This window comes from Lysobacter enzymogenes, assembly GCF_023617245.1.
Lineage (GTDB): Bacteria > Pseudomonadota > Gammaproteobacteria > Xanthomonadales > Xanthomonadaceae > Lysobacter > Lysobacter yananisis.
In genome coordinates this window covers 5,437,021-5,491,545 of sequence record NZ_CP067396.1, presented here as the reverse complement: position 1 = coordinate 5,491,545, position 54,525 = coordinate 5,437,021, and the positions used below count along the sequence as shown (strand labels likewise).

At 64.9% G+C, this 54,525-nt stretch carries 62 protein-coding genes (1 of these 62 only partly in view); 25 read left to right on the top strand and 37 right to left on the bottom strand.

Annotated features, from left to right (window positions below; all coding sequences use genetic code 11):
* Positions 1-489, top strand: the 3' portion of a protein-coding gene (locus JHW41_RS22790; RefSeq protein ID WP_158229739.1) for a GNAT family N-acetyltransferase. It extends 291 nt beyond the left edge of the window; the window shows 489 of its 780 coding nt (coding positions 292-780); its start codon lies beyond the left edge, outside the window; it ends in the stop codon at positions 487-489.
* 125 nt (positions 490-614) lie between these two features.
* Here JHW41_RS22790 and JHW41_RS22785 read toward each other — a convergent pair whose 3' ends face one another.
* On the bottom strand, positions 615-1,433 hold the full coding sequence (locus JHW41_RS22785) for a hypothetical protein (RefSeq protein WP_138885264.1): 819 nt from the start codon (positions 1,431-1,433) through the stop codon (positions 615-617).
* Positions 1,434-2,144: 711 nt separating this feature from the next.
* On the opposite strand from JHW41_RS22785, the gene JHW41_RS22780 reads away from it, so the two are divergent.
* Complete coding sequence (locus tag JHW41_RS22780; protein WP_057948722.1) at positions 2,145-2,579, top strand: hypothetical protein; 435 nt, start codon at positions 2,145-2,147, stop codon at positions 2,577-2,579.
* A 31-nt stretch (positions 2,580-2,610) separates the two neighbouring features.
* Positions 2,611-2,988 carry an EF-hand domain-containing protein gene (locus JHW41_RS22775; protein ID WP_057948721.1) on the top strand — a complete coding sequence of 126 codons (378 nt, stop codon included), beginning with the start codon at positions 2,611-2,613 and terminating at the stop codon, positions 2,986-2,988.
* Between the two features lie 1,133 nt (positions 2,989-4,121).
* Here the strand turns inward: JHW41_RS22775 and JHW41_RS22770 are convergent.
* From JHW41_RS22770 to JHW41_RS22715, 12 genes are all read right to left on the bottom strand, one after another.
* Entirely contained in the window at positions 4,122-4,664 is a 543-nt protein-coding gene (locus tag JHW41_RS22770) for a hypothetical protein (RefSeq protein ID WP_139381727.1), read from the bottom strand.
* Positions 4,665-5,135: 471 nt separating this feature from the next.
* Positions 5,136-5,381 (bottom strand): hypothetical protein, encoded by a 246-nt coding sequence (locus tag JHW41_RS22765; RefSeq protein WP_250447639.1) that lies wholly within the window; start codon positions 5,379-5,381, stop codon positions 5,136-5,138.
* A gap of 9 nt (positions 5,382-5,390) precedes the next feature.
* Positions 5,391-5,747: a hypothetical protein gene (locus tag JHW41_RS22760; RefSeq protein ID WP_057948719.1), complete on the bottom strand. Its 357-nt coding sequence runs from the start codon at positions 5,745-5,747 to the stop codon at positions 5,391-5,393.
* 265 nt (positions 5,748-6,012) lie between these two features.
* Positions 6,013-7,215, bottom strand: a complete 1,203-nt coding sequence (chrA, locus tag JHW41_RS22755; protein ID WP_250451193.1) for a chromate efflux transporter — start codon at positions 7,213-7,215, stop codon at positions 6,013-6,015.
* A 5-nt stretch (positions 7,216-7,220) separates the two neighbouring features.
* Positions 7,221-7,943 carry an arsenical resistance protein ArsH gene (gene arsH / locus JHW41_RS22750; protein ID WP_284499511.1) on the bottom strand — a complete coding sequence of 241 codons (723 nt, stop codon included), beginning with the start codon at positions 7,941-7,943 and terminating at the stop codon, positions 7,221-7,223.
* Complete coding sequence (arsC, locus tag JHW41_RS22745; RefSeq protein WP_250447636.1) at positions 7,936-8,358, bottom strand: arsenate reductase (glutaredoxin); 423 nt, start codon at positions 8,356-8,358, stop codon at positions 7,936-7,938. The genes arsH and arsC overlap by 8 nt, the downstream gene beginning before the upstream one ends.
* A 16-nt stretch (positions 8,359-8,374) precedes the next feature.
* Positions 8,375-9,406, bottom strand: a complete 1,032-nt coding sequence (gene arsB / locus JHW41_RS22740) for an ACR3 family arsenite efflux transporter (RefSeq protein WP_428995590.1) — start codon at positions 9,404-9,406, stop codon at positions 8,375-8,377.
* A gap of 58 nt (positions 9,407-9,464) precedes the next feature.
* Complete coding sequence (locus JHW41_RS22735; RefSeq protein ID WP_250447631.1) at positions 9,465-9,959, bottom strand: arsenate reductase ArsC; 495 nt, start codon at positions 9,957-9,959, stop codon at positions 9,465-9,467.
* Entirely contained in the window at positions 9,956-10,396 is a 441-nt protein-coding gene (gene arsN2, locus JHW41_RS22730) for an arsenic resistance N-acetyltransferase ArsN2 (protein WP_250447629.1), read from the bottom strand. Before arsN2 ends, JHW41_RS22735 begins: the two co-directional genes overlap by 4 nt.
* A 54-nt stretch (positions 10,397-10,450) precedes the next feature.
* A complete protein-coding gene (locus tag JHW41_RS22725) occupies positions 10,451-10,780 on the bottom strand; it encodes an ArsR/SmtB family transcription factor (protein ID WP_057950246.1) in 330 nt (109 codons plus the stop codon).
* A gap of 607 nt (positions 10,781-11,387) precedes the next feature.
* Complete coding sequence (locus JHW41_RS22720) at positions 11,388-11,810, bottom strand: universal stress protein (RefSeq protein ID WP_250447624.1); 423 nt, start codon at positions 11,808-11,810, stop codon at positions 11,388-11,390.
* 39 nt (positions 11,811-11,849) lie between these two features.
* Positions 11,850-12,500, bottom strand: coding sequence for a BON domain-containing protein (locus JHW41_RS22715; protein WP_250447621.1), 651 nt, complete (start codon positions 12,498-12,500; stop codon positions 11,850-11,852).
* Between the two features lie 180 nt (positions 12,501-12,680).
* Here JHW41_RS22715 and JHW41_RS22710 point away from each other — a divergent pair, with 180 nt between their 5' ends.
* From JHW41_RS22710 to JHW41_RS22700, 3 genes are all read left to right on the top strand, one after another.
* Positions 12,681-13,517 (top strand): universal stress protein, encoded by an 837-nt coding sequence (locus JHW41_RS22710; protein ID WP_250447619.1) that lies wholly within the window; start codon positions 12,681-12,683, stop codon positions 13,515-13,517.
* A gap of 301 nt (positions 13,518-13,818) precedes the next feature.
* A complete protein-coding gene (locus JHW41_RS22705; RefSeq protein WP_250447616.1) occupies positions 13,819-14,850 on the top strand; it encodes a zinc-dependent alcohol dehydrogenase in 1,032 nt (343 codons plus the stop codon).
* A gap of 9 nt (positions 14,851-14,859) precedes the next feature.
* Positions 14,860-16,104 (top strand): MgtC/SapB family protein, encoded by a 1,245-nt coding sequence (locus JHW41_RS22700; RefSeq protein ID WP_250447613.1) that lies wholly within the window; start codon positions 14,860-14,862, stop codon positions 16,102-16,104.
* Between the two features lie 4 nt (positions 16,105-16,108).
* Here JHW41_RS22700 and JHW41_RS22695 read toward each other — a convergent pair whose 3' ends face one another.
* On the bottom strand, positions 16,109-16,480 hold the full coding sequence (locus tag JHW41_RS22695; RefSeq protein WP_057948708.1) for a low affinity iron permease family protein: 372 nt from the start codon (positions 16,478-16,480) through the stop codon (positions 16,109-16,111).
* Positions 16,481-16,522: 42 nt separating this feature from the next.
* Positions 16,523-17,023, bottom strand: a complete 501-nt coding sequence (locus tag JHW41_RS22690; RefSeq protein ID WP_250447611.1) for a GNAT family N-acetyltransferase — start codon at positions 17,021-17,023, stop codon at positions 16,523-16,525.
* Between the two features lie 198 nt (positions 17,024-17,221).
* Between JHW41_RS22690 and JHW41_RS22685 the strand changes: the two genes are divergently transcribed.
* The 4 genes from JHW41_RS22685 to JHW41_RS22670 all read left to right on the top strand — a co-directional run bounded on the left by JHW41_RS22685 (position 17,222) and on the right by JHW41_RS22670 (position 20,265).
* On the top strand, positions 17,222-17,554 hold the full coding sequence (locus tag JHW41_RS22685) for a hypothetical protein (protein ID WP_250447606.1): 333 nt from the start codon (positions 17,222-17,224) through the stop codon (positions 17,552-17,554).
* Positions 17,542-18,042 carry a universal stress protein gene (locus JHW41_RS22680; RefSeq protein WP_250447601.1) on the top strand — a complete coding sequence of 167 codons (501 nt, stop codon included), beginning with the start codon at positions 17,542-17,544 and terminating at the stop codon, positions 18,040-18,042. Before JHW41_RS22685 ends, JHW41_RS22680 begins: the two co-directional genes overlap by 13 nt.
* A gap of 1,160 nt (positions 18,043-19,202) precedes the next feature.
* A complete protein-coding gene (locus tag JHW41_RS22675) occupies positions 19,203-19,862 on the top strand; it encodes a hypothetical protein (protein ID WP_250447599.1) in 660 nt (219 codons plus the stop codon).
* 34 nt (positions 19,863-19,896) lie between these two features.
* The gene (locus JHW41_RS22670; protein ID WP_250447597.1) at positions 19,897-20,265 is read left to right on the top strand and encodes a hypothetical protein; all 369 of its coding nucleotides are present in this window, start codon (positions 19,897-19,899) and stop codon (positions 20,263-20,265) included.
* Positions 20,266-20,407: 142 nt separating this feature from the next.
* Here JHW41_RS22670 and JHW41_RS27630 read toward each other — a convergent pair whose 3' ends face one another.
* From JHW41_RS27630 to JHW41_RS22655, 3 genes are all read right to left on the bottom strand, one after another.
* Complete coding sequence (locus JHW41_RS27630) at positions 20,408-20,539, bottom strand: hypothetical protein (RefSeq protein WP_428995417.1); 132 nt, start codon at positions 20,537-20,539, stop codon at positions 20,408-20,410.
* Between the two features lie 406 nt (positions 20,540-20,945).
* Positions 20,946-21,488: a hypothetical protein gene (locus JHW41_RS22660; RefSeq protein ID WP_250447594.1), complete on the bottom strand. Its 543-nt coding sequence runs from the start codon at positions 21,486-21,488 to the stop codon at positions 20,946-20,948.
* A gap of 626 nt (positions 21,489-22,114) precedes the next feature.
* The gene (locus tag JHW41_RS22655) at positions 22,115-22,216 is read right to left on the bottom strand and encodes a hypothetical protein (protein WP_428995416.1); all 102 of its coding nucleotides are present in this window, start codon (positions 22,214-22,216) and stop codon (positions 22,115-22,117) included.
* Positions 22,217-22,633: 417 nt separating this feature from the next.
* On the opposite strand from JHW41_RS22655, the gene JHW41_RS22650 reads away from it, so the two are divergent.
* On the top strand, positions 22,634-23,806 hold the full coding sequence (locus tag JHW41_RS22650) for a serine hydrolase domain-containing protein (protein WP_250447591.1): 1,173 nt from the start codon (positions 22,634-22,636) through the stop codon (positions 23,804-23,806).
* A 151-nt stretch (positions 23,807-23,957) separates the two neighbouring features.
* Here JHW41_RS22650 and JHW41_RS22645 read toward each other — a convergent pair whose 3' ends face one another.
* Both JHW41_RS22645 and JHW41_RS22640 read right to left on the bottom strand, forming a co-directional pair.
* Entirely contained in the window at positions 23,958-24,374 is a 417-nt protein-coding gene (locus JHW41_RS22645; RefSeq protein WP_250447588.1) for a GFA family protein, read from the bottom strand.
* Complete coding sequence (locus tag JHW41_RS22640) at positions 24,371-24,649, bottom strand: hypothetical protein (RefSeq protein ID WP_250447585.1); 279 nt, start codon at positions 24,647-24,649, stop codon at positions 24,371-24,373. The genes JHW41_RS22645 and JHW41_RS22640 overlap by 4 nt, the downstream gene beginning before the upstream one ends.
* A 241-nt stretch (positions 24,650-24,890) precedes the next feature.
* On the opposite strand from JHW41_RS22640, the gene JHW41_RS22635 reads away from it, so the two are divergent.
* Positions 24,891-26,195 carry a phospholipase D-like domain-containing protein gene (locus JHW41_RS22635; protein ID WP_250447582.1) on the top strand — a complete coding sequence of 435 codons (1,305 nt, stop codon included), beginning with the start codon at positions 24,891-24,893 and terminating at the stop codon, positions 26,193-26,195.
* 161 nt (positions 26,196-26,356) lie between these two features.
* On the opposite strand, the gene JHW41_RS22630 is transcribed toward JHW41_RS22635, so the two are convergent.
* The gene (locus tag JHW41_RS22630) at positions 26,357-26,914 is read right to left on the bottom strand and encodes a cysteine hydrolase family protein (RefSeq protein WP_250447581.1); all 558 of its coding nucleotides are present in this window, start codon (positions 26,912-26,914) and stop codon (positions 26,357-26,359) included.
* A gap of 169 nt (positions 26,915-27,083) precedes the next feature.
* Between JHW41_RS22630 and JHW41_RS22625 the strand changes: the two genes are divergently transcribed.
* From JHW41_RS22625 to JHW41_RS22605, 5 genes are all read left to right on the top strand, one after another.
* Entirely contained in the window at positions 27,084-28,100 is a 1,017-nt protein-coding gene (locus tag JHW41_RS22625) for an SDR family oxidoreductase (protein ID WP_250447578.1), read from the top strand.
* Between the two features lie 292 nt (positions 28,101-28,392).
* A complete protein-coding gene (locus tag JHW41_RS22620; protein WP_250447575.1) occupies positions 28,393-29,169 on the top strand; it encodes a hypothetical protein in 777 nt (258 codons plus the stop codon).
* Between the two features lie 478 nt (positions 29,170-29,647).
* Positions 29,648-30,103, top strand: a complete 456-nt coding sequence (locus JHW41_RS22615; protein WP_250447573.1) for a GNAT family N-acetyltransferase — start codon at positions 29,648-29,650, stop codon at positions 30,101-30,103.
* A gap of 515 nt (positions 30,104-30,618) precedes the next feature.
* Positions 30,619-30,978: a hypothetical protein gene (locus tag JHW41_RS22610; RefSeq protein ID WP_250447570.1), complete on the top strand. Its 360-nt coding sequence runs from the start codon at positions 30,619-30,621 to the stop codon at positions 30,976-30,978.
* Between the two features lie 71 nt (positions 30,979-31,049).
* Complete coding sequence (locus JHW41_RS22605; protein ID WP_250447567.1) at positions 31,050-31,427, top strand: EF-hand domain-containing protein; 378 nt, start codon at positions 31,050-31,052, stop codon at positions 31,425-31,427.
* A 210-nt stretch (positions 31,428-31,637) separates the two neighbouring features.
* On the opposite strand, the gene JHW41_RS22600 is transcribed toward JHW41_RS22605, so the two are convergent.
* A complete protein-coding gene (locus JHW41_RS22600; RefSeq protein ID WP_250447564.1) occupies positions 31,638-31,928 on the bottom strand; it encodes a hypothetical protein in 291 nt (96 codons plus the stop codon).
* Positions 31,929-32,571: 643 nt separating this feature from the next.
* Between JHW41_RS22600 and JHW41_RS22595 the strand changes: the two genes are divergently transcribed.
* Positions 32,572-33,396, top strand: a complete 825-nt coding sequence (locus JHW41_RS22595) for a hypothetical protein (RefSeq protein WP_250447561.1) — start codon at positions 32,572-32,574, stop codon at positions 33,394-33,396.
* Here the strand turns inward: JHW41_RS22595 and JHW41_RS27625 are convergent.
* On the bottom strand, positions 33,372-33,683 hold the full coding sequence (locus JHW41_RS27625; protein WP_428995415.1) for a YegP family protein: 312 nt from the start codon (positions 33,681-33,683) through the stop codon (positions 33,372-33,374). The genes JHW41_RS22595 and JHW41_RS27625 overlap by 25 nt on opposite strands.
* 84 nt (positions 33,684-33,767) lie before the next feature.
* The gene (locus JHW41_RS22590) at positions 33,768-34,031 is read right to left on the bottom strand and encodes a hypothetical protein (protein WP_250447559.1); all 264 of its coding nucleotides are present in this window, start codon (positions 34,029-34,031) and stop codon (positions 33,768-33,770) included.
* 107 nt (positions 34,032-34,138) lie between these two features.
* On the opposite strand from JHW41_RS22590, the gene JHW41_RS22585 reads away from it, so the two are divergent.
* Together JHW41_RS22585 and JHW41_RS22580 are read left to right on the top strand one after the other, a co-directional pair.
* A complete protein-coding gene (locus JHW41_RS22585) occupies positions 34,139-34,564 on the top strand; it encodes a hypothetical protein (protein WP_078996869.1) in 426 nt (141 codons plus the stop codon).
* Between the two features lie 118 nt (positions 34,565-34,682).
* Positions 34,683-36,443: a hypothetical protein gene (locus JHW41_RS22580; RefSeq protein ID WP_250447556.1), complete on the top strand. Its 1,761-nt coding sequence runs from the start codon at positions 34,683-34,685 to the stop codon at positions 36,441-36,443.
* A gap of 118 nt (positions 36,444-36,561) precedes the next feature.
* Here the strand turns inward: JHW41_RS22580 and JHW41_RS22575 are convergent, their stop codons facing one another.
* Together JHW41_RS22575 and JHW41_RS22570 are read right to left on the bottom strand one after the other, a co-directional pair.
* Positions 36,562-36,951, bottom strand: a complete 390-nt coding sequence (locus JHW41_RS22575) for a DUF4087 domain-containing protein (RefSeq protein ID WP_057946004.1) — start codon at positions 36,949-36,951, stop codon at positions 36,562-36,564.
* 58 nt (positions 36,952-37,009) lie between these two features.
* Positions 37,010-37,702: a hypothetical protein gene (locus JHW41_RS22570; protein ID WP_139381875.1), complete on the bottom strand. Its 693-nt coding sequence runs from the start codon at positions 37,700-37,702 to the stop codon at positions 37,010-37,012.
* Positions 37,703-37,805: 103 nt separating this feature from the next.
* On the opposite strand from JHW41_RS22570, the gene JHW41_RS22565 reads away from it, so the two are divergent.
* The gene (locus JHW41_RS22565) at positions 37,806-38,753 is read left to right on the top strand and encodes a glutaredoxin domain-containing protein (RefSeq protein WP_250447553.1); all 948 of its coding nucleotides are present in this window, start codon (positions 37,806-37,808) and stop codon (positions 38,751-38,753) included.
* Between the two features lie 312 nt (positions 38,754-39,065).
* Positions 39,066-40,862, top strand: a complete 1,797-nt coding sequence (locus tag JHW41_RS26030; protein WP_284499510.1) for an Ig-like domain-containing protein — start codon at positions 39,066-39,068, stop codon at positions 40,860-40,862.
* A 313-nt stretch (positions 40,863-41,175) separates the two neighbouring features.
* Here JHW41_RS26030 and JHW41_RS22545 read toward each other — a convergent pair whose 3' ends face one another.
* The gene (locus tag JHW41_RS22545; RefSeq protein WP_250447550.1) at positions 41,176-41,721 is read right to left on the bottom strand and encodes a C39 family peptidase; all 546 of its coding nucleotides are present in this window, start codon (positions 41,719-41,721) and stop codon (positions 41,176-41,178) included.
* A 29-nt stretch (positions 41,722-41,750) separates the two neighbouring features.
* Entirely contained in the window at positions 41,751-42,473 is a 723-nt protein-coding gene (locus tag JHW41_RS22540) for a hypothetical protein (RefSeq protein ID WP_250447547.1), read from the bottom strand.
* Between the two features lie 367 nt (positions 42,474-42,840).
* Between JHW41_RS22540 and JHW41_RS22535 the strand changes: the two genes are divergently transcribed.
* The 3 genes from JHW41_RS22535 to JHW41_RS22525 all read left to right on the top strand — a co-directional run bounded on the left by JHW41_RS22535 (position 42,841) and on the right by JHW41_RS22525 (position 46,251).
* A complete protein-coding gene (locus tag JHW41_RS22535) occupies positions 42,841-43,395 on the top strand; it encodes an ECF-type sigma factor (RefSeq protein WP_057946010.1) in 555 nt (184 codons plus the stop codon).
* A gap of 10 nt (positions 43,396-43,405) precedes the next feature.
* Entirely contained in the window at positions 43,406-45,715 is a 2,310-nt protein-coding gene (locus JHW41_RS22530) for a serine/threonine protein kinase (protein ID WP_250447544.1), read from the top strand.
* Positions 45,716-46,014: 299 nt separating this feature from the next.
* Positions 46,015-46,251: a hypothetical protein gene (locus JHW41_RS22525; protein WP_078996874.1), complete on the top strand. Its 237-nt coding sequence runs from the start codon at positions 46,015-46,017 to the stop codon at positions 46,249-46,251.
* Positions 46,252-46,407: 156 nt separating this feature from the next.
* Here JHW41_RS22525 and JHW41_RS22520 read toward each other — a convergent pair whose 3' ends face one another.
* The 9 genes from JHW41_RS22520 to JHW41_RS22480 form a co-directional block, all read right to left on the bottom strand.
* Positions 46,408-47,145: a hypothetical protein gene (locus JHW41_RS22520; protein ID WP_250447541.1), complete on the bottom strand. Its 738-nt coding sequence runs from the start codon at positions 47,143-47,145 to the stop codon at positions 46,408-46,410.
* Between the two features lie 140 nt (positions 47,146-47,285).
* A complete protein-coding gene (locus tag JHW41_RS22515; RefSeq protein ID WP_250447538.1) occupies positions 47,286-47,804 on the bottom strand; it encodes a chorismate-binding protein in 519 nt (172 codons plus the stop codon).
* Between the two features lie 660 nt (positions 47,805-48,464).
* Positions 48,465-50,351 (bottom strand): CocE/NonD family hydrolase, encoded by a 1,887-nt coding sequence (locus tag JHW41_RS22510; protein WP_250451178.1) that lies wholly within the window; start codon positions 50,349-50,351, stop codon positions 48,465-48,467.
* Between the two features lie 208 nt (positions 50,352-50,559).
* Positions 50,560-50,760: a hypothetical protein gene (locus JHW41_RS22505; RefSeq protein ID WP_250447535.1), complete on the bottom strand. Its 201-nt coding sequence runs from the start codon at positions 50,758-50,760 to the stop codon at positions 50,560-50,562.
* Between the two features lie 122 nt (positions 50,761-50,882).
* Positions 50,883-51,917: an alpha/beta fold hydrolase gene (locus tag JHW41_RS22500; RefSeq protein ID WP_250447532.1), complete on the bottom strand. Its 1,035-nt coding sequence runs from the start codon at positions 51,915-51,917 to the stop codon at positions 50,883-50,885.
* Positions 51,914-52,270 carry a DUF6958 family protein gene (locus JHW41_RS22495; RefSeq protein WP_138884584.1) on the bottom strand — a complete coding sequence of 119 codons (357 nt, stop codon included), beginning with the start codon at positions 52,268-52,270 and terminating at the stop codon, positions 51,914-51,916. The genes JHW41_RS22500 and JHW41_RS22495 overlap by 4 nt, the downstream gene beginning before the upstream one ends.
* Positions 52,263-52,799 carry a GFA family protein gene (locus tag JHW41_RS22490; protein ID WP_250447529.1) on the bottom strand — a complete coding sequence of 179 codons (537 nt, stop codon included), beginning with the start codon at positions 52,797-52,799 and terminating at the stop codon, positions 52,263-52,265. Before JHW41_RS22490 ends, JHW41_RS22495 begins: the two co-directional genes overlap by 8 nt.
* A gap of 89 nt (positions 52,800-52,888) precedes the next feature.
* Positions 52,889-54,163 carry a YcaO-like family protein gene (locus JHW41_RS22485; RefSeq protein WP_250447525.1) on the bottom strand — a complete coding sequence of 425 codons (1,275 nt, stop codon included), beginning with the start codon at positions 54,161-54,163 and terminating at the stop codon, positions 52,889-52,891.
* A gap of 70 nt (positions 54,164-54,233) precedes the next feature.
* Positions 54,234-54,410, bottom strand: coding sequence for a hypothetical protein (locus tag JHW41_RS22480; protein WP_157490319.1), 177 nt, complete (start codon positions 54,408-54,410; stop codon positions 54,234-54,236).
* Between the last annotated feature and the right edge of the window lie 115 nt (positions 54,411-54,525).

Sequence of the window (54,525 nt, the reverse complement as noted above, 5' to 3'; positions counted from 1 at the left end):
CCTCTTATGGAGCGCCGCGCTACGCCCGTTAAACATCCATTGGCAACTGAGGTGCGCATCGCTTCATATGAAGAGTGGCCCGCGCTAGCGCCACTAATGGCTGCTTCGTTCGTGCTGAATTCGGCATCGTGTGATTCGGCATTTCCTCCAACGCTCGCGGCGGAGGAGGGGGTCGAGCCGTGGGTATTCGAGCGCTTCGGCAAATTGCTGTCCTGCGCGGTGTTCGTTCGCGACGGCGATCGGGCCGGTCTATATGCGATGGCAACGCATCCGGCGTGGCAGCGTCAGGGTATCGGTCGCGCGTTGCTCAACGCCGCGATGCAGAGCCTTACGCTACGCGGCGTTCAAAGATTCACCGTGGCATCAACACAAAAGGGGCTGCCTTCATATCTGAGCGAGAAGTTCGCGATCGTCGCTAGGCCCCATGTCTTGGCTATTGATTCCAGGAGTCCCATGACTCAAATCCGCCATGGCCGCTATTTCCGCTGATCAGGCCGATGAGCCGGCTGCGACATCGGCTCGATCAAGTCGGCGACGGTGGTCTCGCGTCAAAAATGTATTGCAGACCGGCCAAAACGCGCAGAGGCGGTGCCGACAAGGTTTGCGTTGGCCGGCTACAGGCGATAGACGCGGCTCATCGGATGCAGAATCGCCAGCAGCGCTGCCCGTACATAGACTCCGATGATGACTACAGCGGGCAAGGTTCCGGAGAGGTTAAACAACGACATCGATGGCGTGGTGAATTCTACAAGGATAAGCAGAAGGCAGCCGGCCACGGCGGACAGCGCGGCGGCGGCAGAAATTAGCCAGGAGGCGAACAAGAGCAAGGAAATTCGTCCGTTCTGGCTGATGAGCCGATTCACGATCAATCCGCCCAGGTCTGCCAGTACTTGTTGGCTGAGCCAGAGAAGCAGGCAAGACATGACGGTCCATAGAGCGATCAATGCGGCTTGGCCCCAAGTCGGCGACACAAACTCATTTGCTGCCTCTGTGCCGTGATTGGATTGAAGCGATTCGGCGAACGAAAAGATTCCGATGCTGGTCGCTGGAGCGAGCGGCTTGTTGTCGATCAAGGGATTGCTATCGCGTGCCGTGTCGGTAGCCGGTAGGAAACGCTCAATATTCTCAATCTCCGCTACGTTAAGTTGATTGATGGGCAGGAGGGGCGTCGAGGCGGCCGGCGAAGGGATGGCGCCGCAAAGAGCCAGAAGTAAGCCGCAGATGTGCTTCATGCGATCGCCTTGATAGTCGGTGGTGCGGCAAGTTCGATCCCGCGCGAGATCGAAGACGCCTTGGCCAGCGACTGTGGGGGAAGAATGGATGTGAAGTGTGGGATAGGTAGCCGGGGAACCTGATCGGTGCGACACGCTGGTGCTTGCAAGATCTAGAGCGGATCGTTCGAACGACTTGGCCGGATGCATAGCCTGATTCATCCTTCCTCGTGGGTGCGGCCGGCCACGGCGCACTGACGATACGAACATCGGTGTTTCTAGGCTCAAGCTCGCACGCCGTGCGATGCGGCGGCGCAGTGACCGATCAGGCAGGGGCTTCGGATTCTTTTTTGGCATGGCCGGCTCCGACGACTTACCGCGACGCCCAAGCCGTCCTAAGCATGACAACTGGCGTCCGGCGTGTTTTTTGGAGTGGCGTACTTACCGGTTTAACCGCCACCGTGTAATGGTATGGGGTCGCGACCACCCATACATTGCGTAGAGGCAAGCATTGTTAAGCAGGGCGTCGTGTTCGATCCAGTTGAGGCTGGTCAAGCGTTGATAGTGATAAATCCCGGTTCTGCGGTATCCCCGTGAACATAAGATGCACGCTGAGTTTTGTGCCGCCCACCTCTCAGAACTATTGTTCATGATCACCGCAGCCGCAAAGCATGCTGGTCTATTCGGCCGCTTCGGCGTGATGGAAGTGCTGACGTGATAGCACGCCGTGCGAGAGGGTGGTTGCCTTTGTCTGTAGCGGATTAATCGGCGTTAGCTTCGGCTCCCTGCCCGCATGCCGTGCCCCACGATTGGACACAGTGGAGGCATTAGTTTGCTGAATGCCATACAAAAACGCACTGATAACTACAGGTTCGCGCAATGTCCGCATGGTGTACTTCAGCCACCAACCACTGGACGCGTAGGAGCGGAACAATGATTCTGAAGACAGGGCGCATGGCCCTGCTGTGTGCATCGGCGCTATTGCTGATGCTGATGGCGTACGCGGGCGGCGTATGTGCTCAAGGACAGGACGGGTACTGGGAACGTCAACGCGATGAGGATGAGGACGCCAGGCGCGCTGCGGCGGCTGTAGTAGGTGTTGCCGTAACCGCGGGCGTGATCGCCGAAGCGGCGAAGCAGGATGAGTGGGAACGTCGCGAGCGGGAGCGCCGCGAGCGGGATGATGCCAAGAAAGTCGCGGCGGGCGCGGTAGGCATCGCCGTGGTGGCAGGCGTGATCGCCGCCTCAGCCAAACGGGAACGCGAAAACCGCGAGCGTGCCGACTACTGCGCAAGCCGCTACGGGAATTACGACCGCCGCAACGACACCTATCGCGGTTCGGACGGCTATACCTACAACTGCCGCTGACCTAGCCAGCTCATTTAGGGAAACTCATCCCATGAACAAGAAGATTATTCTGGTTGCCCTGTGCGCCGCGCCGCTGCTGGCTCTCGCCGTCAGTTCCGACCCTAAAAAGGCCTATATCGATTTCACCTTCGTTGCGATGGACAGTAACGGTGATGGCCTTATCGACAAGCCCGAGTACGCGAAGTACCAGCAGGCGCGCTTCAGCAAGCAGGCAGATTCTATCGACGCTGCGTTCAAAGAAATGGACAAGGATAAAGACGGAAAAATAAACGAGGATGAGGCGAAGGTGGTGCCTGAGATTGCAAAGTACTTCGCGGGTCTGGACACCGATGGTGATGGATTTCTGTCGCTGAAAGAAATGCAGCAAGCAATGGTCGCTGCGCAAACAGCCGATGCCGCGAAGAACTGAGCAACTCGCCTCGGTCCCCGGCGCATAGCTCTAACAAGGGAGTCCGATTAGATCAAGTAAGTGACCACCTCATCTCTTGCTCCGATCCCGCCGTTGACTTAGGACCACGATACGGAGGATGGGCGGTCATCATCGCGGAGTCTAATGGACCAAGAAGGCGCAGGAAGAAAGAGACGACTGGACTGCCAGCTATGGGGCAGCTTCTAACCCCCCAAGCACTAGAGGGTTCTTGATCGCTGCGACCAGTTGGCCTTTGTAATCGGCCGTTTTATGATGGTGTCAAATGATCGGTCGACTGGGGGCGCTAGGGTTTCGTAGGCCCACGGTTGATGTTCACACCAATAGCGGAACGGCACTCGTGTCTGCGCGCAGGATTCGCCTGCGCGCAGCACTCAAGGCCAAGCTAAGCGCGCCTTCAAGATATAAGTGCTTCATGTTGTGCGTGGCGTTCAATTGGCACCTGGGATCCAGAGCGTCGTGGGGATGCCACGATTTCTTGGCCGCCTGATCTTCAGGCAAGGCTTAATCGCCCAGGTTTGTTAGACGCTCGTCAGTCGGTTAGTACGAACGGCTCTGCGTCAACGCCCTACATCAGCGAGACCGGATCGAGGTTGAGCCCTACAGCCGCATGGGGCGCCGTCCCCCCACGTCCTGATGACTAAGGGGCCGTGCTCAGCGAGCCCGGGGAAGTCCCTGCGAGCGATGGAGCCGCGAGAACGTTGGTGGGGTATGCCGCGCTGCCGTTCCAGCTGCTGCAGATGGGCGCGCAGCCGACGCGGCGCACGGACAACCAACGCGGCCCAATGACCCTCGAAGTTGAAGACGCGCTTGGCGTCGACTCCGTCCCAGGTCTCGCCGAACTCGAGGGCGTCGAGTAGGGCGGCGGCGCGCGCCTTGGCGCGGCAGATCGGCAGGGGCATGTGGGCGGCTCAGGTAGGAATCGCGCGGCGGCCGGGCGTGCGGCGCGGCCGGCGGAGGGGCGGCCTTGGCCAAGCGCACTTCGAGCGCGCACACGCGCGCGATGCGCGGCAAGGTAGGCGGTGTAAGCGGCGTTATCGACGGTGAACGTGCTCGGCGCAAAACTGATACCAGAATCCTCCGGCGTAGCCGGAGGATTTCCCTAGACATTAATCTCAGGGCAACCGGATCGGGCCGAAATCTAAATTAATAAAGGTTTCTACGTGCCCTTCGATGACAACATGAAATCCATCGGAGAAGTCGAGGGTGAACTTCGTGTGCACCTTTACAGGGCCTACCTTAATATCCTCTGTTCTCGATAGCACCCCGTCCTTGAACCGAATTACGACCTTGTCGGGTTCATAGCTTAAAGCTGTAAAGGTAGCTGTCAGGACGTACTCACCATCACTAGGATTGGTCACCTTCACATGCAGCGATGTTTTTAACGGTAAGTCTATGTCGAAGTCTAAAGGAAACACGGATTTACCGGTCGATGAATTAGGCGTCGCATCAGAAACTTCGGCCTGAATCTGGGCCGGAATTGAAAGCGTGCCTTTTTCGCGGCGATATTGATCTACGAGTGCTTTTGCAAAAACATCCTCGACCTCTGCGCCTCTCGGGAAATCAGAGTATTCCTCGCGATATTTTTCAATCGCGCCAGTAGAAACGAACCGGGCAAAATCCAATATCGAGTCATTCGAAACGGAGCGATCATCCATTTTGATCTCCAGGCCTTGGGGTTGAGGTTGCGCGCCATCTTGGCCAATCTTTGTGCGCATAGTGATGATATAGCGCGCGTTTATTCAAAGAAGGGCTTCCGATCACATCAAAAGGTGGTAAACACGCGCCTTCAGATCTATGGCGCTATCCATATACTTCCGAGAAAAGAGAATAGTAGTCGCGCACGCGTGATAACTTGCCCGGCATGTCAAGCTTTTCAGGTGCCTGTAAAAATCTTCCACGCGCGCAACATCTTCAGGCGATGGCCCTGTTTCGAGGTCAGGCTCACAGTGCAGTGGGTACTATTTCCCTATCCGACAATCGTATTTCCTTGCACTGAATCGTCCGGGGTTCCATAACTATTCCGCGGGCCGTAAAACGGTGACTCCATTTCGACGTCTAATTCGTCTGGGATGGCGCGTCGCGCGGAGTCGCAGCTTCGCGCCGTCTGACGATGGTTAGTGCGGTGTTCATCGATTGGGCAGCCCCATCGAACGAAGGAGTCGCCCGAACGTCGGTGAGGTGTCCCTTGCCTGCCGTCCCAGGTCCAGCAGATGACCGCGCAACCCGCGCGGCGCCCGGGCCACCAGCACAGCCCAGTGGCGGTCGAAATTGAAGGCACGCTCGGCGTCGGAAACGTCCCAGGTTTCACCCACTTCGAGGGCATCGAGCAGGGCGGCGGCGCGGGCCTTGGCGCGGCGGATCGACAGGGACATCACGGCGGCTCAGGGCTGAGGGCCGCGGAGCGACCTGGCGCGCGGTGGGGGCGGAGCGGCCTCGGCGTGCAGGCGGTCCAGCGCGGCCAGGCCGGCGGGGCGCCCGCGGCGGTAGGGGCGCGCGGGCGGCGCGGCGTCGGCCAGGCGCACCTCGACCGCGGCCGCACGCAGGGTCCGCAGCAGGGCGAGGGCGGTGTCGATGCGGGCGAAGCGGCGGGCGCCGCCGCGTTTGGCGGTCAAGACGGCCTCGTGCAGGCCGTACTGCACCGACAGGACGTAGCCGTCGGTGCGGCCGTGCAGGATATAACCGCGCACAGCGCCGGCGTGGGCGAGTTCGATTAGCGTGGCCTGGGACAGCGCTTTCATCGCCGCGGGCGCCCGACACGATGGGATTCGGGAGACGCTACGCCCGGCTCTGGCCGCCGGCAAGGGCCGGGGCGGGCGCGTCGGCGGACATAACGCGAGACTCCGCGCACAGGCGCCGGCGGCGCCCGCGCCGCGCAACCCCGGGGCCGGCACCGCGCGATCGCCGATCCACGCACCCACGCCGCGTGGTGGGCGAGTACGAACGTCGCGCGGCGCAGCGCGGGTTCAGGCCGCGGGACCGCAGGCGAGTGTGCGGCGCAGCCGGCTAGCCGAGCCGGCTCGCCATCGTCGTTGCGACGACACACCCCACCACAATCCACAACCCCGAGCATCGAGCCGTGGCCATTAACGCCAGCCCGATCGCTGCGATGGCGACATCTACGGGGCCTCGCACGCCCTGTGTCCAGAGCGGATCGTAGAGTGCGGCCGCCAGCAGGCCCACGACCACCGCATTTACGCCGGCCATGGCGCGTGCGGCCCAGGGGCGCCGCGCCAGGCGGGCCCACAGGGGCAGCACGGCCAGAAGCAGCAGAAACCCCGGAAGAAACAGAGACAGCAGCGCCATGGCGGCTGCCACCGGCGTCGGAAGTCCCACCGGGATTTGCGCACCAAGAAAGGCCGACAGCGAGAACATGGGCCCCGGCACCGCCTGCGCGGCACCGTAGCCGGTCAGAAATCGCTCGGAGGCGACCCAGTGGGTGTCGACCAGCGATTGTTGCAGCAACGGCAATACGACGTGGCCGCCTCCGAACACCAAGGCGCCTGCTCGATAAAACGCCGCCGCCACGCCGGGAGCCGTTGGGCCGTGGTCGGCAGGAAGCAGCAAGGCCCCCATCAACCCGGCCGTGAACGTCGCCAGGGCCACGCCTGCCGCGCCGTAGCCATAGCGCACGGGAAACACCGCCGTTGTCGGGGCGATCACGTGCCGGCACAGCCACGGCCCCAGCACCCCTCCTAGCGCAATCGCGGCCAGTTGTGCCCAAGCGCTGCCCGTCAGCACGATCAGCGCCACTGCACCGGCCGCCAGCAGCGCTCTCGGCACGTCGGGCGTCAGGTGCCGCACCATGCCGATCAGGCCGTGCGCGACCACGACCACGGCGACCAGCTTCAGGCCGTGGACCGCCGCCCGACCCATGCCCTGGTCGAAATGCGGCGTCAGCGTGGCGAAGCCGAACATCAGCAGTGCGGACGGGAGGGTGAAGGCGAGAAAGGCCGCCAGCGCGCCGGCCCAGCCGGCACGGAACAAGCCGATCGCGAAGCCCATCTGGCTGCTTGCCGGACCCGGCAGGAACTGGCATACCGCGAGCAGTTGCGCAAATTGAGCCTCATCCAACCAGCGCCGACGCTCAACGAATTCCGTGCGAAAGTAGCCCAGGTGCGCGATAGGCCCGCCGAACGAGGTCAGCCCCAGCCGCAGGAACACCTGGAATACGCGCCATGCGCTGTCGTGCTTGTGGGAATCTTCCACCAACGTCAGATAGCCCCTTGTTGCATGCGCCGGGCCAGTGCCTCGGCACTCTCCTTGCGCTCGCTATACCGGTCCACGAGATAGGGGGCCGATTCGCGCGTGAGCAAGGTGAACTTCACCAGTTCTTCCATTACGTCCACGATGCGGTCGTAGTAGGGCGACGGTTTCATTCGCCCGGCGTCATCGAACTCTTGATAGGCCTTCGCCACCGAAGACTGGTTGGGGATCGTCAGCATCCGCATCCAACGCCCCAGCAAGCGCATCTGGTTGACCGCATTGAAGGATTGGGAACCACCGCAGACCTGCATCACCGCGAGCGTCTTGCCCTGAGTCGGTCGTACCGCCCCGACCGACAGCGGAATCCAATCGATCTGCGTCTTCATCAGGCCGGTCATGGCGCCGTGGCGTTCCGGCGAACTCCACACCATGCCCTCGGCCCATTGCACGAGTTCGTGCAGTTCTCGGACCTTAGGGTGATCGCTGGGCGCATCGTCTACGAGCGGCAAGCCCGAGGGATTGAACATCCGTGTTTCGCCGCCGAGCGCGCGCAGGATGCGGGCTGCTTCCTCGGCCGCGAGACGGCTGTAGGAGCGTTCGCGCAACGAGCCGTAGAGCAGCAGAAAACGCGGCGCATGGATGGCGCGGTTGAGCGAGAACAGGCGTTCGAGATCCGGCTGCGGAAACAGCGCGGCGTCGATGTTCGGCAGATCGATGCGGGCCTCAGGCACGGCGGCCCTCCGCGTTCACCACGGCCTCACCGTCTTGCTTGTGGAACGCGCCGCGCTGCGGTTGCGGCAGGAGGTCGAGCACGGCCTCCGATGGTCGGCACACGCGCGTGCCCAACGGTGTGACCACGATGGGGCGGTTGATGAGGATGGGGTGCTGGAGCATGGCGTCGATCGGTCGCTCGTCGCTCCATGTCGGGTCGTCCAGGCCGAGCTCGAGATAAGGCGTGCCTTTCACGCGCAGAACCGCCCGCACCGGAATGCCCATCGCAGCGACCAGGGCTTCCAGCGTGCCGCGGTCGGGTGGCGTTTTCAGGTACTCGACGATGGTCGGCTCGTCGCCACTGTTGCGGATCAACCCCAGGGCATTGCGCGAGGTCCCGCAGTCGGGATTGTGGTAGATGGTGATGTCGCTCATAAGTGCCGAAGTCCGGTTAGGTTGCGGAGCGGCGGCGGTCGTACCAGCCGCGCGATCGGTTGACCACGCGCACCACCAGCAGCATGACCGGCACTTCGATCAGTACGCCGACCACGGTGGCCAAGGCTGCGCCGGAGTGGAAGCCGAACAGGCTGATGGCCGCGGCCACGGCCAGTTCGAAGAAATTGCTTGCGCCGATCAATGCCGAAGGGCCGGCGACACTGTGCTGTTCGCCGGCTTGACGATTGAGCCAGTAGGCCAGGCCGGAATTGAAGAGCACCTGGATCAGGATCGGCACCGCCAGCAGGGCGATCACCAGCGGCTGTCGAAGGATCGCCTCGCCCTGGAACGCGAACAGCAAGACCAGCGTAAGCAACAGCGCCGCAATGGACAGCGGACCGATGCGCGCCAGCGCCCGGTCGAAAGCGGCCTGGCCTCGGCGCAACAGCGCCCGCCGCCAGAGCTGGGCGAAGATCACCGGGACGACGATGTAGAGCAGCACCGAGGTCAGCAGGGTGTCCCACGGTACCGTGATCGACGAAAGGCCCAGCAGCAGGCCGACGATCGGCGCAAAGGCGAACACCATGATGGTGTCGTTGAGCGCCACCTGTGACAGCGTGAACACCGGGTCGCCGCCGGTGAGCCGACTCCAGACGAAGACCATCGCTGTGCACGGGGCCGCGGCCAGGAGGATCAGACCGGCGATGTAGCTATCGAGTTGGTTGGCCGGCAGCCAGCCAGCGAAGAGGTGGCGGATGAAGATCCACGCCAGCAGCGCCATCGAAAACGGCTTCACCGCCCAATTGACGAACAGCGTGATGCCCACCCCGCGCCAGTGCTGGCGCACCTGGCTCAATGCGGCGAAATCCACCTTGAGCAGCATGGGCACGACCATCACCCAGATCAAAGCGCCCACTGGGAGATTGACTCGGGCGATTTCCAGTCGGCCTATGGCCTGGAATGTCGCCGGTGCGAGCTGGCCGGCGGCGATGCCGACGATGATGCACAGGGCGACCCACACGCTCAGGTACCGCTCGAAGCCGCTCATGGCCGGGGCGGGCGAGGCATGGCCGGTGGCTTCGCTGATCGTGGTCATGAGGGATTCCTCATCGATGGCCGATGTCGCGCAGCTCGTGCTGCAGCGACATGGCGTCCAGGCGGTGCAACGGCAGCGACAAGAACAGCTCGATGCGGCGTTTGAGCGTCAGCGCCGCATCCATAAAGGCCTTGCGCCGCCTCTCCTCACTGCCTTCGACGCCGGCCGGATCGGGTACACCCCAGTGCGCCGACACCGGCTTGCCCGGCCACAGCGGGCAGACTTCGCCGGCGGCGTTGTCGCAGACGGTGATGATGAAGTCCATGGCCGATGCGTTGGCGCCGGCGAACGCGTCCCAGCTTTTGCTTGAGAACCCTTCGGTTGCGCAACCGAAGTTGCGCAGTGTTTCAAGCGCGAGTGGATTCACACGTCCGGTGGGCTGGCTGCCGGCGCTGTAGCCCTGGAAGCGTCCGTTGGAAAGATGGGTCACCAAGCCCTCGGCGAGGATGCTGCGGGCGCTGTTGCCGGTGCACAGAAACAAGAGGTTGTAGGGGCGAGGGCTCATGGCGGGTCGAGGGGTTTGGTCCAGCAGGAGGCGGTGGCGGGGCACAGCGAACGGAATTGCGCTGTGGACTGGATCTGCGCCGGCATGTCGCCGCGCTCGGCCGGGACGTAGCCGCGTCGCGAGAAGAACGCCGCCGCGGTTTCGGTCAGCAGGACCAAGCGCAGCAGGCCGCGGGCGCGGGCATGCGCCTCCGCGCGCTCGACCAGCGCTTGGCCCAGACCGCGGCCGCGGCCGTTCGCGTCGACGGTCAGGGAGCGCAGCAAGCCGATGTCGCCGCAGGCTTGCACTGCAACCACACCCAATAGCGCTCCATCCAGCTCGGCCACGAGAAAATCGATCGTGTCGACTGCGATGTCTTCGACCGGGAGCGACGAGGCGGCGAGCAGCGCCCGCAGGGCTGGGTGGTCCGCCGCGGTTGCGGGTCGGATCGGGATCACGCGCTGCAGCCCAGGCTGGAGACGCGTACGCGCAAGCGATTCATCGGCGACTCCTTATCGCTTAGAGGGAGCGCAGGCCGACGCCGTGGCGTCGCACGGTGAACCTGCACAGCAGTTCTCGGTGAGGAAGGACAGCAGACCGTTCATCGCTTCGTAATGGGCGGAATAAATGACGAAACGCCCTTCCTGCCGCGACAGCGTCAGTCCGGCGTGAGTCAGTTCCTTCAGATGGAACGACAGCGTGGCCGGACTGATGTCCAACCGTTCGGCGATCTGTCCAGCGGGCAGGCCGTCGGTACCTTGTTCGACGAGTAGGCGGAACACCGAAAGCCGGGTTTCCTGGGCGAGGGCGGCGAGGAGGGTGACTGCGGATTTGATTTCCATAATCAAACAATAATCAAAATAACGGGCCTGCGCAAGGAAGATGATCGTTTGGCGAGCCGCTGCATAGAGTTCGAGTGGCGCCGCTCAACCCTATGGCTGCGTCCTCGCGCCTTTCCGCGACGCTACTCGGCCTCGCCGCCGTGATCCTGGCGGCGGTGGCCTGGAAACCGTGGCACTTGCCACGTCTGTCGGCACCCTCGGAGCTCGTCGACGAGGGGGCGCTCGGCGCGACACTGGGGGCGCAGGGCGCGGACGTCCCGACGGTCAGCGGCTAGGACCGCTTCGGCCTCTACCGGCAGGCACCCAACTATGTCAGCTGCCATGTCGACGGCACCGGCGGCGCCCAGTTGGAAATGCGCCTGGAGGGCCCGCAGGGCGCCGGCATAGCGTCGAAGCTCGCTCGTGCGTGATGCCACAATCGTGCCAGTGGTTAAAGCGGCCCTGCGGCAGCGTGCGTGGGCTAGCATGACGCGAGGCCCCGCGCATCGATGCGCAGGGCGGTGAAACCCCTGACACTCGCTCCGGGACCACCAGTGCGAGGCGCGCTACGGAGTATGCGATGTACGCCAAACGCCGTCAGGTATCGCTGCCTCTTGGGTGGCTAAGGTCAGCGGACCACGAGCACAGGGAGCACGCCAGCGGTAATGACCTTGCTGGTGACCGACCCTAGCAGCAAGCTCTTCAGCGCGGAACGCCCATGTGAGCCCATAACCGCCATGTCGCACTGCTCGCTGCGCGCGAACTTGGCGATGATCGCGGCCGGATCGCCCACCGCGGAACGCTCATCGAACTCGACCTTGGCCCGCTTGAGTGCCGCCCTGGCCTTGCTCAGCGCGTGACGAGCGTTCTCCGCGTGATAGCGCTCGACCTCCTTCGCGCCCAGGCTGACCGCGACGCTGCGCATCAGCGGCGGATCCGCATACAGCAACAGCAGTGGCGGGGGCGTGTCGAATTGAGCGGAAATTTTTGCCGCGTAGCGCACGGCACGCAGCGCGTTGTCGCTGCCATCCACGGCGACCAGGATTTTCATCTGTGTGCTCCGTTTCATGAAAGTAATGCGGATGTGGTTTCAGCGAACCCGCACGCGGTTGTCCACCGACCGAACCCCCGCCGTTAACCACGCCGCGTCCTCCACAGCATTGCGTGCGCGCCAGTCGGCGACTTTGCCCTTTAAGACGACCTGACCACTCTCGTCCACGGCCACGCGGATCCGCGCGGAGTCCATGTCGGCGCGGCGCCGCATTGCATCCTTGATTGCACGCTCTATATCCTGACGCCGGCCGACCTTGCGGATCTCGATCCGGTTATCGATTCCAGACACCCCGGCGAGCCGGCGTAGATCCTGTTCGACCCGGCTGCGCTGATACTGCCAATCCACGTCGCCGATCAGCGCCAAACGACCGTGCTCGACCGTGACCTTGATCGCGTCGCGCGGCAAGGTCGCATCCCAAGCCAAGACGTCCGTCGCGCGCTTGGCCAGCACTTCATCCTCGACACAGGCGGCGCTATCGCAGCGTACCTGAACGTCGACGATTACCCCGCGCACGCCTTTGACGCGCGCGGCGGCGTCCACCAGCGCATGCTTTTCGGCCAGGCTGTGCACGTGGCCGGTGAGGTGGACGATGCGGTCTTCCACGTGGACGCCGATACCACTGGCATCCACCCGCGGATCGAAGCTCATCTCTTGAATGACGTATCGACGCAGTTTCTCGCTGTTCACCGTCGCTCTCCCAGGGAGGTTCGGGACCATTGCGCGCCCACGTTGGGCATCGCGGCTTGATCCAGATCAAGTCGGGGAACGGCAGCAGGTACCTCATCAGCGCGTTTATTGATCCAGATCATGCTGGCTGGCCCCCGCAGGCGTGCAATGCGCTCGAACCGACCGCAGGAGAACCCGCCCATGTACAAGAGCTTGCTGCTTCCGCTGAGCGGCCACGACGGCGACGCCGATGCGCTGTATGTGGCCACCCGCTTGGCCGCCCTGCATGGCGCGCACCTGCAGGTGCTGGAGATGGTCGACCTGCCGCCGCCAATGGTGCATCCGTGGGGCATGATGCCGGACTTGGCCACGGTGCAATCGCACACCGAGTTACGCGAACATGGGCAGAGCCGCCTGGCCGCGTTGCGCGAGCGCTTGTCGATCGAGACCATCCGTTGGGATGCTCGGGTCACCGAAGCTCTCCACCTTAGCGCTCCACGCGTTGCTGCGCGTGAGGCATTCGACTGCGATCTGGTCGTGCTCGGCGGTGCGATTGGCGACACTCTTGAGGCGGCGGCGCCGCGCGAGTACTTCGCCGCGGCGCTATTCGAATCCGGCTGTCCGGTGCTGGTGGTGCCGCCGCGGTGTGACCCGGTGGTACCCATGCGCCGCGTCGTGATCGCCTGGCAGCCTACCCGCGAGGCGGCGCGCGCGGTGCGCGACGCGCTGCCCTTGCTGGCGACGGCCAAGTCAGTGGACGTACTGGCGATCGATGATGGCCGCGGTGTCGACGTCGAGCCGTCCGGCCGGCGCCTGATGGAGCATCTACGCCGCCACGGCGTGGATGCCTCGTGGGTCGCGCGCGCCGCGGGCGAGGATAGCGTCGCCTGCCGTGTGTTGGAGTTCGCACGGCTCAACGGAGCGCACTTAGTGATCGCCGGTGGCTACGGCCATTCGCGCCTACGCGAATGGGCGCTGGGCGGCGCCACGCGCGAGCTGTTGATCGCCGCCGACCTTCCGGTGTTGTACGCGCATTGAAATTGAACCGACCGTTGTTTCATCGCCGGAGCCTTGCCATGACGCATTGCCGCCCTAATCGCCCACAGGAATCGCCCGAACTCGCGCTACGCCGGCAATTGCGGTGGATCGAAGACGACGTGGTGTTTTCATTGTTCGACGTCCCGCCGGCGCCTGTCGTGGCCCAGGCCAACGCATCCCACGAACCGGGTCGTGGTGGGCGATGGCTTGCACGCTGCCGCGATTGGTGGCGGCGCCAGCGCCAAGCCCGGACCGACTCTCATCGATTCGAACGTGCTTCCGCGCCGCGCCGGAGACCGACATGACCGCCACTATGCTAGCCGCCGTTGCCTATACGCTGGGCGCACCTTTGCACCTGTCTGAACTGCCCGTGCCCACGCCCGGACGCGGCGAAGTGCTGGTGGAGATCCGCGCCAGCGGCGTGTGCCATACCGACTTGCACGCAGTGCGCGGCGATTGGCCGGTCAAGCCATCGCTCCCGTTTATCCCAGGCCACGAAGGTGCTGGCATTGTGGTTGCGCTCGGCCCGGGCGTGGAACACCTGCGGGTCGGCGATGCGGTCGGCATCGCCTGGCTGCACGATGCCTGCGGTCGCTGCGAGCACTGCATCGCAGGCTGGGAAAGTCTGTGCGAACGCCAGCGCAATAGCGGCTACAGCGTCAACGGCACGTTCGCTCAATATGCGCTGGCCCACGCCGATTACGTCGCGCGTCTGCCGCGCGACTGCGACTTCGCCGCGATCGCCCCGATCCTGTGCGCCGGCGTCACCAGCTACAAGGGCATTCGCGAGACCGACACGCGTCCGGGCCAGTGGTTGCTGGTGTCCGGTATCGGAGGCCTAGGCCATTTGGCGCTGCAGTACGGTCAGGCGATGGGCCTGCGTACGCTGGCCGTTGATGTGAGTGCGGCTAAGCTCGAACTGGCGCATTCGCTCGGCGCTGAAGCCGCGATTGACGCCGCCGCGCCCGACGCGGTGCAGACAGTGCTAGACATCACCGGAGGCGGCGTACACGGCGCGCTGGTCACCGCGATCGCGCCGCCGGCGTTCTCGCAAGCCTTGCGCATGGTGCGCAGGCGCGGCACGGTTAGTTTGGTCGGGCTACCGCCGGGCGAGTTTGCCTCTCCGATCTTCGATGTCGTGCTCAAGCGGATCACCCTGCGCGGCTCCATCGTCGGTGGGCGCCAGGATCTGGCCGAAGCGGTCGCCTTCGCGGTCGACGGCAAGGTCAGAGCCAGCATCGAGCGCTTCCGTCTGAGCGAGGTCAATGCCGTGCTCGGGCGCTTGCAGACCGGCGGCATCGAAGGCCGCGCGGTGCTAGAGCTGGGGGGCTGAGCCCGCGCCATGGCGCCGGTCGCGCTGCCGTCGTTCGTCGGCCTGGGGGTGGCGCTCGCGGTCGGCCTGCTGGTCGGATTGGAGCGCGAGCGCGCCCATCGCGGCCGCTCCGCGCGTCAACTCGCGGGCATACGCAGCTTCGCCCTGAGCGCGTTGATCGGGGCCACTGCGGTGCAACTGGGTCAAGTGGGTTTGCTGGTGGCCGGCGCGACCCTGGGGGCGCTGGTGGTCGCCGGCTACCTCGGCACCCGTCGGCGCGATCCCGGCCTGACCACCGAGGCGGCATGGCTGCTGACGTTCCTGATCGGCGCGCTAGCCATGCGCGAGGCTGCGGTGTCCGCCGCGCTCGGCGTGGCACTGGCGATCTTGCTGGCCGCGCGTGAGCACCTGCACCGCTTCAGCCGCCACTGGATCGGTCACGAGGAACTGCGTGGCCTGCTGCTGTTGGCCGCATGCGCGTTCATCGTCCTACCGCTGTTGCCGGATCGGGCGCTCGATCCGTGGGGCGCGATCAACCCCCATCAGCTGTGGACACTGGCGGTCGGGGTGATGATCGTCAGCGCGGCTGGCTATCTGGCGACGCGCGTGCTCGGCGCGCGCGCGGGGCTGCCGATCGCCGGCCTGGCGGGGGGATTCGTGTCCAGCACCGCCACGGTCGCGGCAATGGCGGAACGCGCGCGCATTCAGCCATCGCTTGCGCCCTTGGCGGCGAGTGCGGCGCTGATGTCCAACATCGCGACCGTGCTGCAACTGGCCCTGGTGCTGGGGCTGTTTTCGCCCGCCCTTCTGGCCTGGGCGGCACCGGCGCTGGCCGGCGCCGGCCTGGGTGCCCTGGCCGCCGCGTGGCTGGCCGCGCGCGCGGTTGCCCCCGACGCCGGTACCGGTGAGGCGGCGGCGGAGCGCCCGTACGATCCCTTGTCAGCGCTGCGGCTGTCGGCGTTGCTGGCCGGGGTTTTGATAGCCGCGTCATTGGCGCGCGCTTGGCTCGGCGCAGAAAGCCTGCCTTGGGTGCTGACCCTGGCCGGTCTGGCCGACGTGCACGCAGCCGCGGCGGCTGCGGCGCAAACGGTCGCGCAGGGCGGCCAGGCCGGTCCGGCTCAGTACGGACTACTCGGCGCGTTCGCGGTCAACGGCGCGGTGAAATGCCTAGTCGCGGTCACGCGCGGCAGCCGCGACTACGCGTGGCGAGTCGCCGTGGGCGTGGCGGCGATGCAAGTGGCGTTCGTCCTGGGCGCCGTCTTGGCAAGTCATTGAAGGCTTAGCTTTTGCGCGAGCGTGCGGCGAGCTCTTCGTAGCGGCGGCGGAATGCGTCAAGGCTCTCCTCATCGAGCTCCTCGATGTCCATGAGCGCGTTGTTGGCCTGTTCGGTCGCGCGGATGAGTTCGTCCAACTTGATCTGGATCGCCTCGGTATCCCGGCTCTGGGTGTTCTGGATTAAGAACACCATTAGGAAGGTGACGATGGTTGTGGCGGTATTGATCACCAGTTGCCATGTATCGGAAAAGCCGAATAGGGGGCCCGATGCCAACCAGGCGGCGATCGTGAGGGCCGCTAGACTGAATGCCGCTGGACGTCCCGCGAATCGCGAGGACAACTTGGCGAGGCGATCGAAAGTGTGGGCGACGGACATGGGAATGCTCCGACTGCGCGTTAGAGATCGATGCGGCGACGGCTAAAGTGGCAATTCGTACACAACCAGGGATGCGTCGCCTGGTTCGGCGCGGACACGAAACCCGAGGTACATCGCCAGTTCCCGCATGTCGGCGTTCTCGGCCATGTCGACCGAGTACATACGTTCGATCCCGCGAGCGCGCGCGATATCGATCAAGTGCCGCATCAGGGCGGTGCCCAGGCCTTGGCCTTGCCACTGATCGGCAACCACCACCGCGCATTCGCAGTTGACCGCGTCCGGATCCGAGCTGAAGCGCGCCGCGCCGACAATGCGCTCCGCATCGGCTTCGCAGGTCACAGCGACCAGCGCCGCGTCGTGGATGGGGTCGATATTCACCAGGCAATCGAGCATCCGCTCGCTGGGCGCGCTTATCTGTCCCAAGAACCGGTGGCGTCGCGACTCATCGGACAGGCCTGCAATGAAAGCGCGTTCGCTCTCTCGGTCCGCCGAAGCAATGGGGCGGATACGCACCCGGCTGCCGTCGCGAAGCGTCTGGCTCATTGCGGCATCGATGTCGGAGCAACGCCATGGACATCGTTCATGACTGCTTCTCGAAAGGAGGGTGAAAGAAGCTTGATCCCTCTGGGCGCTCAGTTATTGACATGGATCAAGCCCGCCGACGCATGGGTCTGATCCAAGTCAATAAAGTGCCCGGGCGACGAGAATAAGTGCGGCCTGAGTCCGACTGAGGCGACGCCGATGTACAAAGATCTTTTGCTGCCCATGATGTCTGGAAGAATTCCGGACCCCGCGCTACAAGCCGCGCGCACCTTGTGCAAGCAGTGGAACGCCCGCTTGACCGTGCTGGTCGGCGTCAGCCACGCGCAACCCGAACCGATGGCCTGGGAATACTTTTCCGGCAGCTTAGGATCGACGATGCAGGAATGCGCTGAGACTACCGTGCGCGCGATGGCTGAAGCAGCCGACGCCCGGCTGCGCGAAGCCGGCATCGAATACGAATCTGTCGAACGTCCCTGTCGTGGGCAACCCCTGCGCAAATGTGCATGGAGCACGCACGCTTGGCCGACGTAATCCTGCTCGAAGCCGACCCGCCCGGCGCATTGCACCCACACCGCTTGTTCGGGGAACTGGCCGCCAGCGGCGGCCGCCCGATCCTGTCGTTACCGACCGGTTCGGGAGCGATTGCAATGGAGCGAGCGCTAATTGCTTGGAACGCTACCCGGGAGGCTACGCGCGCGATCCACGACGCGATCCCTTGGCTGCAACGCATGCGCGCGGTGGAGATTTTGGTGGTCGAAGACGGTCGCTTCCAGGCGCACGCCCAGGATGCGCTGATCTGCGCGCACTTGCGAAGGCACGGCGTCGAAGCCCAGATCGTTCGCCGCAGCTCATCTGGAGGCGACGCAGGCCAAACAATCCGTGTCTATGCTGCGGAGAGCCGCACCGATCTGATCGTGGCCGGAGCTTACGGACATCCGCGCGTCATGGAAATGGTGTTTGGTGGGGCAACTCGGAGTCTCTTGGCGAATTCGCCAGCGCCCGTCTTCTTCTCCCGCTGACTGCCTGTTGGTACGTTAAATGAAGTCGATATTAGACTGCCGAGAGCTTGTTGGTCGCTTGAGGTCGTACGGTGCCTGAATGCTTTCGGCCCTGCGTCTTGGCCGTCCTAGCAAGGGGACCTCGGTGATCGGCGTCCGCCTGCTTAGGCCGGCTCTCGGCCCCGGTGCCACCCTGACGCGTCAGCCGGGGCGGGGCGCGGTCATTGGCCAGTCGTAGCCTGGGTCTGCCGTAGGGGGCTGCGGAGGCGGGCCATCATGATCTAAGATATCTGTGGATGATCGTAGGCAACCCTGGGTAATCAAGAGAGTTGGATTCCGGTTGCCCACGCTCCACCACGCCGTTACGTCAAACGGCTTTCCCCGCCTCTCCGCGCCTTACGAAAACGCCTTATTTTTGGCCTTTTCGTCGTGCGCCTGTGGTTTTGGAGAAAATGGCGCGCGCCAATTCTGGCGAAATTTTCGCCACTTTTTCTCCGTTTTCTCCGCGGCTGTGGACCGAAAACCACAGGCCCGAATTTTCGGGGACTTACGGATCAATGAGTTAGCTGTGGACTTGTCAAGCGAGTTTTTTCGCGATCAATATATCTGCAAAGACTCTAATGGCGGTCTAAAGGGGCGAGATACCGTGGACATCTTACCGATTAAGGATAGCGGTCTTTCCGCAACGGCTTATACGTTCTTCTTTTGGTTTTCGCGGTTTGAGTTCGCCCTGAAGCAGAACGGATATTTGAAGTCGCAAAAAACAGGTGACGACGCCGATCCGAGTTGGGCGCAATTTGAGAGGCAGCACCATGCTACCTACGTTCCGTCGACGAGGGACGCGCGTTGTTAGCCAGGCCTCCGAAACGTCAGGTTATAGGTAGCAACGGCGAGTTGGAGTGGAAAGATCTGGGAATGGGAAACTGTCGATCCGACCTCGACAAAGTTGTGCTGTGCGTCAAGCGCATTCGGAATAATCTCTTTCACGGCGGCAAACATGGAGGAGATGAGTGGGACGACCCTCAGCGAACTGAGCAACTACTGGTGCTGGGAATTGCGTTATTGGGGCAACTCGCGGTCCACGCGCAGCTTGAGAGTGACCTCAAAAGAGCGTATTGACGCGAGCGTCTAAGCTCACGTTTGTGTTGGGAAGCGCAAGAGCATTCAGGAACGGAGCAAAGATGTACGTGCATTTCCAGATACCGGAGCTGAAAATAGAATCAATGTCCTTTTCGATGTTCTGGTTAAAGTCATTGTTCGGAGGCGGGATTTCGAGCAACTTTGAGGTCAACTCGCTCGCGATCTTGTTTGTCCGCCTCACAGACGCGGCAGTCTTCGAATACTCGTCCGGTCGCGATGCATTTCTCACATTCTGGAACACGAATAGAGATCGAGTTAACCTCGGTGCCATGCATCGGGCATCGTCCTGCTTCGAGAATTGCCTTTCCAATGCGCACAGAGCCACGCTTGCCTTCAGCAGGCTCAGAAACCACCCAAGCGGTGATCCACTGAGTAAGGTGCTTCAAAGCTATAGACCAGAATTCATTCGCGAGAGTTATGCCGGGAAGCTCCGCGCGATGCGTAACGAGGTTCACCATACAGAGAGCAGCCTAATGAAGGGGCGGTTAGGGGCCCAAGTTCCGATTCTGCTCAAGCCCGATGGGATCGAAACAGCTCATCCGACGGAGGTCGGTCAAACTGATAAAACATTCGATCGCTTGGTCATTGGGCAGCATCAGATGCTGCTATCCGATATCGCTGCCGCGCTGGAGGAGATGGCGGACTACTGCAGAATCATCGGTGAAGCCCCTTCCGCCACGACAGGAGTTCCCGCTTCATGAGTCTGGAAAAGTCACTTTCAGTTTGGAGGGGTGTATGACGTATTACGCGTCTTATGGATTCAGTAGCTATGATGTTGCTGGCGCAGTCGCCGAAGCGGTTCTGCATGACATCCGTGTTAACTGCTTGGGTATCCAAGGGTTTCCGCAGATCCAAATTTCCCGCTCTGATGGATTTAAATTTGACGTTGCGCTTGGCTGGCATGATTCGGCCAAGTCATCAGTCAGATTCAGTTTGACACTGTCAGAAGCGCAGAGTGCGGTGAAGAAGTTCCGCGCTAAGGCCGGCTATGATCCGGCAATCTTCGACAGAGTGCAGGAAGCGCTCGCGAAGCTGGAAGGGGCGGTAAGCGAAGAGTTTCGGGCAAGGATCACCAGTGCGAGCGATGGTCCGCGGCTTGCTTGAGGGAGCGCGAGACATTTGTGAATTGGCCCGGCGTGTCGAGAGCGCGCGCATGACTTCAGCTACGGGGCAGCCGGAATAGAGATGGCCGCTCCTCGACTCGCAAAGCGTCCGTTTTATCGGCTCGCCTCGCGAAGCTGAGGCGTCAGCTGTTCTTGACGAGTGTCCGCTTACCGATTGAGTTGGTCTTCCGAGCAGTAGGCTTGGCCAAGCCGGGAATCAGGAAATCAGCGGGGTGCTGGCCAAACCTGACGTTCTTAGCTAACCAACGCGGCATGCTCCCTCGGCCTGACCAAGTGTTGCGCTCGTTGTCTGAGGCGCGGTACTTGGGCGCGACCTTGGTCGGCTTACGACGTGCTCCCCGCTTCCGTCGAGTCGGTGAGCTGCCGACTGATCGCCGAAGCCCTCGCTCTACCCGAGAACTAAGGTGAGAGGCTGGCCTTCCCGGTGACTTACGTTCAACAGGATAGCTACGGACTTGTCAAGCGAGTTTTTTCGCGATCAACTCAGCTTTCGATAAGTCGTCGGCGCTTTCCTGTGAGTGATTAGCCGTTGGGCAAACGCCATCTACAGTTGCATAAATAGACGCCTGACGCTGTGGTGACTATTCGACGGTCGCCTTTGCCGAGCATTAAGTTAGGAAAAAACTCCCCGGCATAGCCGGGGAGTTTCTTGCGCCCGAATTAGGGTAGCCTATACGGGCCAATATCAAAATTCGCAAATAAAACCCTCACATGTCCTTCGATGCCGAGGTGAACTCCATCAGAAAGATCGATGGTGAACGTCGTGCTTACTTTATACTTGCTTACATTAATCTCCTCCGTTCTTGATAGCACACCATCCTTGAATCGGATCTCGGTCTTATCGAGTGTTATGCCTACTATTTTAAAAGTACCGGTAAGGAGATACTCGTTATTACTAGGATTGGTCACTTGTCCATGCAATGATCCGAAGGGTATGGGCACATCGAAGTCAATAGGAAATGTGGATTCACCGCTTGTTGAAGTGGATGTCACGCCGTACGCTTGAGCTCCAGGCGGAGCCAGAACTGAACGTGCGCTATCATTGCGCCGATATTGATCTACGAGCTCTTTCGCAAAAGCATCCGCGAATTCCGCATCCTGCGAAAAATTAGGGTGTTCTTCGCGATGATTTTCTATTGCCTCAAGAGCAACGAACCGCGCAAAATCCGATATCGAATCCTTCGAGACGGAACGATCGTCCATTTTGATCTCCATGCTTGTGAAGTGAGGTTGCGCGCCATCTTGGCTAGTCTTGGTTCGCGCGGAGTTAATCCTATCCCTGACTGCCGACTCTTGGATGAGCCTGCGATCACCGTGAAAGTTGGATGGGCATATACTTTGGGTGCTATAGCGCCTTCTGCGGGGCAGCCAGGGCTAGAACTGTAGTGACGCGCGTTTTCTGTCACCGAATGTTTTTATCTGTACAGATAAACACTTTCCGGCGCGTATACATATAAATAGTCGGCGGCCGACAGTCTCCTTATGCGGCGAGCGACGTTTCTTATTTTGGCAATCGCATTTACTATCTACGCCCAGCCTAGAAGCAAAACAGCAGCGATGCCGCCGGCATCGCCGATCTGGAATTATAGGAGCCCTAGTCTCGCCCAAATCCAGGGTAGTATCGCGGCAACTCCCTTTTTACCGCGGCGAATCGAGAGGCCCGCGGGCGGCTTGCCTCGCAGGCCGCGCGCCGCAGCCGGCCGGCGCCTCGCGGCATCGACGCGCAGACGGTGGAGCGAACTGGCGGGGATCCCTAATGCGAAGCCACTTCGCGGCTCGACTTGGATGAAGGATTCTGTGTCATCACTTCTTAACGAGCGTCCTTTTGCCTATGGAGCTCGTCGTGCGCCAGTTGGTTTCGCGATGCCCGGAATCAGAAAGTCAGTAGCGTGCTGCCCGAACCGGATCTTCTTGGTTAGCCAACGCGGCATGCTCCCTCGGCCTGACCAGGTGTTGAGCTCGTTGTCTGGGTCGCGGTACTAAGGCGAGACCTTGGTGGCCTTCCGACGTGCTCTTCGTTTCCGCCGTGTCGGCTGCGTTTCCGGCTGATCGCCAAAGAGTTCCTCGATTGTGTAGCCGTTGCGAGCTGCGAGCGCGACTGCCTGCTTGCGCACCGATGGCAGCGGGGCGGCGTTTTGATAGAAGCTGCTTCCTCTTCTCTGCGGCAACCAGCAGGGAAGTCACGTCGCGCAGGCTGAGCTTTTCGATTTCGATATGCATGCCGTCCAGGTCGGCTGCACCTTTAGGCTCAAGCGGCGCTACCGAAGACCGAATCGCCGAACCGGCCATCGTTCTGTTGCTCGGCTATATTAGAAGGTCTTCCCAGGTCACTCTCACGGCGTCAACGCATGCAGGCGATTTCGACAGTTCTCCGAAACAGAATGTGGCTTGGCTTCTTAGTGTTGTGCGCCGCGCTCTTGACCGAAGGCTGCACTCGCGCGAACACCCAGACGAAAGATCTGGGGGCTGATGTTGACGACGTCGCCGCTAACCTGATCAAGCAGCCTTTGCTCCACTCGGCCTCGATCGGGGTCGTGTACCGGGGCAAGGAGATCGTTCGCCATCGTGGTGACATGCGATCCGGCCAGAAGAACCCGCCGACGGATGCAACGCTTTACGAGATCGGCTCGCTAAGCAAGACGCTCGCCGGGACCCTGATGGCCAAGGCCGTTGTGGAGCGCAAGGTGAGTCTCGACGACGATATCCGAATGTATCTGAGCGAGGCGTACCCGAATCTGCAGTACAAGGGTGAGCCCATTCGCATCCGCCACCTGTTGTCCCACACCAGTGGCCTGCCGAACATGTTGCCTGAGCGCGCAAATGTAGTGCTCGCTGACTTTACCGACCGACGCACGCCTGGTGAACTCAATGTCGTCTATGCGCATTACGGCCAAGCGGAGTTCTTCAAGGACCTTCACACCGTCGATATTCCACGGGGCCCCGGAAAGAAGTACGCCTACTCCAGTGCCGGCACGGAGCTGACGGCGCATATTCTCGAAACGGTTTACAAGCGCGACTACGAGTCGCTGCTACGCGAATTCTTCCACGACTCGGCGGCGATAACCGATACCCGCATCCGGCTGAGCGGTCCAGAAGCGAGCCGGCTGGCGATCGGCTACCACAGCGACAATCCCGTTCCGACCACGCCGATGCCGCAGCTGCCTTGGGGCGCATCCGGGAACGTGAAGGCAACCGTCCCGGACATGATGAAGTACCTAAAATTCCAGTTGGCTAATGGCCCCGTCGTTAAGGAGTCGCATCGTCCCCTGGTCGAATTCGATTCCGAGTTCAGCATCGGCTATTTCTGGAACATCGTCGCTGGCGATAGCTTGAAGGGCGTCTATTACGCGCATCATGGCGGCGTGCCACGCTCGCAGTGCTACATCTATATCGTGCCGAAATACGATCTGGGCATCTTCGTCATTACTAATCAGAGCGGTGACCAGACCGCAAACTATATGGAAGCGGCGATCGATACGCTCGTGGAGAGAATCGCGGCACGGGAAAACATCGCGAGTTAGAAGCGCGAGTCGCGAGCCTTCGGCCAGTAATAACTGGCGCGCAGTCACTTGGGTTTTCGGTAGCGTCGTGGACAACATGCCTGCCCGCGAGCCTCCTGCGAAGCGGCGATGCGGGGCGGACGAGCGCACCGAGCGGCTTGACCGACCCAGCCTACTCCGGCTGCGAGTCGCTGGGATGGTGAACGCCATCGCTGACCAGCACCGGATCGAGCAATAGCGGATCAACGCCTTCCAGACAACCGACGTTGACGCCGTATTCGTTGGGATCGGAGCGCCGCTGGTGATGGGTATAGACGCCGCACACCGAGCAGAAGTAATGCTTGGCCGTTCGGGTATGGAACTGGTAGAGCCTCAGCGCTGCGTGTCCCCGAACGACTCGCAGATCGGGCAGTGGCACCGTTGCCGCAATTGCGCCCCGGCGGCGGCATAGCGAACAGTCGCAACGCTGCGGATCGACGATGCCGTGCGGCAGCCGCAGCTCCAGTTCCACCGCGCCGCAATGGCAGGTGGCGCGGTGGATCGGTCCGATCGTCGTGCCGCCGACGGATCGAATGCGTGTTGCGCTCACGAAGCCTTTCCTTCGCCGCGGAAGCGCCGGCTGCGCCAGGCCAGCATCTGTCCGACCACCGCGGTCGCCAGCAGGCAACTGTTGGTGACGACGAATACCCAGTTGTCGAGCAGGACGCTGTACACCACAAATCCCAGCGAGGCCGCACATTGTCCGATGAACAGCCAGCTCGACACGCCCTCCTGATCTGGGCTGCGGGCTTGCTTGACGATTTGGCGCACCAAGGTGGCGATCAGCACAGCGGAGGACATCCATCCGATCCAGTCCGATTGCATGGGACCAAAAGCCTCCAGTCTTGGGCGTATGGCGGGGCCCGTTCCACCGAGGGGCGTGAATCCGGCAGACGGCGGTCGTCACTGTGCTTTCCCGCGGTTCGTAGCCGCTGCCGCGGTCGTCAAATACGCTGCAACGCCCATGGTTAGGGATCTGCGAAGGCGACCGCCCGCCGCGAAGACGTCGAACGAACACCCGCCGGGCGATGAAGCTACACCGGCTGGCACGGCCATTGAGGTGGGCATGGGAATCCTGGAACGAAAGCGTTGGACGCGGCGGCAGGTCGGCGCCTGGTTGCTCGGCGCTGTCCTGACGACCGCCTTGGTGGCATGGATCGCGGTGAACTTGGCCGGTCCGGAAAAGCGCATTCACCGCCTGCCGGAGCACCGCTACGGAGTGGAAGATCCGCAGTTCCGGCGCGAAATGTCGATCATGCTCGGGCCGGGCATCGTCGCCGGCAATGAAGTCGTGGATCTGCAGAACGGCGACGAGATCTTCCCGGCGATGCTGGAGGCGATTGCGGCGGCGCGGCGTTCGATCACCTTCGAGACTTACATCTATTGGTCAGGCGAGGTCGGCCGGCGTTTCAGCCGTGCGCTGGCCGAGCGCGCGCGCGCCGGCGTCGAGGTGCGCCTGACCGTCGACTGGCTCGGCAGCGCCAAGATGGATGCGGACTTGCTCGATGAGATGCGCAGCGCCGGGGTGCAGATCGAGCGCTATCGCCCGTTGGACTGGTACAGCTGGGACCGGTTCAATAACCGGACCCATCGCAAGCTCCTGGTGGTCGACGGCGCCGTGGCCTTCACCGGCGGTGTCGGCATCGCCGATCAGTGGCGGGGACATGCGCAGGACCCCGAGCATTGGCGCGAGGCGCATTTCCGCCTGCGTGGTCCGGCGGCCGGCCAGTTCCAGGCCGCCTTCAACAACAACTGGATCAAGATGACCGGCCGGCCTCTCTCAGGGCCGGCCTATTTCCCGTCGTTGGCGCCGGTCGGCGGCGTCGACGCGCAGATGTTTCTCAGTTCGCCCACCAGCGGCAGCGAGAGCATGCATCTGATGTACTTGATGGCGCTCACCGCCGCGCGGCGTTCGATCGATCTGTCTGCGTCGTATTTCGTTCCGGACGAACTCATCGTGCAAGCGCTGCTGCGCGCGCGCTTGCGCGGCGTGCGCGTACGCATCCTGGTCCCCGGCGAGCACACCGATTCGGAAACCGTAAGGCTCGCGTCAAAGGCGCAATGGGGCGCCCTACTCGCGGCGGGCGTCGAATTCCACGAATATCGGCCGACGATGATGCATGTGAAGATGTTGATCGTGGACGACTACCTGGTGTCGGTTGGTTCGACCAATTTCGACATCCGATCGTTCCGGCTTAACGATGAGGCCAGCCTCAACGTGTACGACCGTGGATTCGCCCAGCGCATGCGCAGGGTGTTCGAGAGCGATCTGGCTCGGTCCAGCCCCTACACGCGCGACGCGTGGCTGCAACGGCCCTGGCATCAGCGCGTCCGCGAGGCCTTGGTCCGCCCTTTGCGTTCGCAGCTGTAAGGCAGGCGTGCGGTGGCTCGGTGATCGGCTTGCGATCGCGGTGGCTGAGGTGCGCGCATCGGTCGAAATGCCGATGATTGCTCACCGGTCGTCCATTCTAGGAACCGCGGGTCGTCATGAAGGCGTCGCCGCGGCAGTCGGGTCTCCGCCGGCGCAACCTGTCACGGATGCAGCGAACGCGACTGCGCGCAGCGCGCGTGCACCGACTGCTTGAGTACCGCGAGGGCCACCGCAGTGCGGCGCCGGCTCGGTGCGGCGACGCAATCGGCGGGTATCCGCACCGTCAGGTCGCGCATGTGCGCATCGATCGCGGTGGCTGCGATGCATACATCGGTCGAAATGCCGGTGATGGCCACTTCGCGGCAGCCGCAATGCTCAAGAAGCACCGCCAGCGGCGTGGAATGAAAGGCCGACTGTTTGGGCTTGAGCACGTAGAAGTCGTCCGCCTCCGGCGCCAGCAAGTCCGCTATCGGCGCGCCGCGGCAAGACTCGTGGCGGCAGACCGCGACCAGTTCGCGGAAATCGGCATGCCACTGGCCGAAGTTGTCGTTGGCGTAGATCACCGGCGCGCCGACGCGGCGGAAGCGACGTTTCAGCGCGGCGATACGGCGCGCGGCCGGCAGCGCCTGCTTGAGCAGCGCCTGCCCGTCCGCGAAATCGAGGAAGTTGAACATGTCGACGATCAGCAGGGCGATCTGGGGCGGGGCGGCGTTCGTCATCGGTCATCGATTCCGCGACGGCTCGGGCGTTGGCGAAAGCAAGCTTTTGGAAAAGCTGCCTCCGGACAGGTTAGCGCGCCGCGAAGAGTGGGGCGACCGCGCTGGATTCACGTGATCGGAAGAAGTACGGCGTTATTTTCGATGCCCTGTCCATTGGGAGCAATCGACGATGGCCAAAAAACCTACCCGTTCCAAAGGCGGTGCATCGGATCACCTCGTCCAGGCCAGTGCCACTTCGCAGCGGCAGCAGGCCATTCAGGCCGACGTGGAGCGCAAGGACGCCAGGAAGGCGGGGAGTTCGGGCAAGCGGGAGCCGGTCCAGGCCGGGCCTCGGCAACATCCCGAAAATCCGCTGCCCAAGCAGCATCAGTCCAAGCCCGGCCACGAGCACCTGCTCGAGCCCGCGCCGGAATTCCTCGCGCGCGACTATCGCGGCAGCGGCAAGCTCGATGGGAAGGTCGCTCTGGTGACGGGCGGCGACTCGGGCATCGGCCGCGCGGTCGCGGTGCTGTACGCGCGCGAAGGCGCGGACGTGGCGATCGTCTACCTGAGCGAACACCAGGACGCACACGACACCCGCGCCTGCATTGAGGAAGAAGGCCGGCGGAGCCTGGCCATCAGCGGCGATGTACGCGATTCGCGGTTCTGCGCGGATGCGGTCGCGCAGGTCGTCGATGCCTTCGGCCGACTCGACATTCTGGTCAACAACGCCGCGTTCCAGGAGCACAGCGACACGCTCGAGGATCTCAGCGACGCACATCTGCAGGAAACGTTGCAGACCAACATCGCCGGCTACTTTTACATGGCGCGCGCCGCCTTGGCGCACCTGCCGCGCGGCGGCGCCATCATCAACACCGGTTCGGAAACCGGCCTTTTCGGCAACGCGCGTTTACTGGATTACTCGGCCACCAAGGGCGCGATCCACGCCTTCACCAAGTCGCTGGCCAGTCAATTGCTGCCTCGCGGTATCCGAGTCAACGCCGTCGCGCCAGGACCGGTATGGACGCCCCTCAACCCTGCCGACCGCTCTGCGGAAGAAATCGCCAAGTTCGGTCGCGACAGCGACATGGGGCGCCCGGCTCAGCCCGAGGAGATTTCGCCCGCCTATGTCTTCCTCGCGTCGGCGGTGATGTCGTCGTATATCAATGGCGTGGTCTTGCCGGTCATGGGAGGACCGCATGGATAACGACGCGGTCGCGAACAAAGGCGTGTCGACGGGATGCTCTGCTCAGGCAGCCCTCCGCGTAGTCCGATGGCCTGAGCCGGAATGTTCCAGCTCGTTCGCTACCCGCTTCACTTCGGCATTCTAGGTGAATACTTCAGGTTCGATGCGAGACGGCATCCGTCGAGGTGACGAAAACCTTCGCATCGCAGCGCGCCAGGTTAAGAACCCTTCGCTCCGTCGCGACGCGCGCTACATGAGCGTTCGACGAATCTTCGCCCCGTGCGGACAATTTGGATCCGCTTGGAGAAAAGCGATGACGAGCAATAAAGAAGCGCGCGATTTGAATCGCGATCCCATCACCGGCACTCCGGGATCTCATCCGATCGGAGTGGGTGTGGGCGGCGTAGGCGGCGCTGCCGCGGGTATGGTGCTGGGCGCGCTGGGAGGCCCGATCGGTATGCTGATCGGTGGCGGCATCGGCGCGATCGCCGGCGCTTCGGCTGGCAAGGGCGTGGCCGAGAAGATCGACCCCACCGGAGAGGCCGGCTATTGGCGGGAGGAGTACACCCGACGTCCTTATTACGATCCCAAGTACGATTACGACCGGGACTACGGCCCGGCCTATGCGTATGGCGCGACCGCGCGCTCGAACCTTGGCGATCGTTCCTGGGACCCGTCTACCGAAGTCGAGCTCGAGCGCGAATGGGCCAAGGCGCGAGGAGACTCCAGGCTCGAATGGAGCGATGCGCGCGCGGCGGTGCAGGACTCCTGGGGCCGGGCCGACCGCACCTACCGCACCTACGAGGCCACGGACCGGTACCACGAGTCCCGGTTCGATCAAGCGCCGTACCGCGACGAAGGCGCGCAATACGGCGACTACCGCCCGGCGTATCGCCTCGGCACGCAGGCGCGGCACCAGTACGCCGATCGCGAATGGGATGATCGACTGGAATCCGAACTCGGCGAGTGCTGGAACAACGTCAAAGGCGAATCGCGGCTGGGCTGGGACAAGGCCAAGTCCGCGGCCAAGGATGCGTGGCACAGCGTCGAGCGGGCTCTTCCCGGCGACGCCGACAAAGACGGTCGCTGAGAGCGACTATTGAGCGCCTTCCTTGTCCAGGAAGAGGGCGATGGATGACTGAGCAGGCCCAAGGCGGCTACCGCTTGGGCCTGCTCGCTTTGTGGTCTCTGCATGGGCTCATGGCTGGCCTGCGTTGGGGCGCATGCAAGGCTTGTCGGGGCGGCAGCGACGGCAGGGCCCAAGCGAACGGTGCGGTAGCTCCACAGCGGTGAAGCGAGCGTACAGCAGTCGATCCATTACAAATGTCAGGCGGGATCGGGGTGCGCACGGACAGAGAGTCGGCAACAATCGGCTTGTCGATTCCAGTCATTGCGGTTCAGACGCCGCATGGCCAAGACCGGAGGACGAAATGACCGGGCCATCAACCGATATACGCAGCGCCACTCTCGATGAGATGCCACACGCGGTAGCGACGATTGTGGCTGCATTTGTCGCAGACCCGCCCGCGCGATTCGCTTGGCCTTCGGCACACGACTACCTCCAGACCATGCCGTTGGCCACCCGCGAATTCGCGGGCAGTTGTTTCAAGCACGGCACAGCTTACGTATCCCGGGACTTCCGCGGCACCGCGCTCTGGTTGCCTCCGGGAGTTGAGCCCGACGGCGAGACCCTGGAAAAAATGTTCCGCGACACGGCAAAGCGCGAGCACCTCGACGACCTGCTCGCGACGTTCGAGAAGATGGGACAGGCGCATCCTCGAGAAGCTCATTGGTATTTGCCGCAAATCGGCGTCGACCCGCATGCGCAAGGCAAGGGCATTGGAGCGGCGTTGATGCGTCATGCCCTGGCCCGCTGCGACCAGGATCGAGCGTTGGCGTACCTTGAGGCATCGAAACCGCAGAATATCCCGTTCTATCAGCACTACGGTTTCGAGCCGTTGCGCGAAATCCAGGTCGGCGCGGCGCCGCCCGTCACGCCGATGCTTCGCAGACCTCGCCGCTGAGCGGGCAGACCGGCGCGCTTTGCGGCCGTCCGCTTGGCAATTCGTTCGATCCGTGGCCGCTTCGCGGTGCTGCCTAATCTAGGGGGTGGAACCGACACCCGTGCGGTCTTGTCCGCCATTTGCCTCGGCTCGATCGCAATAATTGAGGTCGGTGGGCTGCCGACTTCGTCGAAGCCGCCCAATCATCCGTGCAAGGTGGCGTGGCGTCAGGCGAATTCGCGCATGGAGCATACCGCGGCTCCCAGTGAATGCCCCGAAAGTTTCGGAAAACTCATGAGGGACGCTCGCTCTTTGGCGACCCCGGGTCTCGTGATGATGGTCTGTGGCCCGTTGTCGGTTCGCATAGAGCACAAGGCGCATCGCCAGCGCTGCCGCATCGCTTCCATGAATGATCGACAACAGTCGCCAGCGGAACCGTTGAGGCTCCAGGTTGGCGCAAGGTTGCTCGTGCCTACTCCCTCGGGTTGGCAGACTCTACTCAAGGAGCAACGATCATGTTTCTAAAGGCTGGGCGAATGGCGCTGCTGCTGGGCGTGGTGGCTCATCTGTTCATTATCGCGCCGTACCCGGGCATCGCCCGCGCGCAATGGGACGACGGCGATCACCGCGATTGGAGCCGCGATCGCAACGACTATGCGCGCGAAGACTGGCGCCAGCGAGACAGAGAGCGCAAACGTCGGGAAGAGGCGCAGGCCAACGGCGTCGTGGCGGGCGTTGTCGGAGCGGCAGTGCTGGCGACCGTTATCGCTGCCGCAGCCAAGCGCGACAAGGAAAACCGTTCGCGCGCGGACTATTGCATCAGTCGCTATGGGAACTACAACCGCGCGAACGATACCTACCGGGCGGCGGATGGCTACACGTATCGCTGCGAGTGAATCGGGGCATGCCGTATGACGGCGTGCTGCGATCCACCATTTGCCGCTCCAATCAAAGGAATACATAGAAAATGAAAAATGCAATCGTTCTGGTCGCTCTTTCCACGGTCGCCGCGGTCGCCAATGCCGCGCCTTCCGATCCGAAGCAGGCGTATATCGACGCGACGTTCTCCGCCATGGATGCGAACAAGGATGGCCGCGTCGACAAGAGCGAGTACGCGAAGTTCCAGAACTCGCGCTTCAACCAGCAGGCCGAATCCGTCGATGCCGCTTTCAAGGAGATGGACAAGGACGGCGACGGGAAGGTCAGCAAGAAGGAAGCTGCCATCGTGCCGGAGATCGCGAAGTACTTCGATGGCCTGGATAGCGACCGCGATGGGTTCCTTTCGCTGAAGGAAATGCAGCAGGCCATGGTCGCGGCGCAGACTGCCGACGCTTCGAAGAAGTGATCGACAGGGTTTGAATGGGTGCAGGCACCTCCTGCGGACACAACTTGACGCGGGGCCCTGCCAAGCACCCACCGGACATGCGGTCGGCCCGCAACACAGAATTTTGAACGGCGTTTTCGTCGTTTGCCGACTCTAAAGCCCAGGCGGGAAGCGATCGCATTCATGCGGCAGCGGCCTGAGACCAGGCCGCTGCCATGTAGGGCGTTTGAATCAAGGCGCGCTCGTCAGCTCCGCCTTATTGGTTTTCTTGTCGTAGATGCAGATCCTCTGGCTCTTCTGCTTTCCGGCGGTGACGGTCACCAGCGCGGCGCCGTAACTCTCGGTGCCGAAGGGGTCGACTTTGACGGTTACCTGCGCACTTTTCGGCTGCGGCCCGAGCAAGATGCGGCAGGCCTTGTCGACGTCCTTGCGGAACTCGGCCCATGCGTCGTTGCTGGATGCCGAGGCGTTGGTCGCGAAGAATGCGCACAAGAAGCCTGCGATCAGTAAAGCCTTTTTCATTTCTATTATTCGCTCGTGGGAGTGGATATGAAGTCGCGAGTCCTCCATCTGGAGGATTTGCGTCTGCACTGGGTCGGAAAGCGCGTGGATTGTAGGTGCGAAAAGTTGCGATACACATTGCAGACGACGATGCTTGCCTTCGAGTATTCAGATGTCGTTTACGAAGCGGCCCTGTGGGTAAACTCGATCTCAGCGAGTCTGCTCGCGCCCGGCTCCGCGGTGCGCCGAGGGATGAGCGCGCGCTGATCAGCGGCAACGGCCAGTCCGCGAAGCAAGGATGGGACGCCTGCCCGAATCGCGTTTCTCGGGCGACAGAGCAGGCGGTCGGCCGAGTTGAACATGGCTGGGACCGGATCCGGGACACCCGCAGAAGTGCTACGACATCCTGGAGCGCGGGTCCCGCGATCACTCGCGCGGCCGGCACGCTGCGAAAGACTTGCGTGCGTGGATCGACACAACGACCCCGTCGTGACTGTTGTCACGATTCGATGGGCATGGAGCCCGATTCTGGCCGTAACCAAGTCGCTTGAGCGTTAGTCGGTGATGCTTCGCGCGAATTGCGCGAATTCACTCTCGATCACGTTTGGAGGTAGGCATGGGGCAGGGCGGAAGTACGGGACGGCTGACTCTGGATCAGCGTTTGTTGACGTATTCGCATCAGTCGACGGATGCGAGTCCGGAGAAGATCACGCTCTCGGGAATAAAGGACTACATGGGCTCGAACGATGCGTTGAGCGCTGGCCACTACAGCAATCGTAGCGACAAAGTGGAGGCCTACAACACCTTGTCGAGGATCACCGCCGCGTCCGCGATGAGCGATGAGCGCCGATATGACCTGCGCACGCAGGCCTATCGGGATTTCAACCGCAACGGAGCGATGCTGGAGAAGGCGGGGATAGAGCCGCCGCAGCCGCCGCAGAAGGAGCAGGCCGCGACGTCCTCGCAGACGGCGAGCAAACTGCCGGAGGACATTCAGCGCGATCTCAAGGCGCTGCTCGCCAACCCGCACAGCTTTCTTTCCTTGAACGGCAGGGGAATCGAGGCCTACGAGAATTGCCAGCACAAGGACCTGCGCAGCGCCATCCACGCCGATCAAGAGTTCGTGGAGAAAGGCGCGAAGTACTGGACCCTGCCCGACGACGGCAAGCGCGCGGGAATCGCTGAAAGCTGGTCCGGTCACCTGCAATCGGCCGACGCCCACAACTCGGTCGGCGTCCATGCGACCAACCGCACGCCGATCGACGCGATCCGCGGCGCGCAGGCCGAGCTGACCACGGCGATCAACGGCGGCTACGACATCACCCAGAAGGGCGCGCAGAATGCCTTCTCGCAGGTGGCGCTGGGCGTGAACCTGGCGTTGAACTCAGCGCAGACGCTCGCCGGACGCGGCGCCGATACCGTGGCCGAGCAAACCATGCTGCAAAGTCCCGACGGGCACTCCAATCAAGGGCCGACGCGAGGCAAGTAGTCGAATTGCCCCGGAGTTTCGCACTGCGCCGGCGCGGGCGTGCGAAGGAAATGGTCGGCCATCGTCGGTGGCCGCGGAACGCCTCTCGCCTGTCGGCGGACTCGCGGCCACCCCGATCGCTTCGGGCTCGCGCTACCGATCAGATGCCGCATCGATTGGATGCCGTCCTCGACGCCGCCCTTCGTGTTGTAGCGTTCGCCAGCGAGATCGGTCTCGTGGTTGCCTGTCGCCAACGCAAATCGACTACCTCTGCTGAGCGTCAGCGCCGATTCGATTGTTTCACTCACGGAACTTCACACCCGCTGGTTATGGATGATTCTGCGAGCGAATTCCCGTCGGCGCGAAATAAACGCCGAATTTTGTGAGCGCAATCAAGCACCGATCAAAAAAGTTGGCCGCCGCGTGCGCTCGACAGCGTAGTAGCAGGCGATGAGCCAAGACGCAGATGCTTTCGCCTGAAGCGACGGCGCTTGCGTTGAATCGCGCAGGCGGCCCATCGCCAAAAACGGCAGCGCCCATTCGGGGAGTCCTCGCAATAGTCCTGCACCGCCACGCACGACGAGGTCGTGCGCGGACCGGTGGAAGAAAGCTTTCGTGATCCACAAACCGCTCGACGGCACCGCTCCGGTGAGCATGTGTCATGCGACGCCGTTTCCGCGCAGCTATCGGCATGACCGCCGGTGACGGCTGCAACGGCGCCTCACCCAGTTCGGAAGCCCATCAATACTAAGGAGATTCCATCGTGGCAGGCATCCAATGGTCGGCCCCGCAGTCCCTGGCCTACATCCCCACCGGCAAGCTGGTGACGTTCACGGCGATGCACCAGGCGGAGTACACGCAATACGTCCAGATCATCGACGCCAACAACCGGCCGATCAGTTTCTATTGCCTGGACGGCAGTCAGGCGACGTTTCCGATCTCGGGCAGCGGCGTCAGCGTCGGCTTCCTCCAGAACGGCGCCGGCAGGTTCACCATGGCGGCCGGGTTGCAGGTCCAGTTCGGCAGCAGCGGGTCGAAAGTTCCGCTGGTCTCGGCAGGCAATCCGGTCCAGTTCTTCATCAACGGCTCCGTATTCGGCGGGGGCACCTTGTACGTGACCGAAGACGGTGGCGACATGGATTACAACGACACCAGCTTCGTCATCCAGTGGTACGCGTACGTGGGCTGACCGCCTCCATCCCGTTCCCCACCGAGTTGGGAGCGGCCCGATCGCTCATGAATTCCCATGGCTGCCGCGATGGATCGCGTGGATTCGTCACGCGGCGCACCAATGACGGAGTGCGGCAATGAAGACCAGGATCGTTATGTTCGGCGCGCTCGCCAGCGCGCTGGCGATGTCCGCGGCATGCACGAAGACAGAACCCGTAGTCGCCGCTTCATCGATCTCCAAGGACCAGGCAACGCCGTTTCCGGGCGGCGCGCCGATCACGGCGGCCGACCTGACCGCGACGCCGGCGGCGTTGCCCGCGGCCCCGCCGGCGTACAACTACGACCCCTACAACCCCAACATCACCCACGCGCAATACGCACGCTTCGCCTGGCGGCAGTTCATCCACTTCAATTCCCCGGCGCAGAAGAACGGCGTCGATGCCGCGGGCAAGTCTCCGGTGGTGCGCGGGAGCATCGATCCGACCCGCAACTTCGCCGCATCCGGCGCCAGCGACTTCTATCAGAGCGGCACGACCGCCGCTTCCAACTTCAGCAGCAACCAGCTGGTCTGGGAAACCTTCGCCCACCGGTCCGAGCTGTTCCCCGCGGGCGCGGCGCCCAGAGGGAACCTGGCCACCCTGGATCCCGAGTACGTTTTCCAGGCGAATCTGAAGGTGGCGTCGTCCGATGCGCGCTTCAACAATCTCGACGAAAATAGCCAGATCGGCCAGAACCAGATCTTCTTCCCGAAAAACGGCAACACGCCGTCGGCCAATCCGCAGGACGATCACATCATCCTGTTCCAGGCCAAGGTGAACCCCGTCGAGTACGACTACATAAAATCCATCTACAACGCCGGCAATCCTCCGGCTTCGCTGGAACTGCCGCCCAACGCGACGAACCAGGCGGAGTCCGTGGAGGTCAAGTCGGCCTGGCGGGAAATGACGCCCGCCTTGATCGCGTCCGGCCGCTATCACACGGCCGAGGCCTTGTACTACTACAAGGAAAATGGCGTGACCCAGGCGCGGGTGGCGACCTTCGGTCTGGTCGGCCTGCACATCCTGCGCAAGATGGAAAACTACCCGACGTTCGTCTACACCACCTTCGAACAGGTGGACAGCCTGACCACGCCGGACAACAAAGACACCGGGTTGTACCTCATCAACCTCTACGACACGATGCAATACGATTCGTCGGTGCCGTCGGGGACCCGGCCGACCGCCATCCTCAATTCCGGATCCAACCGGACCGCGGTAACGCTGCCGTTGGCGGGCCCGGTGGACAGCGCCCACGGCTACGCCGTCGTTCCCGGGCAATACACCATCCCCGACGGGTTCTCGGGGCCGATCAAGGTCCAGAATCCGCCGGTGGCGACCAGCGCGGTCTATGACGTCAACAACGAAGTCCAGCAAGCCATGGCCGGCTCGCCCGCGTTCAAGGACTCGGTGTGGCGCTACTACCGTCTCGTCGGGCTGCAGGTGTTGCCCACCAACGAGGACAGCTCGGTCACGCCGGCCAAGCCCGATCCGCTGACCCAGGACTTTTACCTGGCGAACATCGTGATCGAGAGCAGCCAGCCCGGCATCCAGTTGTTTAAGGGCGGCGTCAAGGATCCCGATCCCGAACAGAAGCAATTCACCTTGCTGGCCAAGCGCGGGCTGCCGAGCATCCTGGGCGTGAAGAAGCTGCCTCCGAACTCCGACAAGTTGGTGATGGGCGGATGCATGGGCTGCCACGGCAACGCGCAATATCCCAGGAACAGCCAAGGCCAGGGGCCGAGCATCTTCAGCTTCCTGATCAACCGGGACACCCTGACGGGGCAAGGCTTCAGTGCCGACGTGCGCAACGAATCGGCTGCGGAGTTGAGCGCGAAACGTCTGGAATATCTGGTGTATTAGCCAAGGCGCCAGCCCGGAAGCGTTCTCGCTTCCGGGCGATGCGCGGCGATCGCGCGGGGCCCACGCCCCCGGGGCCGCGCAATCTTTCCAGACCGAGAATCCCCGGTCGTCGCGTCGATCACAGAAAGCGCCGCTCGATCCCCTTCAAGGCGGGGTCCTTGCGGCACGCCGACAGCGGCCGCGCCTTGGACGAGAAGATCTCCAGGATGTTCTTTTCCTCGGCGTCGACCCGCACGTTGAAGCAGGCGCAGCCATAGCCATGGCGGCCGGCGTTCGTCGCGCGCCACTGTCCCGGCGGATACTCCGGCGGCCAGTCGCCCTTGGCTTGATAGCCGCCCTGGATGGCGATCGTCCATTCGCCATCGCGATCGTACAGAGAGGCGTTGCCCGGGGTCGGATTGTCGAACCAGCCGCAACGCAGCTCGGCGCCGGAAGGCGTCGCGGCGACGACGGTGCCGAACGCCAGGAGCAGCGCGGCGATGGCGGCGATGTTCGTTCGAAGGCTCATGCGGATCGGTCCTGGTTGCAGGCGCGATGCCGCGCAGCGGCCGCGCAGGCTTCGACGGTCACGGGCCGTCCGAGTACACCGCGGGCAACGTGCGCTTGGCGCCGTCGAGGCGGAGGGTCACGGTCACTTCCTGTTCGATGCCGATGGGCTCGCCGTCTTCCACGCGCTGCTGGATCACCCGTCCGGGCTTCACCTGCATGCGCAAGCCGTCGCCGGCGAACGTTCCCGCCAGCCGCGGCGCGCCCGCGGCGGGCTCCGCGCCGATGCGGCGCAGCCGATACGAGCGCCCGCCCAGGGCCACCTCCACCGGCTCGTCAAGCGATCCGCAGTGGTCGGTGACGAACGGGATCGAGTCCAGCTCCCTGGCCGATTCGCCGCAACGCGCGCGGTAGGCCGGTTGCACCTGCGCTTCGCACAGGCGGACGTGGAGCCGGCGCATCGGTTCGTCCGGCGCGACGCCGATGCGCGCATCCGCGGCGCAGTCGTCGCCGGACACTTCGTTCGGTACCAGCCGGTCGCTGTCGGCCGCGGGAGCCGATGCGCTGCTGTCGGCCGCGTCGGCCTTGCGATCCTTGGCATCGGGCCGCTCCTGCGCGGCGTAGCCGGGTGCGGCGACCGCCAATAACGCCAGTACGGCGATGTGCGCGAAATGCTTCATCGTTGCTTCCTTTCGATGCGGCTTATGACAGCATGGTTCCGCGGCGAAGACCAGGGGACTGGCCGTCGGTTCCGCCTCCGCCGCGAGCGGCACGCCAGCATTCGAGGCAGAGCCTGGGCAGCATCGGCGCTGCCGAAGCGTCCAGCGACCTTCGCCTGGCGTGAGTGCGTCGGCTGTATCGAACCCATTCCCTCCATTGTCGCCCTTCACGATGACTCTATCCGCCGACGCCCGCCAGCGCATCGAAACCCTGTTGCGCGCCCATCGACTCGTGGTTTTCATGAACGCGACGCCCGATGCGCCGGAGCGTTTCTTCTCGCACACGATCTGCCATCTGCTCGACGGCCTTGGGCTCGACTATGCGCACGTCGACGTGTCCCGCGACGCGACGCTTCGCGAACACATCAAGGCCTACGGCGGCTTGCAGGCCATACCGCAGCTGTATCTCGACGGAAAGCCGCTCGGCGACAGCGACGCGGTCGAGCGCATGGCCGGCGCCGACGAACTGCACGCCGCGCTGGGGCTGCCCGCGCCGGATCGCACGCCGCCCACGGTGCGCTTGACCGCGGCCGCCGCCGAGTTCCTGCGCGGCGTCGTTCGCGGCAAAGGCGAGGGCACGGTGGTGGACATCGAGGTCGATCCGCAGTTCCGCGGCAGCCTGCGTTTCGGTCCGCGCAGGAAGGACGCCATCGCCGCCGAAGTGGATGGCGTCGCGTTGCAGTTCGATCTCGCCAGCGCGCGCCGCGCCGACGGGCTGTCCATCGACTGGCAGGATGTCGAGCGCGGCCCCAGTTTGCTGCTCAGCCATCCGCGCGCGCCCGTGCCCAAGCCGGTGCGCTGGATCTCGCCGGCCGAGGCGGACGCCCGCGTTCGCGCGGGAACGCTGACCGTCGTCGACCTGCGCCGCGAGGACGAACGCGCCCTGGCTCGGCTGTCCTTGCCGTTCCTGTCTCTGGACGAAGGCACGCACGCGATCCGCAACCTGCCGCCGCAGGCGCCGCTGGCGGTCCTGTGTCACCGCGGCGACCGGTGCTGGCATGGCGCCCAGCACCTCGTCCAGCTGGGTCATCGCGACGTCTACGCTGTCGAAGGCGGCATCGACGCCTGGGCCGCGGACGTGGATGCGTCGATACCGCGCTACTGAGCCGGCGGCCGCTTGCCCCTGGCCCGTTGGCGATGCGTCCTCAGCGCATATTTCGCAGCGTGACGGTCGCCGCATTAATCGAAAGTGGGACAACTTGACACCCGGATCGCCGCGCACCACAGTCGGCAGCGTCCAATAGCGCCGCACACGCATGCGGCGCACCGCGCGGATCGGCAACCGACCGCGCGACTGTCGTCATTGTTCTCTGGGGGGAAGGCCGCGCCGCAGCAGGTTTGCCGCGTGGCATGAAAAGGCTGGTGCGTCCGCACCGGCCTCCTTCCCTATCCACCAGGCACCTGGAGAACCAACCTAATGAGCATCAGAGTGGCAGGATTCTTGCTGTCCGGCGTTTTGCTGACGGCCGGGCTGTCGCCCGCGCACGCGCAGAGCGCCAGCTGCACGGGAATCGCCGAATGGAACGCGTCGACCATCTATAGCGCGGGCAACAAGCTGGTCTATCAGGGGCGGCTGTATCAGGCGACCACGTCGATCTGGAACACGCCGCCCACGCACTGCCCCAGCTGCGGCTACTACCAGGACCTGGGCGCCTGCAGCGCGGGCGGCAATACGCCGCCGACAGTGGCGTTGACCGCGCCGGCGAACGGCGCGAGCTTCACCGCGGGCGCCACCATCGCCATCACGGCGAATGCGGCCGACGCCAACGGCAGCGTCGCCCAGGTGCAGTTCTTCCGCGGCGGCACCTCGCTGGGCGTCGATACCACCGCGCCCTATAGCGCGAGTTGGAGCAATGCGGCCGCGGGCAGCTACGCGATCACCGCGGTCGCCACCGACAACGAGGGCGCCACCACCACCTCCGCGGCGGCCAACATCACCGTCAATGCCGGGACGCCCGACACCACCCCGCCCAGCGTGCCGGCCGGACTGGCCGCGGCCTCGGTGACCTCGTCCAGCGTCAATCTGAGCTGGAACGCTTCCACCGACAACGCGGGCGGCAGCGGCGTCGCCGGCTACGACGTCTATCGCAACGGCACGCTGGTCGGCTCGCCCGCCGGCACGTCTTTCAGCGACACCGGCCTGACCGCATCCACTGCCTACAACTACCACGTGCGCGCGCGCGACAACGCCGGCAACGCCTCGGTGCAAGGCGCGCAGATCAGCGCGACCACCGGCGCCGGCGGCGGCGACAACACGCTGCCGCGGCATGCGCTGGTCGGGTACTGGCACAACTTCACCAATCCGTCCGGTCCCACGATCCCGATCAGCCAGGTCTCCAACGACTTCGACGTCATCGTGGTCGCGTTCGGCGACGACGCGGGCAACGGCGCGGTCAGCTTCACGGTCGATCCGGGCGCCGGAACCGAAGCGCAGTTCAAGGCCGACGTCGCCGCGGCGCGCGCGAAGGGCAAGAAGGTCGTGCTGTCGCTCGGCGGCCAGAACGGCACGGTGACCTTGAACAACGCGACCCAGGTGGCCAACTTCGTCAACAGCATGGAGGACCTGATCCGCTACTACGGTTTCGACGGCGTCGACATCGACCTGGAAAGCGGCGCGGGCGTGTACCACGGAGCGGCCGTGCAGACCAACCTGGTCACGGCGGTCAAGCAGCTCAGCACGCGCATCGGTCCGTCGTTCTATCTGTCGATGGCGCCCGAGCACCCGTATGTGCAGGGCGGCTTTACCGCGTACAGCGGGATCTGGGGCGCCTATCTGCCGATCATCGACGGGCTGCGCCAGGAGCTCGACCTGATCCACGTGCAGTACTACAACAACGGCGCGCTCTATACGCCGTACAGCCAGAACGGCTTGGCCGAAGGTTCGGTCGACATGCTGGTCGGCGCCAGCCTGATGCTGATCGAGGGCTTCAGGACCAACAACAACACCGGCGTCGTCTTCAACGGCCTGCGGCCGGACCAGGTCGCGCTCGGACTGCCCTCGGGCCCGTCCTCGGCCAACAGCGGACAGGCGTCGTCGGCCACGATCGCCAATGCCCTGAACTGCCTGACGCGCTTGCAGAACTGCGGAACCATCCGGCCGCAGCAGGCCTATCCGACCTTCCGCGGCGTCATGACCTGGTCGATCAACTGGGACCGGCGCGATGGCTTCAACTTCTCCAAGCCGGTGCGGGCGACGTTGAATACCTTGCCCTGAGGGGCAGCGAAAAGCCGCGAGGCTGTTCGCTTGCCCCGCGACTCCTTACTACCCGGCGCCCTTGATGGGCGCCGGTTTTTTTCGACTCCACCGACGGCCGTTCCTGCTGGGCGGGTTCGAGACGAGGGCGTTGGACCATGCGGTCGCGGCCGAGGCGGGGATTGCCGTGGCGATGTCGCTGCTGATCGTGCCCGGTGGTCGCGTTCGCCGCCTTGACGGATGTAACCGCGCCGGATCGCAGTGCGGGCCGCGGCTGAAGCCGAGCCGGCCGCATCGCCGCGAACGCGAACACGCGCAAACGCGCGCGAGGCGGCTACTGCAGCAGCGAATCCTCCCACTGCCGGTCCGTCGCCGACACGGTCGCGGCGTAGGTCCGGGTGTAGCTGCCGTCCCAGGGATCGTTGAAGTAGACGTAGTTGCCGGAGTAGCCGGTCACCACCACGTCGTGGGCGCCGCCGCTGCTCCAGCGCCAGGACATGATGAAGGGCTTGTTCGCGTCGATGCGCGCTTTCAGGTTGGCTTGGCTCAGGTAGCCGTTCTGCTGGTAGAAGCGCTGGCTGCCCCAGAAGTAGTTCATCGCATCGTCGACGTCGTAGTTCCAGTTGCCCTGATTGGCGTAGCTGTTCCAGTAGAAGGTGTTGTTGCCGCAGGCGTAGTTGATGCCGAAGGAATAGTTCGCCATCGAGCACTGGGTGACCCACTTGCCGTGGTAGCTCATGATCATCGAGGCCGACGCCGCCCAGCACCAGTTGCTGTGTTCCTGCTTGTACAGCGGAACGTTGAGCACGCCGGCCGAGGCGGTGCCGAGCGCGGCCAGCGCCAGCAGCGCGGCGGTGGACAGTTTGTTCTTGAGGTTCATCGAAGGGCTCCGCAGTTCGGTTCGGTCGGTCAGCGCTGGCCGCGCTGCAGGTTGCCGCGCACGGCCGCTTGCAGCGCCGGCAGCAGGTCTTCGCTGCTCAGCGCCTGCTCGGCGCCGGCCGCGCTCTTGGCGTCGGCGGACAGTGCGAGCGAGCGCCGCGCCGAGGGCATCGGCACGAACCGCGAGCGCTCGCCGGCGCTGCGCACTTCGATCAGGTCGGAGGTGGCTTGGTAGATGCGCACGAAGCGGAACGAGCCGTCGCCGGTGGCCGGCGCGGCGGCGACCAGGTCGGCGGCGAGCGCGGACGCGCCCGCGCCGACGGCCTGCCAGCGGCCGTCGACCCGGTTCATGTCGAGCAGGCCGACCGGCTTTCCGGCGGACAGGATCACGAACTTCCAGGTGTCGGTGCTGCGCGCGAAGCGGCTCAGGTCGGCGTTGCCGTTGGCGTACATCAGCGCGGCCGGATCGACCGTATTGACCTCGAAGCCAGCGCCGAGCGAGAGCGCGCGCAGGTCGCCGTAGGTCGCCGCGGCGATCGGGAAGCCATCGGGCAGCTTGGCGTTGGCGGCATGGCCGCTGCTCATCTCCCGCATCATCGTGCGCAGGCCCTGTTCGGCCGCCACGCGCAGGCCGAGGCTGGACTGGTCGCGCAACGCGACCTTGCCCGCGCCGATGTTTTGCGCGGCCGCCGGCAGCGCCGCCGCCGCGCACAGGCCAAGCGCCACGGCCGGCGCCCACAGCGCCGTCCTCATGTAACCGACTTTCATCATTCGTTCTCCGCCAGGGTTGGGTTTTGTGCGATGCGACAGCGCATCGCCGACGTTCGCCGGCCGCGGCGGCCGAAAGCGTTTCGGCCGCGCGACGGCGTGTCGTAGTCAATTCACCCGGTGCGGAGCGAATTCCCGCCACCGATCGGCGCTTGCTGCATCGCATCAAGAAAATCTGCGATGAACGTTTGCCTTTTGGCTATTCCGACCGCAAAAATCATGCAGCGTGGATTGCGGCCGATGGCACTTTGATCCTCGCGATGCGAAGGCGGGCGACGGCCGCAGGGGGCGGCCGCCGCGGCGCGGGCAACCGCACCGGCCGCCGCGCAGAATCCAACGAGGCGCTTCAACCATGGGCGAAATCACCGTCCTGCTCGGGCAGGCGCGCGCTGGCGACGGCGCCGCCTGGGATCGGGTGGTGCAGCTGCTGTACGCCGACCTCAAGCGGCTGGCGCGCCGCGCCAGCGTCGGATCGGGCGGACAGGACGTCACCGCGCTGGTGCACGACTGCTATCTGCGCCTGGACCGCGGCGGCGCCGACGGCATCGAGAGCCGCGCCCACTTCCTGTCGGTCGCGGCGACGGCGATGCGCCAGCTGCTGATCAACCATGCGCGCGACCGCATCGCCGACAAGCGCGGCGGCGGGCAATCGCATACCACGCTGGGCAAGGCCGATCTCGACGCCGCACGCATGGCGTATTCGGAGGCCGAGGAAATGGTGATGATCGACGCCGCGCTCAAGCGTCTCGGCGACGTCGACGAGCGCCTGGTGCGGGTACTGGAATGCCGCTTGTTCGCCGGGCTCAGCGAAGAGGAGACGGCGCTCGCGCTGGGCCTGCCGCTGCGCTCGTCGCAACGGCTGTGGCAACAGGCGCGCGAACGCCTGCGTGCGCTGCTCGATGCCTGAACGCAGCGGCATGTCGTTGCGCGACCGGCTGCTGCAACCGCAGGGACCGTTGCGCGGCGCATTGTTCGACGAACTGCTGCGCACGCGTTTCGGCGCCTGCGAACTGCAGCCCGGCGACCGCATCGGCGCGTGGCGGATCGTGCGCGAGCTGGGGCGCGGCGGCATGGGGCTGGTATGCCTGGCCGAGCGCGACGACGGCGAGTTCGATCAGCGCGTCGCGCTGAAACTGCTGCCGGACGCGGCGACCGCGCCGGACAGCGAGGCCTTGTTCCGGCGCGAGCGCCAGTTCCTGGCCGGGTTGTCGCACCCCAACATCGCCCGTCTCGTCGATGGCGGGCATACCGACGACGGCCACCTGTGGTTCGCGATGGAGTACGTCGAAGGCCTGCCGGTAGACCGCCACGCCTGCGCCCACGCGCTGGACGAACGCGCGCGCGTGACCTTGCTGCTGCCGGCGCTGGAAGCGGTCGAGTTCGCCCACGCCAGGCTGCTGATCCATCGCGACATCAAGCCCGGCAACGTGCTGGTCGACGCGCGCGGGCAGGCCCGGCTGCTGGACTTCGGCATCGCCGGGTTGGCCCAGGACAGCGATCCGGCCGCTGCGTTCACCCCCGATTTCGCCAGTCCCGAGCAGCGCGGCCGGCGTGCGGTCGGCACCGCTTCGGACGTGTGGCAGCTCGGGCGCCTGCTCGATGCGGTATTGCGCGCGGGCGATGCCGCGCCGCCATCGCGAGACCTGCAGGCCATCGTCGCGACAGCGATGCGCGAGCGCCCCGAGCGGCGCTATCCGACGGTCGTCGCGCTGAAGAACGAACTGCTGCGCTACCTGCAGCGCCGTCCGGTGCGCGCGCGCGGCGGCGGTCCGGCGTACCGTTTGCGGCGGCTGGCGCAGCGCCATCCGTACGGCACCGCCGGCACCGCGCTGTCCGCGCTGGCGTTGCTCGCGCTGGCGGCCGCGTTCGCCCTGCAGTCCGCGGCCGAACAGCGGCGCCTGCTGCAGGCGCGCGACGAGACCGCGGCGATCAACCGCTTCCTGAGCGAGGACATCCTCGGCGCCAGCGATCCGTTCGAAGGCGACGGAGACAAACGGCCGATCGCGGCGCAACTAGAGGACGGCGTGCAACGCGCGCAGGCGCGCTTTCGCGGCCATCCCGCGGTGGCCGGCCGGGTCGTGCTCGCGCTCGGCAAGAGCCTGCTCGCCCGCGGCCGCTACGATGCGGCCGAGGACGCCGCCGAGCGCGCGGCCGCGTTGCTGGCGTCGGACGCCGATGCGCACAGCGCCGCGGACGCGCAGTTGTTGCGCGCGACCGTGGACATGTACCGCGGACGGCCGCTGCGCGCGCAGCGGCGCCTGGAGCGCCTGCAGGCGAGCTTTCCGTACCGCGCCGGCGCCGATTCGCCATTGGAGTGGCATATCCAGGTCGCGCGCGGCTGGAACGCGATGCTGCGTAGCCGCTTCGGCGAATGCGTGGCGATCTACACCGCCCTGCTGGCGCATCCGGGTGCGATCGGCGAGGGCGACCTGGGCGATGCCTACAACAGCCTGAGCCTGTGCCAGGTCGCCGTCGGCGCGGCCGCACAAGGATTGCGCAGCGGCGAACGCGCCGAGCGCCTGGCCGCCGCCGCCAACGGGCCGCGCAGCGGCAACGCCGCGATCGCCCGCATCCGCATCGCCGTGGCCCTGAGCGCGTTGGGCCGCCATCATGAGGCGACCGCGCGGTTTCGCGACGAGGTCGACGCCTTGATCGGATTGCTCGGCGAGAACCACGGCACCACCGCGACCTATATGGATCACCTGGGCCTGCTTTACCTGTGCGCGGGCGACAACGAGGCCGCGGTCGAGTGGACCGGGCGCGGATTGCGCGCGCGCCAGCGCGTGTTCGGCCCGCAGCATCCATGGACCATCGGCGTGCAGGCGCAATACGCGGTGGCACTGCTGCGCAGCGGCCGGATCGATGCTGCTCGCGGGATCGTGGCGGAGGTGGAGCGCATGCAGGACGCGGTCGACGAGCCGGGATCGCAAGTGGCGATGCATCGCGGGCTGGGCGAATGGTATTTGCGCGAGGGCCGGATCGACGCGTCGATCCGCCATTACCGCGCCGCGCGCGAGCTGGCCTCGCGGCCGGGGATGCAGTACCGATGGAACCTGCATGCCATCGATGCGGGCCTGGGCCTGGCGGCCTCGCGCGCGGGCCGCAGCGCGCAGGCGCGGCAGGCGTACCTTCGCTACGACCAGAGTGGGATCTACGACAACCGCTGCGACGGCGGCCTGCGTGCGGAGGCGGACGCCGACCGCCTGAGCTATCCGCGCCGCGACTGAGGTGCAGGATGTTGCGTGATGCCTGAAGCGGTTTCGCATCCGGCGCGGCCGCCCGCCGCGCGCAACTTGTCAGAATGACGCACGAGCCACCGGCTCCAGGCGACCGACGCCGCATCGATCTACGCAGTGCCCCTGATGACGGCGCCGTTGCCTGCCGCCGCGAACATCCGACATCACTGGCGGCAAGCGCCGTGTCGCGTTCGCGGTTGCTTTCCTCGCCGCGGCGGCCGTGGTGTCGCCGGCCGCCGCAACCGCCGCTTCACCAAACAGAGCCGATTCACCCAACAGAGCCCAACTCCATGAAGATCAGCACCCCGGAACGCCGCAATCGTTCGAGCCGCCTGAGCCTGGTCGCGATGCTCGCCTTCGCTTTCGCCGCATCGTTCTCGGCGACCGCCGTCGAACCCGACTGCGAGAAATGCAAGATCACCTACCTGGTCTGCCTGCGCAACGCGCCGCCGCTCGGCCATCTGGTCTGCTCCATCCAGTACAGTCAGTGTTTGGCGGCGCACAATTGCCCGGCGTCGAGTCCCTGAGGCGACCCCGTGCATGCGCGGCGACAGCATCGCGCTGTCGCCGCGCGAACCGGGCGGCAAGATCGGTTGGACGCGGCCCATCCGAATCGGCGGGGCGCGACGTACGATCTTCACCAGGCAAGCGTCCTGGCGGCGCCGGCGCCGCACCGGCGCCGATCAACCCGACGTCATCACAATGGGGGCATGGCATTCGCTGCCGAAATTCGCCGACTTCTTGTCGAGCATCAGGCGGAGTTTCGGGATCTTCGATACCTTGCCGCGCATGCTCGCGATCGGAATGACGCCTTTGGCGGGCGCCTGCGTCGCGCCGAATTGATCGGGCGCGGTGCGTATGTTCCAGACCAGCGTATCGAAGCCGGTACCGAAGGCGAGCAAGTGGTCGAGGGGGACGATCGCCCTGGTGCTGAGATCGCCGTTGTCGAATTTGTCCCAGAACATGATGCTGGTCAGGCTGGAGGTCGAAACCGAAAACCGCTCTTCCGGGTCGGTCGACCGGTAGAAATGGATCCAGCTGCGCTCGGGCTTCTTCAGCGGTTTGCCTATGGCTTGCGCGTCGAACCGGAAGTGCAGGATCGCGGCGACCCTGTCTTCGCGGACGGTTTTCCGCGCGGCCTCGTCGCGCGGCCAGTCGTAGTCGAGCTCCCATTTCAGTGTCATCCCGGGGCCGAACGAAAGGCGCTTTGCGGAGCGCCATTCGTAGCGGTCGCGGGTAGCGGTGGCAGTCCCGTCGCTTACGCTCAGGTCCCGCGTGGCGATCCACTCGCCCTCGGTGTCTTTCTCTGCGGCGATGCAACTCAGCCGCACGCCGGCGTTGGAACCTTGGGCGTGAACCCCGCAGGAAACGGCCGAGATCAGGATGGCGAGAACGGCGGGCTTGAAGCGAGCGGCGGTCATTGTGCGGGCGTCGTGGGCCCCGGGGTCGGACAATCCCGGGCCGGACAAGAATGCCCGACCGGATCGCTTCTGCGCCAGACCCGGACGTCCCAACGCAGGCCTGGAAGGGCGCTGCGGCATGCAGCCGCGCTTGCGGGCGCTCAGCCGTCGACCGCAGGAAGCTGCGTCAGCACCGCGTCGAGCAAGCCCATCCGCAGCCGCACCATATCCTCGCCCACCGCCAACACCTCGGCTCGCCGATGCGGCCGGCGCAGGTGGCGGTAGAGTTCGACCGGGTCGAGATCGATGCGCACGCGCAGCAGCTTGGTCAGGCAGACCTCTTGGGTCTCGCCGTCGCCGATCTGGGCGAAGCACTGGCGGATGCGGCCGCGATACGCTTCGCGGTCGAGCTCCAGCTGGAATTCCACTGGTTCGGCGCGCGCGCCGTGCGTCAGCGCGGGCGCTTCGGGCGTCGCCTGCAACAGCGCCGCCATGCGCTCCAGCCACGCGTCGCCGTCGGCCCGCGCCGACAGCGGCCCGGTCGCCACCGCATGCCAGCAGCGCTCCAGGTGATCGTAGGCGAGGAAGCGGCGGAGGTAGCGCACCACCTCGAACGATCGCGGGATATGCGCGAACAACGCGCTGTCGTCGTGTTCGACCGTGCTCAGGCGGCCGTGCATTGGCTGCGGCGCATGCGCGATGGTTCCGCTGAAGACGTGCACCTAGGCCTGATGGCCGAGGCAGATGCCCAGCATCGGCACGCCGGCGTAGGCGATCGCTTCGTTGCTCACGCCCATGTCCGCCGCGCGTTCGGGCGCCCGGGTCCGGGCGAGATCACGATCGCGTCGTATGCGCCGGTAACGCGAGCACGGTTGGGTTCCGCAGATGATGGCCGGAAAGACAGCGACGCGATTCGCGCTATCGATTCGCGGTGTTCATCGCATTGGAAGACGCGGCGCGCGTGGAATGCGTCGAGCGTGCGCGCCCGCGACGAATGCGGCGCGCGCCGTCGCTCAATCGAATGTCTGATGGACAGATCGCTTCGCCATCGGGCTGAGCGCCGAGCGAGAAAGCCGAGGGCGGCCGTCGTTTCGGCGACAACGCGATGCCGGAGTGGGCGTCGTGCCGCTCGAGTATGCTGCCGCTCGGGCGACGGCCGGTTCGCGGTGTCGACGCGGCTCGCATCGGCGATCCAGTGTCCCGAAGCGCGGCGGATCGAGATCGCCGGCTTCGACGACCGTTCGCGGGTGGCGGATCGCGCCGCGGCGCCGACGCCCGCATCCGGCGACGGGGCGTTTCGCAAACCGCGGCCGGCGCGACGCGGCCGGCCGCGATCGAACTCAATACACCGGCAGTGCGATCGAACTGGCGGTGTCGGGCGAATGCCAGACCCGTTGCGTCGCCTTGCGATAGTCGCCCGGGCGGGCGAAGTAGATGTTCGGCACGAAGGTCTGCGGGTTGCGGTCGTACAACGGGAACAGCGTCGACTGCACCTGCACCATCACCCGGTGGCCGCGCTGGAACACGTGGTTGGCCTGCGGCAGCGCGAAGCGATAGGGCAGCGGCCGGTCCGGCGCGATGGCCTTGGCGTGCTCGAAGCTTTCGCGATAACGCCCGCGGAAGATCGCCAGCGCGATCGGCAATTCGTAGCCGCCCATCTCCGGCGCCGAGGCGACCTGATCGGGATAGACATCGATCAGCTTGACCACCCAGTCGCTGTCGCTGCCGCTGGTGGACGCCAGCAGATTCACCTGCGGGGTGCCGGCGATGCGCAGCGGCTCGCTCAAGGGCTCGGTGACGAAGGTGAGCACGTCGGGACGGCCGTCGACGAAGCGTTGGTCCTTGACCAGCCAGCTCGTCCACATGTCGCGGTCGCCGAAGCGCACCGGTCGCGGCGCGAACGGCACCGGCTTGGCCGGGTCGGAGACGTATTCCTCGAACGCATCGTCGCCGGCGCGCGGCGGCTGGAACGACAACTGCCCGCCGGCGCGCAGATACAACGGCTTCGCGGTGGATGCGCAGCCCTGCGCGCAACTGCGCGGCCAGTTCGGCAGCCGGTCCCAACGGTCTTCGCCGGTGTTGTAGACCAGCACCGGCGGCGTGTCGGCCTTGGGCGCGCCTTCGACCAGGTATTGGTCGAAGAACGGCTTGAGCACGTCGCGGCGGAACTGCAGCGCGGTGTCGCCGTCGAACTTGATCGCGCCGAGGTTGCGCGCTTCGTAGTTGACCTGGCTGTGCCGCCACGGACCCATCACCAGATAGTTGCGGTCGTTGCCGGTATCGCGCGGCTCCATCGCCTGGTAGGCGTGGTTCGCGCCCCACATGTCCTCCTGGTCCCACAGGCCCTGCAACCACATCGTCGGCACTTTCACCGGCGTGGAGGCGAGCGTGCGGTCGAGCGCCTGTTCCTGCCAGAACGCGTCGTAGGCCGGGTGTTCGGTCAGCTTGCGCCACCACGGCAGCTGTTCCAGGCCGTTGGCGCGGGCGTAGTCGCCGGCCGAGCCGGCGCGCAGGAAGGTGGTGTAGTCGTCGTAGCCGGTGCTGGCGATCGAACCGCCCTTGCCGCGCTTGCTCAGCTGGCCGACGAAGTAGCCGAAGTTGACCTGGCGGAACGCGCCGTAGTTGAGCCAGTCGTCGCCCATCCAGCCGTCGATCATCGGGCTCTGCGGCGCGGCCACTTTCAGCGCCGGATGCGGATCGGTCAGCGCCATCGCCACGGTGAATCCTTCGTACGACGAGCCGAGCATGCCGACGCGGCCGTTGGACTCGGGCACGTGCTTGACCAGCCAGTCGATGGTGTCCCAGGCGTCGGTGGCGTGATCGACCTTGGTCGGGTTCAGCGGGCCGCGCAGCGGGCGGGTCATCACGTAGTCGCCGTGCGAGCCGTACTTGCCGCGCACGTCCTGGAACACGCGGATGTAACCGGCCTGGACGAACACTTCGTCGCCCTGCGGCAGAATGTCGAGCATGCGCGGCGAATCCAGGCGCTTGGCGCGACCGGCCGCGTCGTAGGGCGTGCGGGTCAGCAGCATCGGGGCGTTCTTCGCCCCCTTCGGCACCACGATGACCGTATACAGCTGGGTGCCGTCGCGCATCGGGATCATCGCCACGCGCTTGTCGTAGTCCGCGTCCTGGGCGGGCGCGACGAATGGCTTGCCGGTGATGTCGGGCGTCATCGGCGCGGTCTGCGCCTGCGTCTGCGTCGCCATCAGCAAGGTCAGCAGCATCGATGCGGCGAGCGCGCCGCGTTGCGTGGGAAGCCGGATCTGCATGAAGTCCACCGAGGGTCGGGTGCGTACCGGTCGATTGAACCGGCTGCGCCATCGGCTCACAAGTGCAGGGTCGGGCGGCTTGCGCGGATTGAGTCCCGGTAGCCGCCTTCCCGGCCGGCGCGGACGCCGCCGCGTGCCGCGCGGCGGCGTCCGGACGCACGCCTCAGGCCCCGCCGGCGACTTCGCAGTTGTACATGCAGATGCCGTAGAACTTCTCGCACTTCGCTTCGGTGCCGCCGTTGCGATAGCAGTTGTACAGGCCCCGGGCGCAATCGTTCTCGCAGGTCGAGGCGAACACCACCGAGCTGAAAGACAGGCCGAACGAAAACACGCACAGGGCGACGAGCCGGATTTTGACGTTCATCGTTGCATTCCTCCATGGCCGCATGGGCGGGCGTTTAACCGCTGCGGTCGGCGATGTCGCGCCGTACCGCCGTGGATCGGAGGCATCGCCTCCGGGATTCGGGGCCTTGCGGTCCCCTTTCCTCAACTCGCAGGAATCCGCGGAAACGGCTCAATCGCTCGCGTCCGCGCCTCGGACGGCTGGCCGAGGCCCCACAGCGCCCGCGCCTCGTCGGCGAGCAGGTCGGGACGCTCCTCGGGCCAGAACAAGCGGCCGCCCTCGACCCGGCGGATGCCGCGCGAGCCGGGCAGGGTGCGGTCGAGCCACTGCGCCCAGCGCATCGGGAACAGCGGGTCGGCATCGCCCCAGAGCATGCGGGTCGGCACGCGGCAGCGGCGCAGCGCCGGTTCGATGGCCAACAGCGGATTCGGTTCGAACGCGGCCAGGTGACGGTTCAACTGCTGCCTGCGCAGCGGCGAGGCGAGCAGCGGGGCGAGGTAGTACTCGATCGCTTCGTCGCTGAAGCTCGCCGGGTCAGCGTACGCCGATCCGCCGATGCCTTGCGCGGAGCGCGCATAGGCGCGGTCTTGCAGATGGCGTTCCAGTTTCTGGTCGTAGACGCCGTCGCGGGCTTTCTGGATCGAGTTGCGCATCTGCGGCGGCGGGCTGTTCTCGTGCACGTCGCAATTGGTCAGGATGAGGCTGCGCACCCGGCCGGGATGCCGCACCAGCAAGAGCTGGGCGACGGTTCCGCCGCTGTCGTTGGCGATGAGGTCGACCTCGCTCACGGCCAGCTCGTCGAGCAGCGCGGCGAGCATGTCGGACTGCGCCTGGGGCGAGAGATCCTGCTGCGCCGATGCCTCGCTATAGCCCAGGCCGAGCAGGTCCGGGGCGATGCAGCGCCGATGCGGCGACAGCCGCTGCAACGCGCCGCGCCACTGGAAGCCGTTCAACGGGAAGCCGTGGACGAACAGCGCCGCCGGGCCGCTGCCGCGCTCCACGGAGGCGATCCGTCCGAACCGCGTCGGCACCAGGCGCCGCGAGGCATGGAAGGCTGCCGCGTCCAGCTGCGGCGCCCGCTCGCCGCCGCTGCCGTCGCCACCGATGGTCCGGCACCCAGGCAACAGCGCCCACCCGGCCGCCGCGGCGCAGGCCGACAAAAGCGCTCTTCGCTTCATGCCCGTCCTCCGCTCGACGGCGAGGCCGCGCGCGTGCGGCGCGGCGATCGCGCCGCGAGCTTGAACAAGCGCACCGGCTTGCCGGGCGCGCGCGCGATCGCGCCCTTGGCTTCGAGATCGAGCTGCACCGCCTTCAGCCACCAACCGGCCTTGGCGCCGCCGGGGAACAGGTCGTCGGGCAATCGCGCCAGCAAGGCCTCCTTGGCCTCGGCGACGCTCAGGCCCGGCGCCGCCGCGGGCAGCACGGCGAGCAGCGCATCGCGCATCGCCGTGTACTTGGCCCGGTCCACGCGCTGGCGATGGCCGGGGGAGACCGCGTTCTCGATCTCGATCTTGTCGTCGCGCTCAGACATGGAGGTCTCCCGCGACGGCGATCTGCGGGACGCGAAAGCCCATCGCGATCCACGCCTTCATCAGTCTGGCGTAGAACGACAGCGACTGGCGCCGCAGGTTGGGGACGTCGTCCGGCAGCGCCGACGGGTTTTCCAGGTCGCCGGTCATGGTCCGCATCTGCAGCGGCGGCAGCGCGCCGTCGCGCCACAGGCCGCCGTACAGGCTCAGCCAGTGTCCGCCCTTGAACTCCATGAACACCGGCGTGTTGCAGCACGCGGCGACGACGCGGCGAGTGCCGGCGCCGGGCGCGAGACGGAATTGCCTGAGCTGCTGCGCGCCGCGCACGAAGCGGACGCGGTCCTTGCGCTGCAGGACGAAGCGGGTCGCGCCGTGCGCGCCGAGCACCGGGCGGGCGCCCGGCAGCCGCGCCAGCCGCGCGCCGGCCTCGCGGCAGCTGTCGCAACAGCATTCCACGCTGGCGATGGGAGGGCCTTCGACCTCCACGGCGAGTTGGCCGCAGGCGCAGGCGAGGGAGCGGGTCGATGACATGGCGGGCCTTTCGTCGTGGGTTCACTGCTTCGACGAACGGGCCCGCGCCGTTTCGACACGCCCGGCGCGGAATTTCGCCGCGGCGCGTTTCAGGCCTCGGCCGGCAGCGCGCGCTCGCCGGCGCCGGCCTCGGTGCGGCGGAGCTTGCGCAGGAACGCCTGTCCGCGTCGGCCCGGCGCCATCGCCACGCCGGTGGTGACCAGGAAGAACCGCTCCAGCTCCGGCGACAGGCTGCTGACCACGCAGAAATCGTCGCCTTCGCGGTGGTTGATCGCGTAATACAAGGACAGCCCGCGCGCGCGCAGGTCGGCCACGACCGCGGGCAGCAACTGCCGCGGTGCGGCCCGCGCCGGTTCGGCGAAATCCCAGGACGCGCGGTGCAGGCGGCGCGGATCGATCTCGCCCATCGCGCAGTCGCGCAGCCGCGGGTACGGGGCCAGCAGTTCCAGGCTGAGCCGGTCGAGGTCGGCCAGGTGCTCGGTGTCGCGCTTGATGTCCACGCACTGGACCAATTCGCTGAGCGCGCGCAGGGCTGCGTGGCGCGCGTAGGGCGACGCGCCGCAGCCGTGCGAGTACACGACCTCGTCTTCGAGCCGGCGCTCGGCCACGGCGATGAACGCCGGATAGGCCAGGTCGGTGGTGATGTCGATCAGGCGCAGCGCGCAGCCGATCCGCGCTTCGGCGATGCGGTGGGCGCGCGCGAGTTCGTCGGGCAGCGACGCCGGTTCGATCCAGCGTCCGTAGCGGGCGTCGCCGCCGAGATGGTGGGCGATCAGGAACAGCGACCAGGCGTCGCGTTCGACGATCTCGCCGATGCCGTGCAGCGCCGCCTCCTCGAAACTGCCGCCGATCGCGGTGCCGCTGTTGGAGCCGAAACGCAACGCGCTGGCGTAGTCGAAATCGTCGCGCGGATCGGTCGCGCGCGGGCTGCCCGGGTAGTCGGGAAAGCTCAGGAACAAGGGCACGGGCAGGGTGTCGTCGCCCCAGTACGCGGTATAGGAACGGCAGGCCAGGTGCCGTTGCGGCTGTTCGGCGAGCGCGGACAGGAACGGCAGCGCGGCGTAGCGCGGGTCTTCGGCGATCGATCCCGCGCTCGGATAATCCCACTGCTGCGGCAGCGTCGCGGCCTTGCAGTAGTGATGCTCGACCGCTTCGTACACCGCGCCGGTGTAGGCCGCGTCCGGCTCGCCCTTGCCGCCGCCGAATGCGAGCACGCGGCCGTCGCCATCGAGCAGGAAGCACTTGGCGGTGACCAAGCCATCGCCGAGCCGGTCGGTGTCGATGCACCAGCCGCGGCGCGCGATGCTCGCGCGGATGATGCGGTCGGCGTCCTCGAGGCTGCGCTCGCGTTCGTACGGAATCATTGCGCGTTCTCCGCTTCGATGCCGACGCGCGTGCGGCGCGCATGCGCGCCGCACGCGCGCGGCGGGCCGCTTACTTGGCGAACTCGTCGAGGAAGGCGCGTTCGTGCGACGTCGGCGTATTGAGCTCGATCATCGCGGCCTTGAACTCGGCGGCCGAGGCGCTGTTGGCGCGCAAGGCCTCGCTGGACGGAATGGCCGATCCCTTCTGCAACACGGTCTTGATTACCGCGGGACGCTCGTTACCCATGGTGCAACTCCCTTTGGTCGAAGGAGACCCAAGGGCGCGCCGCCGGACCCGGCGGCGCCGAGGTTGCGGTTCGTCCTTGTGCCGCAGCCTGCGGCTGCGCATCCAGGCTCCGGTC

Excerpts from the sequence above, each read along its gene's own strand:
- JHW41_RS22785 (WP_138885264.1), bottom strand. The coding sequence starts at position 1,433 with ATGAATCAGGCTATGCATCCGGCCAAGTCGTTCGAACGATCCGCTCTA.
- JHW41_RS22780 (WP_057948722.1), top strand. The coding sequence starts at position 2,145 with ATGATTCTGAAGACAGGGCGCATGGCCCTGCTGTGTGCATCGGCGCTA.
- JHW41_RS22775 (WP_057948721.1), top strand. The coding sequence starts at position 2,611 with ATGAACAAGAAGATTATTCTGGTTGCCCTGTGCGCCGCGCCGCTGCTG.
- JHW41_RS22770 (WP_139381727.1), bottom strand. The coding sequence starts at position 4,664 with ATGGATGATCGCTCCGTTTCGAATGACTCGATATTGGATTTTGCCCGG.
- JHW41_RS22765 (WP_250447639.1), bottom strand. The coding sequence starts at position 5,381 with ATGTCCCTGTCGATCCGCCGCGCCAAGGCCCGCGCCGCCGCCCTGCTC.
- JHW41_RS22760 (WP_057948719.1), bottom strand. The coding sequence starts at position 5,747 with ATGAAAGCGCTGTCCCAGGCCACGCTAATCGAACTCGCCCACGCCGGC.
- arsC (WP_250447636.1), bottom strand. The coding sequence starts at position 8,358 with ATGAGCGACATCACCATCTACCACAATCCCGACTGCGGGACCTCGCGC.
- arsB (WP_428995590.1), bottom strand. The coding sequence starts at position 9,406 with ATGAGCGGCTTCGAGCGGTACCTGAGCGTGTGGGTCGCCCTGTGCATC.
- JHW41_RS22735 (WP_250447631.1), bottom strand. The coding sequence starts at position 9,959 with ATGAGCCCTCGCCCCTACAACCTCTTGTTTCTGTGCACCGGCAACAGC.
- JHW41_RS22725 (WP_057950246.1), bottom strand. The coding sequence starts at position 10,780 with ATGGAAATCAAATCCGCAGTCACCCTCCTCGCCGCCCTCGCCCAGGAA.
- JHW41_RS22720 (WP_250447624.1), bottom strand. The coding sequence starts at position 11,810 with ATGAAAATCCTGGTCGCCGTGGATGGCAGCGACAACGCGCTGCGTGCC.
- JHW41_RS22710 (WP_250447619.1), top strand. The coding sequence starts at position 12,681 with ATGTACAAGAGCTTGCTGCTTCCGCTGAGCGGCCACGACGGCGACGCC.
- JHW41_RS22705 (WP_250447616.1), top strand. The coding sequence starts at position 13,819 with ATGACCGCCACTATGCTAGCCGCCGTTGCCTATACGCTGGGCGCACCT.
- JHW41_RS22700 (WP_250447613.1), top strand. The coding sequence starts at position 14,860 with ATGGCGCCGGTCGCGCTGCCGTCGTTCGTCGGCCTGGGGGTGGCGCTC.
- JHW41_RS22695 (WP_057948708.1), bottom strand. The coding sequence starts at position 16,480 with ATGTCCGTCGCCCACACTTTCGATCGCCTCGCCAAGTTGTCCTCGCGA.
- JHW41_RS22690 (WP_250447611.1), bottom strand. The coding sequence starts at position 17,023 with ATGAGCCAGACGCTTCGCGACGGCAGCCGGGTGCGTATCCGCCCCATT.
- JHW41_RS22685 (WP_250447606.1), top strand. The coding sequence starts at position 17,222 with ATGTACAAAGATCTTTTGCTGCCCATGATGTCTGGAAGAATTCCGGAC.
- JHW41_RS22675 (WP_250447599.1), top strand. The coding sequence starts at position 19,203 with ATGTACGTGCATTTCCAGATACCGGAGCTGAAAATAGAATCAATGTCC.
- JHW41_RS22670 (WP_250447597.1), top strand. The coding sequence starts at position 19,897 with ATGACGTATTACGCGTCTTATGGATTCAGTAGCTATGATGTTGCTGGC.
- JHW41_RS27630 (WP_428995417.1), bottom strand. The coding sequence starts at position 20,539 with ATGCCGCGTTGGTTAGCTAAGAACGTCAGGTTTGGCCAGCACCCCGCT.
- JHW41_RS22660 (WP_250447594.1), bottom strand. The coding sequence starts at position 21,488 with ATGGACGATCGTTCCGTCTCGAAGGATTCGATATCGGATTTTGCGCGG.
- JHW41_RS22655 (WP_428995416.1), bottom strand. The coding sequence starts at position 22,216 with ATGCCGCGTTGGCTAACCAAGAAGATCCGGTTCGGGCAGCACGCTACT.
- JHW41_RS22650 (WP_250447591.1), top strand. The coding sequence starts at position 22,634 with ATGCAGGCGATTTCGACAGTTCTCCGAAACAGAATGTGGCTTGGCTTC.
- JHW41_RS22640 (WP_250447585.1), bottom strand. The coding sequence starts at position 24,649 with ATGCAATCGGACTGGATCGGATGGATGTCCTCCGCTGTGCTGATCGCC.
- JHW41_RS22635 (WP_250447582.1), top strand. The coding sequence starts at position 24,891 with ATGGGAATCCTGGAACGAAAGCGTTGGACGCGGCGGCAGGTCGGCGCC.
- JHW41_RS22630 (WP_250447581.1), bottom strand. The coding sequence starts at position 26,914 with ATGACGAACGCCGCCCCGCCCCAGATCGCCCTGCTGATCGTCGACATG.
- JHW41_RS22625 (WP_250447578.1), top strand. The coding sequence starts at position 27,084 with ATGGCCAAAAAACCTACCCGTTCCAAAGGCGGTGCATCGGATCACCTC.
- JHW41_RS22620 (WP_250447575.1), top strand. The coding sequence starts at position 28,393 with ATGACGAGCAATAAAGAAGCGCGCGATTTGAATCGCGATCCCATCACC.
- JHW41_RS22615 (WP_250447573.1), top strand. The coding sequence starts at position 29,648 with ATGCCGTTGGCCACCCGCGAATTCGCGGGCAGTTGTTTCAAGCACGGC.
- JHW41_RS22610 (WP_250447570.1), top strand. The coding sequence starts at position 30,619 with ATGGCGCTGCTGCTGGGCGTGGTGGCTCATCTGTTCATTATCGCGCCG.
- JHW41_RS22605 (WP_250447567.1), top strand. The coding sequence starts at position 31,050 with ATGAAAAATGCAATCGTTCTGGTCGCTCTTTCCACGGTCGCCGCGGTC.
- JHW41_RS22600 (WP_250447564.1), bottom strand. The coding sequence starts at position 31,928 with ATGAAAAAGGCTTTACTGATCGCAGGCTTCTTGTGCGCATTCTTCGCG.
- JHW41_RS22590 (WP_250447559.1), bottom strand. The coding sequence starts at position 34,031 with ATGCTCACCGGAGCGGTGCCGTCGAGCGGTTTGTGGATCACGAAAGCT.
- JHW41_RS22580 (WP_250447556.1), top strand. The coding sequence starts at position 34,683 with ATGAAGACCAGGATCGTTATGTTCGGCGCGCTCGCCAGCGCGCTGGCG.
- JHW41_RS22575 (WP_057946004.1), bottom strand. The coding sequence starts at position 36,951 with ATGAGCCTTCGAACGAACATCGCCGCCATCGCCGCGCTGCTCCTGGCG.
- JHW41_RS26030 (WP_284499510.1), top strand. The coding sequence starts at position 39,066 with ATGAGCATCAGAGTGGCAGGATTCTTGCTGTCCGGCGTTTTGCTGACG.
- JHW41_RS22545 (WP_250447550.1), bottom strand. The coding sequence starts at position 41,721 with ATGAACCTCAAGAACAAACTGTCCACCGCCGCGCTGCTGGCGCTGGCC.
- JHW41_RS22540 (WP_250447547.1), bottom strand. The coding sequence starts at position 42,473 with ATGAGGACGGCGCTGTGGGCGCCGGCCGTGGCGCTTGGCCTGTGCGCG.
- JHW41_RS22535 (WP_057946010.1), top strand. The coding sequence starts at position 42,841 with ATGGGCGAAATCACCGTCCTGCTCGGGCAGGCGCGCGCTGGCGACGGC.
- JHW41_RS22530 (WP_250447544.1), top strand. The coding sequence starts at position 43,406 with ATGTCGTTGCGCGACCGGCTGCTGCAACCGCAGGGACCGTTGCGCGGC.
- JHW41_RS22525 (WP_078996874.1), top strand. The coding sequence starts at position 46,015 with ATGAAGATCAGCACCCCGGAACGCCGCAATCGTTCGAGCCGCCTGAGC.
- JHW41_RS22520 (WP_250447541.1), bottom strand. The coding sequence starts at position 47,145 with ATGACCGCCGCTCGCTTCAAGCCCGCCGTTCTCGCCATCCTGATCTCG.
- JHW41_RS22515 (WP_250447538.1), bottom strand. The coding sequence starts at position 47,804 with ATGCACGGCCGCCTGAGCACGGTCGAACACGACGACAGCGCGTTGTTC.
- JHW41_RS22510 (WP_250451178.1), bottom strand. The coding sequence starts at position 50,351 with ATGCTGCTGACCTTGCTGATGGCGACGCAGACGCAGGCGCAGACCGCG.
- JHW41_RS22505 (WP_250447535.1), bottom strand. The coding sequence starts at position 50,760 with ATGAACGTCAAAATCCGGCTCGTCGCCCTGTGCGTGTTTTCGTTCGGC.
- JHW41_RS22500 (WP_250447532.1), bottom strand. The coding sequence starts at position 51,917 with ATGAAGCGAAGAGCGCTTTTGTCGGCCTGCGCCGCGGCGGCCGGGTGG.
- JHW41_RS22495 (WP_138884584.1), bottom strand. The coding sequence starts at position 52,270 with ATGTCTGAGCGCGACGACAAGATCGAGATCGAGAACGCGGTCTCCCCC.
- JHW41_RS22490 (WP_250447529.1), bottom strand. The coding sequence starts at position 52,799 with ATGTCATCGACCCGCTCCCTCGCCTGCGCCTGCGGCCAACTCGCCGTG.
- JHW41_RS22485 (WP_250447525.1), bottom strand. The coding sequence starts at position 54,163 with ATGATTCCGTACGAACGCGAGCGCAGCCTCGAGGACGCCGACCGCATC.
- JHW41_RS22480 (WP_157490319.1), bottom strand. The coding sequence starts at position 54,410 with ATGGGTAACGAGCGTCCCGCGGTAATCAAGACCGTGTTGCAGAAGGGA.